The organism is Brevundimonas sp. (assembly GCF_035626975.1).
Classification (GTDB): Bacteria; Pseudomonadota; Alphaproteobacteria; order Caulobacterales; family Caulobacteraceae; genus Brevundimonas.
Window position 1 is genome coordinate 109,838 of sequence record NZ_DASPMQ010000005.1, and the last position, 46,548, is coordinate 156,385.

The window sequence follows — 46,548 nt, forward strand, 5'->3', positions numbered from 1 at the left end:
CATGGTGCCCTTGGTCCATCTTGACTGTCTTCGCCCCCAGCGCCAGCGCCAGCATCTGGTGACCCAGGCAGATGCCGAAGACAGGTTTGCCGCTGTCGACCAGCTTGCGGATTTCCGGCACCGCGTAGACGCCCGTGGCGGCCGGATCGCCCGGCCCGTTGGACAGCACCACCCCGTCCGGGTTGCGCGCCAGAATGGCCTCGGCCGTCGTATCCGCCGGCACCACGGTGATCTTCGCGCCGGTCGAGGCCAGCGCCCGCAGGATGTTGCGCTTTACACCGTAGTCCACGACGACCACGGTCTTGTCCGAGGCGTCGACGCGCGGATGGCCTTCCGGCCAATCCCACAGGCCCTCATCCCAGTCGAACGACTGCAGCGTCGAGGCGTCCTTGGCCAGGTCGAGCCCGACCAGACCGGTCCAGGCCTTCGCCTGCCCCACCAGCGCCTCGAGGTCGAACCGGCCCTCCGGGTCATGGGCGATGACGGCGTGCGGCGCGCCGGCGTCGCGGATGCGCGCGGTCAGGGCGCGGGTGTCGACCCCGGCCAGCCCGACCACGCCCCGCCGCTTCATCCAGCCGTCGAAATCGCTCTCGCTGCGCCAGTTGGCCGGATCGGTCGGCAGGTCGCGGAAGATGGCCCCGCGGGCCGAGGTGTCCGAACCGCCGCCGATCTGCTCGACGTCCTCGACGTTCACCCCGGTGTTGCCGACGTGCGGAAAGGTGAAGGCCAGGATCTGGCTCATGTAGGATGGGTCGGTCAGGATCTCCTGATAGCCGGTCATGGCGGTGTTGAAGACCACCTCGCCCAGGGCCGAGCCGGTCGCGCCGCAGCCGAGGCCCTGCAGGATGGTTCCGTCGGCGAGCGCGAGCACGCCGGTGACGCCGGGAAGAAGCTTGGTGGTCATGGCTGGCTCCGTAGCACCGAATCCCGGCGAGCAAACGGCGCGGTGGTTAGGCGTCGCCCGCCGCGGGGTCAACGCGCGACGACGACTTTCTGAGAAACACCAGCCAGGCCAGGCTCGTCAGGACGAAGAACCCCGCCGTCGGCAGGATATAGCCCGGCGCGGCGGCGGCGACCGCGGCCGTGGCGAACAGGAAGCCTGCGGCGGCCACGGTCCGGGCGTGGGACCATCGGGCCATGCGGAACAGGGCGGCGGAACAGATGGCGTAGACGACGAGGCTGAGCACCGCAGTGACGCCCACCAGCACGCCGAACTGTCCGCCCAGCGTCGGCTGGCCCGACAGCACCGCGACCACGCTCATGATCGCGCCGCCCAGCAGCGGATTGGCGATCGGTGTCCGCTCCCCCTCGCCGAAGCCGGAGGGCAGGTAGCCATGCCGCGCCGCCGCCCGCGCCGTTTCGCCCCCCAGCATGACCCAGCCGCCGACGGTGCCGACCGTCTTGATGATGGCGCAGACCGCCACGGCCCCGGCGATCGAGGCGCCGAACACCCGCGCCGCCAGGTCGGCGTAGGGGCTGGTCGAGGCGGCCAGCACGTCGGCCGGAATGACTCCGAACACCGCTACTGTGGCGGCGACGTAGACGACCGTGGCCAGCAACACGCCGGCCACCGAGGCCCGGCCGACGTCATGGGCCGGATGCTTGACCCTGACCGACAGGGCCGCGGCGCTCTCGACGCCGAGGAAGGCCCAGAAGATCACCGCCAGCGACGCCGGCACGCTCTGGACCAGCGCCGTGCCCGAAGGGCTCCACGAGGCGGCGAAGGTCTGCGGGTCGAAGGCCATGACCCCGGCGGCCACCGCGACCACGATCGGCGCGATGCCGATGGCCAGGGCTACCGCCGCCAACCCCGACGCCGTCCGGGCCCCGACGATATAGGCGATGGTCGCCAGCCAGATGATCCCCAGGTTGCAGAAGGTCGCCGCGATCGGGTCCCTCAGCACCGGCCAGAAGAAGCCGAGATAACCCGTGGCGGCCACGGCGATGGCGACGTTCCCGACGAGGCAGGCGGTCCAGAAGGCCAGCGCCGTCTGATAGCCGAAGAACCGGCCCAGCCCCCGCTCCGCGAACCCCGGCAGGCCGTCGGCGTCCGGCTGCAACCGCCCCAGCGCGCCGAACACCAGCGCCAGCGTCACCGCCCCCGCCCCGGCCACCAGCCAGCCGATCAGGCTGGAGCTGCCGACCGGCGCGAGACTGACCGGCAACAGGTAGACCCCGGACCCGATCATGTTGCCGGCCACGACCAGGGCCGCCAGCCCCCAGCCCAGTTTGTGCCGGTCCGACAGCGGCTCTTCGGCCAGCGGAATATGAGGGTGCGCGTCGCTCATGCATGAACCTCGGCGAGACGGGACTGGAACCAGGCTACGGCGGCCTCGTGGCGCGCGCTGAGCACGCCCTGCCGATAGGCCCCGGCCGACAGGTTGGCCTGCACCGCCTCGCAGATCCGCGCGTCCTCGGCGGTCAGCCGGTCGGAGGCCTCCAGCGCGTCCCCAAGCGCGGCGGCTCCGCCATTGTTCAGGAACAGATAATCCAGCCGCGTCCGCCCCGCCCCCACCGGCGTCATCCGCTCGATCATGGCGCCGTCGCGATAGACGTTGATCCCCAGGTTGGGCCACAGCCAGCCCCACACTCCCGCCTGCGGCCCGTCGTCGACCCCGACCGCCTCCTGCACGACCAGATCGCCGTCGACCCGGATCCGATACTCGGCCGAGCCCAATTCGCCGGCGAGGACAGGATGGACCGACCCGATGTGGTACCCCTCCAGATAATTCTCGGCATAGACCTTCCAGTCGCAGTCCAGGTCGTGGCTGCGGCGCAGGGCGGGCGCGGCGATCTCCAGACCCCGCTCCGCGAGCAGGTCCTCCAGCGGCGCCACATGGCGGGCAAGCGGCGCCGCTTCCGGATCCAGGTTCGCAAACACCAGTCCACGCCAGATCTCGAGCCGCACCCCGAACAATCCGAACTCTCGCGGATCGAACCCCTCGACCGTGCCGAAACCCGTCGCCGCCCGCAGCCGCCCGTCCAGCGCGTAGCGCCAGCCGTGGTAGGCGCAGACCATCTCGCCCTCGCAATGGCCGCTTGAGCCCTGCACGAGCGGCCCGGCGCGGTGCCGGCAGACATTGTGGAAGGCCCGCAAGGCCCCGTCCTTGCCCCGCACGGCCAGCAGCCGATGCCCGGCCACGTCGGTCGCGATCCAGTCCCCCGGCGTCACCGCCTCTGCTTCGTGCCCCAGGAACAACCAGGTGCGGCCGAACACCGTCGCCCGCTCGCGCGCCCAGGCGTCGGGGCAACCATAGAGCCGGGCGGTAAGCGTGGCCTGCATGGCTGATCAAGGCCCGCCGTCGGCCTCGACGTCAACCGTCCTCAGACGATGACTGCGTCCATGCCCGCGAACACGGCGTGGGTGGCGCCGGCGGCCTTGGCCGCGAGACCCCGGTCCGGGCGCAGGTTCAGCAGCATGACCTGGGGGCAGGCCTGCCGGGCCGCCCCGATCAGTTGCGCCGCCCCCTGCCAGTCGCGCGCGCTCTCATGCTCGACGCCGGCGAAGTCGATCGCCAGGCACCGCGCGCGCACCTGCGACAGCCGAAGCGCCACGCCAGGGTCGGGGGCGATATGCAGGATCAATCCGAACGATCCGGTTTCAAAATGCTGGATGACTTCCTGGATCGCGTCGGGCGGAGCCTGCTCCAGCCCGCCCATCACCTCGATCAGCAAGGTTCCCGGCGTGGATTCATGCTGCATCTCCGCGCACAACAGGTCGAACCGGCCGCCGCTCGAGGCCACCGTGCGCCAGAAGGCGGGAAGGACGCCGCTGTCGTTGGTTCCGAGCCGCAGCAGATCGAGGCCGTTTCTCAGGGTCTGGGTGTCGATGCGGACCAGGTCGGCGGGCTCGAGGGTGCGCCGGCCGAGACCGACCAGCGCGCTCTCGCCGCCACGATGGCGCACGCTCCGACGGACGCGCCGCGCAACGGGAGTTGAGCGCGCCAGGTCGAACACAGGCTGCGCCGCCAGGGTCACGATCAGTTCCCGCCGGGCCCGGGTCAGCAGAGTGAAGGTCAGGCTCTCATAAGGCGCGGCGTAGGACCTGCGCTCGCCGATCCGGGCGATCGCATCGTGCGATCCATCGTCTCGTGGATCGGGGTCCGGCGCGACCGTAAAGGTCGTCGGGTACCCGGGCTCGTTCCTCATGACCGTTTCTCCAGCCGGTCTGAAAAAGGCCTCCCCGCATGCAGCAAGCGCTCCAAGGTGAAAACACATCGCTGACAAACGTGGTCAAAAGGCTGTTGACCATGTCGATTCCCGAAGCGGGACCGGAGCGGTACGAGCGTTGACCTGACTGTTGGGGCGGGTCAGGAGGAGCCCACACCAGCGGATCCGCCCATGACCATCACCACGGTCGGCCTCGATGCCGACGACACCCTCTGGCACAACGAGACGATCTTCCGGCTGACGCAGGCGCGGTTCCTCGATCTTTTGGCCGAGCATGACACCGTGGCCGTCCAGGCGCGGCTGGCTGAGGTCGAGCGGCGTAACCTGCGGCTCTACGGCTACGGGGTGAAGGGCTTCACCCTGTCGATGATCGAGACGGCCATGGAGATGTGCGACGGCGAGCCGCCCGCCGGGGCGATCCGGGAAATCCTCGCCGCGGGGCGCGAGATGCTGGCCCATCCGGTCGAGACCCTGCCCGGCGTCGATGAGGCGCTGGCCCGGCTGTCCGAACGTTACCGTCTGGTGCTGATCACCAAGGGCGACCTGCTGGATCAGGAGCGCAAGCTGGCGGCGTCCGGGCTGGGCGATCTGTTCGCCGCCGTCGAGATCGTCTCGGAGAAGGACCGGACCACCTATGAACGCGTGTTCGCGCGCCACGGGACCGGCGCGGACGAGGCCGTGATGGCCGGAAACTCGATGAAGTCGGACGTGCTGCCGGCGCTGGAGGCGGGGGCCTTCGCCGTGCACATCCCCTACGCCATCACCTGGGCGCACGAGCTGGCCGACCCGCCCGAGGGGCATCCGCGTTACGGCGCGCTCGACCGCATCCTGAACCTGCCCGACTGGATCGATGCGCGGTCGGACGGATAAGCGCTTGCTCCGCCGCCCCCCCGTCTTTAGACGGGCCGCTTAACCGACAACCCGAACCGCCCCGCGCCGGCCACGCCCGCGTCGGGTCCCCGCGTGCGAGGAGACCAGCCGCCTTGACCGATGACGCCGTCCCTCACGAAGAGCGCGACGCCATGGTCCGGGCGTCGCTGGCGGCGCATGGCGACAGCGGCGTCACGCCCCGCCACACCCTGTTCTACTTCTATGGGGACGGGGCCCACGACGATCTGAACGAGGTGGCGCGGCGCGCGGGGTTCCTGACCCGGGGGCAGGACGACTGCACCATCCTCGAAACCACCATGGCCGTCGACGAAACCTCGTTCTCGCCCGTTTCCTCCATGATGCAATCCTGGGCCGCGGCCTTCCAGCTGGACTACGACGGCTGGGAATGCGCGCTCGTGACGAACTGAAAGTCTTGTAGAAACAATGCCTAAGCGCACGGATATCCAGTCTATCCTGATCATTGGGGCGGGGCCCATTGTGATCGGACAGGCGTGCGAGTTCGACTATTCCGGCGTCCAGGCGTGCAAGGCGCTGAAGGCCGAGGGCTACAGGGTCATCCTGGTCAATTCCAATCCGGCCACGATCATGACCGACCCGGAAGTGGCCGACGCCACCTATATCGAGCCGATCACGCCCGAGTTCGTCGAGCGCATCATCGCGAAAGAGCGGCCCGACGCCCTGCTGCCGACCATGGGCGGGCAGACGGCGCTGAACACGGCGCTGGCGCTGGACGCCTCGGGCGCGCTGGAACGCTGGGGCGTCGAGATGATCGGGGCCCGCGCCGACGTCATCGACAAGGCCGAGGACCGCCAGAAATTCCGCGACGCCATGGACAAGCTGGGCCTCGAAAGCCCGCGCTCCAAGGCCGTGCACCACATCGACGAGGCCGACGACGCGCTGGAGTTCGTGGGCCTGCCGGCGATCATACGCCCGAGCTTCACCCTCGCCGGCACCGGCGGCGGCATCGCCTACAATGTCGAGGAGTTCCGCGAGATCGTGGAGCGCGGCCTGGACCTGTCACCGACCACCGAGGTGCTGATCGAGGAGTCGGTGCTGGGCTGGAAGGAGTATGAGATGGAGGTGGTCCGCGACAAGGCGGACAACTGCATCATCATCTGCTCCATCGAGAACATCGACCCGATGGGGGTGCACACCGGCGACTCCATCACCGTCGCCCCCGCCCTGACGCTGACCGACAAGGAATATCAGCGGATGCGGACGGGTTCGATCAACGTGCTGCGCGAGATCGGCGTCGAGACCGGCGGATCGAACGTGCAGTGGGCGATCAATCCCGCCGACGGCCGCATGGTGGTGATCGAGATGAACCCGCGGGTGTCGCGCTCGTCCGCCCTGGCCTCCAAGGCCACCGGCTTCCCGATCGCCAAGGTCGCCGCCCGACTGGCCGTCGGCTACACCCTGGACGAACTGACCAACGACATCACCCAGGTCACCCCGGCCTCGTTCGAGCCGTCGATCGACTATGTGGTCACCAAGATTCCGCGCTTCGCCTTCGAGAAATACCCCGGCGCCGAGGCGACCCTGTCGACCTCGATGAAGTCGGTCGGCGAGGTCATGGCCATCGGCCGGACCTTCCAGGAGTCGATGCAGAAGGCCCTGCGCGGGCTCGAAACCGGCCTGACCGGTTTCAACGAGATCGAGATCGACGGCGTGCTCGAGGTCGACGACGAGGCCTCGGTGCGGGCCGCCGTGGTCCGGGCGCTGGGTCAGCCGACTCCGGACCGCATCCGGGTGATCGCGCAGGCGTTCCGGCATGGCCTGTCGGTCGACGAGGTCAACGCCGCCTGCTCCTACGAGCCGTGGTTCCTGCGCCAGATCGCCGACATCGTGCGCACCGAGGGCCATGTGGTCGTGCAGGGCCTGCCGACCACCGCGACGGACTTCCGCAAGCTGAAGGCCAAGGGTTTCTCGGACGCTCGTCTCGGTCAGTTGACTGGTCAGACCGAAGCCGCCGTGCGCAAAGCCCGCCGCGACCTCGACGTGCGCCCCGTGTTCAAGCGGATCGACACCTGCGCGGCCGAGTTCGCCAGCGCCACGGCCTATATGTATTCGACCTACGAGACCGGCGCCCTGGGCCAGATCCCCGAGTGCGAATCCAGCCCGACCGACCGGAAGAAGGCGATCATCCTGGGCGGCGGGCCGAACCGGATCGGGCAGGGGATCGAGTTCGATTACTGCTGCTGCCACGCGGCCTTCGCCTTCGACGACATCGGCGTCGAAAGCATCATGGTCAACTGCAACCCCGAGACCGTCTCGACGGACTACGACACCTCGGACCGCCTGTATTTCGAGCCGCTGACGTCCGAGGACGTGCTGGAGCTGATCGACGTCGAACGCTCGAAGGGTGAGCTGATCGGCGTCGTCGTCCAGTTCGGCGGCCAGACCCCGCTGAAACTGGCCCATGCGCTGCAGGCGGACGGCGTGCCGATCCTGGGCACCAGCGTCGACTCCATCGACCTGGCCGAGGACCGCGAGCGCTTCCAGGTCATGTTGCACGACATCGGCCTGATGCAGCCGCCCAACGGCCTGGCCCGCAGCGCCGAGGAGGCCGCGCAGAAGGCCGAGGAGGTCGGCTATCCCGTCGTCCTGCGTCCCTCCTACGTGCTGGGCGGCCGCGGCATGATGATCGTCCATGACCGCGAGCAGCTGGACCGCTACGTCGGCGAGGCCATGCGGGTGTCGGGCGACGACCCGGTGCTGATCGACCACTATCTGAACCGCGCCACCGAGGTGGATGTCGACGCCCTGTGCGACGACGAGACGGTGTTCGTGGCCGGGGTGCTGGAGCATATCGAGGAGGCCGGGGTGCACTCCGGCGACAGCGCCTGCTCCATGCCGCCCTACTCCCTGTCGGCGGAAACCGTGGCCGAGCTGAAGCGCCAGACCGAGGCCATGGCCCGGGCCCTCAAGGTGCGCGGCCTGATGAACGTCCAGTTCGCCATCGAGGAGCCGCACTCGGCCGAGCCACGCATCTTCGTGCTTGAGGTCAATCCGCGCGCCAGCCGCACCGCGCCGTTCGTGGCCAAGACCATCGGCCAGCCCATCGCCGCCATCGCCGCCAAGGTCATGGCCGGCGTCCCGCTGAAGTCGTTCGGCCTCGCCGACAAGCCGTACGACCACATCGCGGTCAAGGAAGCCGTCTTCCCGTTCGCCCGTTTCGCCGGGGTCGACACCATCCTGGGGCCCGAGATGCGCTCCACCGGCGAGGTCATGGGGCTTGACTGGAAACGCGACGGCGAGACCGACATGGCCCCGGCCTTCGCCCGCGCCTTCGCCAAGAGCCAGATCGGCGGCGGCACCATCCTGCCGGTCGCCGGCTGCGCCTTCGTCAGCGTCAAGGACGGGGACAAGCCCTTCATTATCGATGCGGTGAAGACCCTGCTGGCCGAGGGGTTCAGCGTCATGGCCACGGGCGGCACGCACAGCTTCCTCGCCGAACAGGGCCTGCCGGTGACCTTCGTCAAGAAGGTGCTGGAGGGCCGTCCCCACATCGTCGACGCGATGAAGAACGGCGAGGTCCAGCTGGTCATCAACACGACCGAGGGCAAGCAGTCGCTGCAGGACAGCTTCAGCCTGCGCCGGACGGCCCTGATGATGAAGATCCCCTACTACACCACGACCGCGGGGGCGCTGGCGGCGTCGCAGGCGATCGGGGCGATCAAGGCCGGGGATCTGGATGTGCGGCCGATCCAGGACTACGCGCACGGCTGACCAGTTCGTGACGATTTCGACCATGCGGTTGCTGCAACCGCGGGCGTAATTTGGTCAGGTCGGCCATGAAGAATTGTGCGGATTCCGTGTTGTTTTGGCTCCGTCATCCTCGGGCTTGACCCGAGGATCAGAGGCGAGAGGCGGGCTGTGCGTATGGGCCGGCCCGGCGAGCGCGCCCGTGCGCCCCGCCACCCGGCGCCCGACGGTCTGATCCTCGGATCAAGCCCGAGGATGACGGCGGTGGGTGGGGTGGCCGGGGAGCCATCCGTCCGTTTCTGACGTAACGGCGTGCGATCATCCCCGCATGGAGCACTATCGTCTGCGCAAATATCGGGGGCCGGAGACGTGGGCGCAGGTCCGCAAGGCCTATGTAGCCGGCGAGTCCGCGCCGTCCGTGGCCCGCCGGTTCGACGTCGGCCTGTCCAATCTGCGCCGCCGCGCCATGGCCGAGGGCTGGACCCGGGCGCGGATCGCCGAGCGGCTGGACCTGAGACCGCTTCGGGGCGGGGCCGACGATCCGCCGCCGGCGTTGACGGCCCTGGCCGAGCTGGAAACCTTGCCGGAGACGCCGAGGATCGGGGCCGATGCGGCGATCATGAAGGCCGTCCGGCGCGCGGCGTGGCTGGTCAGTCAGGGGCAGGCGGCGGAGGCCGGGGCGCTCTTGCGGGCCGCCGAGGCGCTGGACCGGATGAAGTGGGCGGCGAAATAGGCGGGTTCAGCGGGCGGCTTCGCGCCAGGGATCGTCCATGCCACGGAGGACCGCCTCAAGCAGATCGGCCAGCCTCTCCTGATCGGCGGCGGACGGATGCCAGTCGCAACCCCCGAGATCGAGCCCATCGAACCGGAGCGTCGTCACCCGACCCGGCGCTCCGGCGTTCACCGCCGCCGCGACCCGTTCGGCCTCGCCGACGAAAGCGTCGGAGCCCATCAGTATGAACCGCGCGTCGGGATTGTTCCGCATCAGCCGCCCGATGAAGGCGACATAGGCGCCGCGCCAGGCGCTTCGCAGGGCGGCGGCGTCGCGCCAGGGCTCTCCCGCCTTCAGGGGCGTCGAGAAGTCGTTGGTCCCCAGGTTGATCACGATAATCGCGGGGCGCCAGCCGGAGGCGGTCGTCTCGATAGGGTCGGGAGAGTCCGGCTTGAGACGGTCGTAGATGAGAGGAAGGCTGAGGCCTGCAGAGGTCCCGTCGTAGTTCCGGACCACGCCAAACCCTGAATAGGCGTTGACGCGATAGTCGGCGTCGAGGCGGCGCGCCAGCCGGGGACCGAACGCCTGCTGGGTGTCGGTCAGGTCGTGGACCTGGTCGGCGGTGCAGGACCGGTCGGCCGACGCGACGCCATAACCCACGCTGTGGGAGTCGCCGATGAACTCGATCTGGCGGGATCGGACCGGTGGCGGGAGGGGCGTCGAACCGGTGGACGGGAAGAAGCCGATGAAGCGGCCTCCCCCGGTCTGGCTTTCGGTCAGTTTCTCCAGACGGATCACATGATCCGCGTCGGGCAGGGCCTGAAGGGTGACGTCGACCAGCCCCGCCTCACGGAACAGCAGCCGCTCCTCGCCGTCGATCAGGAGGCGCATATGCTCGGCCGGTGCGTCAAGCCGGATGCGCACGCCGGGTCCGCGGAAACGGGACTCGAAATAGACCCCGGGCCAGCCAAAGCTCAGGCTTCCGTCAGTCTCGACGATGGCGCGGCCGCCGACATGGACCGGGAGGGGCTCGGCCGGCGTTTCGCCCGCCCCGGCGGGTAACGCCAGCGCAAGGGCGCACGCCAGCAGCAGGAAGGTGGCGGTCCGGTGGATCGTCATGGCGATCGGCCCCTAGATTCCCGACGCCGCTTCCGGGTCGGCCGTCGCGTCCCGGCCCTCGACGATGCGCGCCGCCGCCAGGTCGGCGGTGACGTTGCCGATGGTGCGGAAGATGTCGGGCACGACCTCGACGGCCAGCAGCAGGGGCAGGACCTCGAGCGGCAGGCCCATGACGATGGCGATGGGGGCGATGGAGGCGAAGAAGCTGACCTGGCCCGGCAGGCCGACGGTGCCGACGCTGACGGCCAGGGCGGTCACCCCGCCGGCGACCAGAACCCCCGGGGTCAGGGGGATGCCGTACAGGTGGGCGACGTAGATGCAGACGGCCAGGTTGGCCACGGTCGAGGTGATGCGGAACACAGCCACGGCCAGAGGCAGGACCAGACCCGCGGTCGCCGCGGAGACGCCGAGACGGTCGATCGCCCGCTCGACCATCACCGGCAGGCAGGCCAGCGACGACTGCGTCGAGAACGCCACCACCTGGGCCGGGGCGGCGGCGCGGGCGAAGCGGCCGAGCGTGATCCGGCCAAAGACGACGGCCACGACATAGGTCAGCAGGATCAGGCCGATCAGGGCCAGCGAGACGATGGCGATGTAGTGGCCCAGCACGCCGGCCGCGCCGAGGCCCGCGCTCAGGCCGACGCCGAGCGACAGGGCGAAAACGCCGAGGGGCGCGGCCAGCAGCACCCAGTGGACGATGACGATCATCGTCTCCGAGATGGCCTCGAAGAAGATGGTCAGAGGCTGGCGCAGGCGGGCCGGCAGGCGGGTGGTCGCGAAGCCGAAGACGATGGCGAAGACCACGATGCCGAGGATGGCGTCATCCGCCGCGGCGCGGATCGGATTGGAGGGGGCGAGACTGGTCAGGAAGGCCGTGAAGCCGCCGCCGCCGAGATTCTCGCGCACCGCCGCGTCGCCCGCCGCGCCCGACAGCAGCAGCCGCCCGCCCTCGGGATCGATGGGCCAGAGCGCGTGCAGGCCCTCGGACGCCAGGACGCCGTAGACCGTCGCGCCGAGCAGCAGCAGGGCGAAGACCACGACCGCCCGGAGCGCCAGACGGCCCGTCGCGGCGGCGTCGGCGATGGAGGCGATGCCGGTGACCAGCAGGCTGAAGACCAGCGGGATGATGGTCATGCGCAGGGCGTTGAGCCACAGCTGGCCCAGCCCCTCGACCACCGCCACGGTCCCCGTGCCGCCGGGGATCCCGTAGGCCTGGGCCGCGGCGCCGGCGAGCAGGCCGGCGACGAGGGCGACCAGCACCCTCAGGCTGAGCGAGGACATCAGGGCGGCGGTGCGGGAACGGATCATGCGGCGAAGCTAGGCCGGGTCGGGGCGAGCGTCGAGCGCGGAAACGATCATCCCGGCGGCGGCGTCGAGGCCGACGGGCGTCAGGTCCGGCAGGGTCAGGCGCCGCAGCACGGCGCGGTCGCGAGCGGCGCCTGTGCGACGGTAGGCGGGATCGTAGTGGGCTTCGATCAATTGGCGAACCAGGGTTTCGAGTTCGCCGTCCGCGGCGAGGGCGCGCCACTCCCCGATCGTGGTCTTCGCATGATGGCGCGGGAGACGGGTCAGGGCGGCGTCCAGCGCTTCCGGATCGGCGGCGATGCCCGCGTAGGTCCGCAGGGTGAAGGCGACCCGCGCCTCCACCGGCGCGTCGATCTCGACGACCGGCGCGGCGGACATGGCGGCCCACAGGGAGGGCGGGATCACGCGGGCGCCGATCTTGCTGCTCTCGGCCTCGACCAGCACCGGGCGGTCGGGGTCGAGCCGCGACAGGGCGTCGTGCAGGCGGGTCTCAAAGGCCTTCTGCGACGGCTGGCCGCCGGGCATGGCCCCGAACAGGGAGCCGCGGTGCGCGGCCAGCGCCTCGAGGTCGAGGATCTGCACCCCCCGCGTGGACAGGGCGCCGAGCAGGGCCGTCTTGCCCGAGCCGGTCGGGCCGTCGAGCAGGACCAGCCGGTGGGCGAGCGGGGCGTCATAGAGGGTCGCCTTCACCTGCCGGCGCCAGGTCTGGTAGCCGCCCTCGAGCACGGTCACCGGCCAGCCGACCTGGTCCATCACGGTGACGATGGCCCCCGACCGCTGCCCGCCGCGCCAGCAGTAGACCAGCGGACGGAACGAGCCGTCGCGGTCGGCCAGGGCGCCCTCGAGGTGGGCGGCGATGTTGCGGGCGACGAGGGCGGCGCCGGCGCGGCGGGCGAGGAATTTGGAACCCCGGACGTATTCGGTCCCGACGGCGGCGCGCTCGGCGTCGTCGAGGACGGGCAGGTTGATCGCGCCGGGGATGTGGTCGAGGGCGAACTCGGCGGGACTGCGTACGTCCAGGATGGCGTCGAAGCCGTCGCGGGCCTGAGGCGACAGATCGACGGTGCGCCGGATCATGCGAGGACGCGGACGCGGGCGGGGCCGTCGACCACGCGACCGACGACGGCGGCGCGATCGAAGCCTTCGGCGCGGGCGAGGTCGAGCAGGGCGGGCGCTTCGCTTTCGGCCACGGCGATGAGCAGGCCGCCGGAGGTCTGGGGATCGGTGAGCAGGTCGACGCGCCAGTCGGCGAGGCCGGACGGCAGGTCGATCGACGCGCCATAGCTGTCCCGGTTGCGGCCGGAGGCGCCGGTGCGGACGCCGCCGGCGGCGAGGGCCTCGACGCCGTGCAGCAAGGGCGGCTGGGCGGCGAGTTCGACGGCGAGACCGGAACCGCGGGCCATCTCAAGGGCGTGGCCCAGCAGGCCGAAGCCGGTGACGTCGGTGACCGCGTGAACCCCGGCGCGGCCGGCCAGCTTCGCGCCGAGGGTGTTCAGCGTCGTCGTCGAGGCGATCAGGGCGGCGTAGCCCGCCTCGTCGAGCCTGCCCTGTTTGAAGGCCGCGCTGAGGACCCCGACCCCGAGCGGCTTGGTCAGGATCAGCACGTCGCCGGGCCGCGCGCCGCGATTGGTCAGGACCTGGTCGGGATGGACGAGGCCGAGGGCGACGAGGCCGTAGATCGGTTCGACGCTGTCGATCGAATGGCCGCCGGCCACGGGGATGCCCGCCGCCGCGCAGACCGAGGCTCCGCCCTGCAGGATGCGGCCGATGGTGGCGGTCGACAGCGTGGCGACCGGCATGCCGACAAGGGCCAGGGCGAAGATCGGCGTCGCGCCCATGGCGTAGACGTCGGACAGGGCGTTGGTCGCGGCGATGCGGCCGAAGTCGAACGGATCGTCGACCACCGGCATGAAGAAGTCGGTCGTGGCCACAAGGGCCTGCTGGTCGTTGAGGCGCCAGACGGCGGCGTCGTCGGAGGTCTCGGTTCCGACCATCAGGTCCGCGAACGGCGCGGCGAGCGGCAGGCCCTTGAGGATGTCCCGCAGCACCGCCGGGGCCAGCTTGCAGCCGCAGCCGCCGCCGTGGGCGAGCGAGGTCAGGCGGGGCTCTGGCGTGGTCATCGGCCGGGTTTGGGCGAAACCGCTCGTGAACTCAACAGGCGGGGGCGCGTGCTAGCCTGGGGCCATGCGCCAGACCCTGCTGATCGCCCTCGCCGCCGCCCTCGCCGCGCCGGCCGCCGCGCAGGAGGCCCGCCCACGCACCTGGGCCAATCCGGTCGACGTGGATTACAAATACAATTTCGAGCAGACCCACCGGGGGATCAGCTACCGCACCGGGGCCGACCCGGTCATCGTGCTGCACCGGGACCGTTACTTCCTGTTCCAGACCCTGGCCGACGGCTACTGGACGAGCGAGAACCTGCTCGACTGGATCTATGTGCAGCCGGACAAATGGCCGTTCGAGAGCAATGTCGCGCCGGCGGCCGTGTCGGACGGGGAGCGGCTGTATCTGATGCAATCGGCGTTCGAGCCGCGGCCGCTGCTGGTCAGCGAGCATCCGGAGACCGGGCATTGGGACTGGCACACGCGGGTGCTGCCTCCCGTGCCGGGGGCGGTCAGCCGCAATGAGGAGGGGTCGTACGGCGACGCCGGACTGCCCGCCGGGAAGCTGCCGCCGGGGCCGTGGGACCCGGGCCTGTTCATCGATGACGACGGACGCTGGTACCTCTACTGGGGCTCGTCGAACGTCTATCCGCTGTACGGGTCGGAGATCGATCCGGCGCCGCCGGTGCGGTTCGTCGGCGAGCCGCTGGCGCTGCATGTGCTGCACCCGGACCAGCACGGCTGGGAGCGGTTCGGACAGGATCACTCCGGAGGCCTGCCCAACGGCACGCCCATCAAGCCCTTCATGGAGGGCGCGTGGATGACGAAGCACGGCGGGCGGTATTATCTGCAGTACGGCGCGCCTGGCACCGAATACAACGCCTACGCCAACGGGACCTATGTGGCGTCGAGCCCGCTGGGGCCGTTCGAATACGCGCCCTACAACCCGGTCAGCTACAAGCCCGGCGGCTTCGTCGAGGGGGCGGGGCACGGCTCTACCTTCCAGGACCGGCACGGCAACTGGTGGAACACCGGCACGCCGTGGATCGGGCACAACTGGACCTTCGAGCGCCGCATCGCGATGTTCCCGGGCGGCTTCACCCCTGACGGCCAGATGCATTTCTCGAGCCGGTTCGGCGACTATCCGCAGCGCATGCCAACGGGGAAGGTCGATGATCCCGACAGCCTGTTCACCGGCTGGTTCCCGCTGTCCTACAAGGCGCCCGCCGAGGCCTCGTCGACCGAGGGCGAGTATACCGCCGACCGCGCCGCCGACGAGAACCCGCGCACCTTCTGGGTCGCCGGGGCCAACCGGGCGGGCGAGACGCTGACGCTGGACCTGGGCCGGATCCAGCGGGTCCATGCCGTGCAGGTCAACTACGCCGACCATCAGTCGGGGATCTATGCGGAGCGGCCCGACATCCGGACGCGGTTCCGCCTCCTGTGGTCCCCCGACGGCGCCGACTGGCGGGTGTTCGCCGACCTGTCGAACTCCGAACGCGACCGTCCCAACGCCTATGTCGAGGGCGAGCGGCCGGTCGACGCCCGCTACATCCGCTACGAGCACGGCGAGGTCGCCGCCGCCCACCTGGCCATCTCGGACCTGCGGGTGTTCGGAACCTCGGACGGGACGCCGCCGGAGCGGCCGACGGACATCCGGGTCGAGCGCGGCGCGGACCAGAGAAACGCCACGGTCCACATCGCACCGGTGTCAGGGGCGCTGGGCTACAATGTGCGCTGGGGCGTGGCCCCGGACCGGCTGTTCCTGACGTATCAGGTGTACGGCGACGACCTGCGCGAACTGGGCGACCGGCTTGAGGTGCGGGCTCTGAACACCGGCGTCGACTACTGGTTCGCCGTGGAGGCGTTCTCGCCCAACGGAGTCTCTCCGCTGAGCCGGGTGGTGGCGGTTCCGGCGGACTGAGCGGGGACCGGCGTCGTTCCCGATTTCGCAGTTGCGAAATGTGGCGTTTCCCGTTGAATAGCCGCGCTTGAGCAGGAATTCGCCATGATCACTGTCCACCACCTCAACGACTCCCGCTCGCAGCGCGTACTGTGGCTGCTGGAGGAACTGGGGCTGCCGTATGAGGTGAAGCGGTATCAGCGCGATGCAAAGACCCTGCTGGCCCCGCCGGAACTCAGGGCCGTCCATCCGCTGGGCAAGGCGCCGGTGGTCGATGACGGCGACGTCCGGGTGGCCGAAACCGGGGCGATCGTCGAATACCTGCTGGAGAGCCATCCGGGATCAGGCCTGCGGCCGGCGCCGAACACTCCGGCGGGACGGCGCTTCACCTACTGGCTGCACTACGCCGAGGGTTCGGCGATGACGCCGCTGCTGCTGAAACTGATCTTCAGCCAGATTCCAAAACGGGTCCCGCTGCTGGCCCGCCCGGTCGCCAACGGAATCGCGCGCGGGATGAACGCGCGCATGATCGATCCGCAACTGGCCGCGCATACAGCGTACTGGGAGGCCGAGTTGGGGCGGTCGGAATGGTTCGCCGGCGACGTCTTCTCGGCCGCCGACATCATGATGAGTTTCCCGGTGGAGGCGGCGGCGAGCCGGGTCGGCTTCGGCGCCGACAAGCGCCGACTGAAAGCCTTCCTGCAGCGTATCCACGCCCGCCCGGCCTACCAGCGGGCGCTGGAGCGGGGTGGGCCCTACAGCTACGCCTGAGCCGGTCGGCGCCCGGGACACAGTCTGGCGAAACCGGCCCAGTGTCCGGAACCGGACGGCAACCCCGGCCAGGGCGAAACGTTAATGGGCCATGCGCCTGAGAACCGTTCAAGTTATCGCCGCCCTGATCGCGGCTGTCGCCTTCGTCCTCGCCTTCATGGCGGCGGGAGTGTTTCTGATCTCCAGCCTGTTCATGGCGGTGGGCCTCGCGGCTGTCGCCTGGCTGGCCTGGAGCCTGGTCCGTCGGGTGAAACTGTGGGGCGAAATCCAACAAATCCGCGCCCGGGGGCGAAAGCCGGTCGCATAAGCCCAATGCGACCGGACGCCTTCCCCCCTTGAACCTTGGGATAGGGCGCCCTACCCTCTTGGGCCGGTCGCGTGCGCCCAGCGACCTCTGTGCCGAGTCAGTCTGTCAGTCGGGCGATAGCTAAGAAACTCACGACATATGGAAAAAGTGCCGATGACGGCCGAGGGCTACCGTGCCCTGGACGATCAGTTGAAGCAATTGAAGTCGGTCGAGAGGCCGAGCGTCATCGCGGCCATTTCGGAGGCGCGCGAACACGGCGATCTGTCCGAAAACGCCGAGTATCACGCCGCCAAGGAACGGCAAGGCTGGATCGAGGGTCAGATCGCCGAGATCGAGGACCGGATCAGCCGCGCCCAGGTCATCGATGTATCGAAGCTGAGCGGCAATCAGGTGAAGTTCGGGGCCACGGTCACCGTGGTCGATGAGGACACCGAGGAAGAGGGCCGTTACCAGATCGTCGGCGAACACGAGGCCGACGTGAAGGCGGGCAAGATCTCCGTCTCCTCGCCAATCGCACGCTCGATGATCTCCAAGGAGGTCGGCGACGTGGTCGAGGTCAACACCCCCGGCGGCGTCAAGGCCTACGAAATCCTCAAGGTCGAGTGGAAATAGCCCGATGACAGACGCCCCCGGAACGCGCCCGCCTCTGGTGTCGCACGTTTCCGTCGGCGTTACGGACCTGTCCCGGGCCGGGCTGTTCTACGATGCGGTGCTGGCGACGATCGGCGCGCGTCGGATCATGGAGCACGGCGTGGGCATCGGCTACGGCCGCAACTTCCCCGAATTCTGGGCCGCGCAACCGCACGACGGAAAGCGGGCTCTCGCCGGAAACGGAACCCACATCTGTTTCAACGCGTCGGACGCCGCGGCCGTGGCGGCTTTTCACGCGGCCGGACTGGCGGCGGGCGGGTTCGACGACGGCGCGCCTGGCCCACGGCCTGAGTATGCGCCCGGCTACTACGCCGCCTTCCTGCGCGATCCCGACGGCAACAAGGTCGAGGCCATGTGCTGGATCGCGCGTCCCGCCGCGGGGTGACCGGCCCCCTCTCCATCCGGGTCGTCTCGGACGGCCGCGCCGGCATCGAGAACCAGGCGCTGGGGCTGGCCGAGGCCGTGCAGCGGCTGACCCCCGCCACCATCGAGATCAAACGCATCCACTGGCGCAAGGCCTTCGACAAGCTGCCGTCCGCCCTGAAGGCGCCGTGGATGCTGGACCCGTCGTCCGATCCGGCGTTCCCCGGCCCCGGCGAACGCTGGCCGGACCTGTGGATCGCCACCGGCCGGGCCACCCTGCCGCTGTCAGCGCGGGTTCAAGAACGGTCAGCGGGCAGAACCTTCGTGGTCCAGACCCAGGATCCCCGCTGGAAGATGGACGCCTACGGCCTGGTCGTGGCCCCGGCCCACGACGGCATCGCCGGACCCAATGTGCTGTCGATCACCGGTTCGCCCCATCGGGTGACGGCGGCCCGGCTGGCCGAGGGCGCGGCGGCCTTCGAGGATGTTCTGGCTCCCCTGCCCCGCCCGCGCGTGGCCGTGCTGATCGGCGGACGTTCGGCGGCGTTCGATCTGCCTGAAGCCCATGCCGCCGGACTGGCCGACCGGATCGCGGCCGCTGTCCGCGGCGCCGGTGGATCGCTGATGCTGACCTTCTCGCGCCGGACGCCCGAGGCGGCCAAACAGGTGATGACGGCGCGGCTGGCGTCCCTGCCGGGCCTGATCTGGGACGGGACGGGGCCGAACCCCTATTTCGCCTTCCTGCATTTCGCCGACCACGTGCTGGTCACCGAGGACAGCGCCAATATGGCGGCGGAGGCGGCGTCGACTGGCGCGCCTGTGCACATCCTGCCGATGGTTCCGCTGAAGTCCGGCGGCAAGTTCGCCCGCCTGCACGCCGATCTGCGCGAACACGGCGCGGCGCGGCCGTTCGACGGGTCGCTGGACGACTGGAGCTATGAGCCGCTGAACGAGACGGAGCGGGCGGCGCGGGCCATTCTGGAGCGGATGGCGCGCGCGTAGGCGGCCGCCCCCAACCCGGTCGATGCTGCGCATCGACCACCCTCCCCGGGACGGGGAGGGAGAAACCTAGTCGCCGCCCCCGCCGCCGCTTCCGCCGCTGCCGCCGTCAGAGCCGCCGTCGTCCGTGTGTCGGCCTTCGCCGTCGGACGACGTGTAGCTGTCTCCAGAGCTTCCCTTGCGGCGCTTGCCCGCATCCATGGCGGCACCAAAGGCGACGCCGATGGCGATTCCGACGCCGATGCCCAAGGCCAGATTGCCCATCGCGACGCCGACGCCGGCGCCGACGGCTATGCCCAGCGCGATGCCGATGCCCAGATGACTGCGGCCTTCCATGGCGCCCTCCTGTGAATGGATGCGAGCCTAGCATCGCGCGAACCGGAATCAGCGCCTAAATAGACGCCATGAGCACTCCCCGCACCGTTCGCGTCGCCATCATCGGGTCCGGTCCCGCCGGCTGGACCGCCGCCATCTACGCCGCGCGCGCCATGCTGAGCCCCGTCGTCATCGCCGGCCTGCAGCCCGGCGGCCAGCTGACGATCACCACCGACGTCGAGAACTATCCGGGCTTCAAGGACGTGATCCAGGGCCCGTGGCTGATGGAACAGATGCGGGCCCAGGCCGAGCACGTCGGCACCGAGGTCATCGAAGACATCGTGGTCAGGGCCGACCTGTCGCAGCGGCCGTTCCGGCTGACGCTCGACTCGGGAACCGAACTTCTGGCCGAGACGGTGATCATCTCGACCGGCGCCCAGGCCAAATGGCTGGGGATCGAGAGCGAGGCGAAATACCAGGGTTTCGGCGTTTCCGCCTGCGCCACCTGCGACGGCTTCTTCTACCGCGGCAAGGACGTGATCGTGGTCGGCGGCGGCAATACGGCCGTGGAAGAAGCGCTGTTCCTGACCAATTTCGCGTCGAAGGTCACCGTCGTGCATCGCCGCGACGAGTTCCGCGCCGAACGCATCCTGCAGGATCGCCTGTTCGCCCACCCCAAGATTGAGGTGATCTGGGACTCGGCCATCGACGAGATCCTGGGCACCAGCGAGAACGGCGGCGTCAACGTCACGGGCGCGCGGCTGAAGAACGTCAGGACCGGCGAGACACGCGACGTCGCCGCCGACGGGGTGTTCATCGCCATCGGCCACGCGCCGTCGTCGGAACTGTTCGCCGGCCAGCTCGAGACCAAACAGGGCGGCTATCTGGTGGTGCAGCCGGGCACGGCGGCGACGGCCATCGAGGGCGTCTGGGCCGCCGGAGATGTCACCGACGACATCTATCGCCAGGCCGTCACCGCGGCGGGCATGGGCTGTATGGCGGCGCTGGAAGCGGTGCGTTTCCTGGCCGAGCAGGACCACAAGGCCCAGGGCCATCCGATCTCGCACAAGGAAGCCGAGAAGATCGGCGTCTGGTAGGAACCCGCGCCCTCGAGCCCGGGTTGTGCCCTCCAGCAGAGGAGAGGCTCCATGCCCGACACCCAACAGATCGTCGACCTCGAAACCCGGTTCTGGGACACCATGGTGTCACAGGACGTCGAGGCCGCCACCGCCATGATGGCCGAAGAGGCGATCGTCACCGGTCCCCGGGGAGGCGCGAAGATCAGCCGCGGGGACTTCACGAAGATGATGGAAGGCGCCGACTGGACGCTGGACGAGTACCGGCTCGATGACGTCGAGGTGCTGTTCCCGACCGACGATCTGGCTGTGATCGGCTATACGGTCAGCCAGAAGGGCACGATGAACACCAAGCCCTACGACATGAAGTGCGCGGACACGACCACCTGGACCCGGTCTGGGGACAGCTGGCGCTGCGTGGTGCACACCGAGACGCCGTTGGGCGACCCCTACGGTGCAGCGGTCTGAGACGGCGTCAGCCGAACACCCGCAGTTCCGGCGGGGCCGAACCAGCGGGTGATCTTGCGAGCCGCCGGAAGCGTCGCAACGACGTCAGGAGCCCGGGCGACCCACTTCCTCGACGTCCATTGCCGTCACCCCGGGCGGCGGCGCGGCGGGAGCGGGCGCGGCCGGCGTCTCGAAGGCGGCCAGACGCTGGTTGATCTCGATGATCTGATCGCGGGTCGGCTGCTGGCGGCCGCCAAGGGACAGCACGCCGACGACGCGGGTCTGGCCATCGATCACGACGGTGCGCGTGGCGGTCTCGCCGTTGGCGGCCGCTTCGGCCAGGGCGGCCTCGGCCTCGGTCGCGGAGGCGATCTGGAGGCGGGGCCGTGCGAACCGCGCCTCGTCGATACGGGGCTCGCGACCGGAATAGGCCTGCCGGAACGCCGCCGGCTCGCCGTAGACGCCCTTCCAGCGATAGAAGATGTGCGCCCCGATCTGGGTCAGCTTGCTCAGCGTCGGGGCCCACCATGGGTGGACGTAGTTGGCGTGGTAGTGGGTGGCGGTGCCGACCTTGACGGCGACGGCGCCGGCGAGGGCGCGTTCGGCGACCCGGGCGGCGCGGTTCCAGGCCCAGGCGACGGGAGCCTGGCCGAGCGAGCCGTCACAGGTGAAGCTGAACTGGCAGCCGGTGACCCGCTCGGCGCCCTCGAAGACCACGCCGCAGACGGAGTTGGCGTAGTTGGGATCGCGGACTCGGTTCAGGACGACCTGCGCCACCGCCTCCTGGCCCTCGGTCGGCTCCAGCGCCGCCTCATAGTAGATAGCCTGGGTCAGGCAGCGGATCGCCCGCCGGCGGTCCTCGGCCGTGGCGGGCTTGAAGGCGAACGGCTGCGCCGCCCGCAGCAGGCCGGAGACCGGCATGGCGGCGTTCAGCTTGTGTGCTTCCAGACCGGAGGCGCCGAAGTCCAGGGACGGCTTGCCGCCGAGGGACAGGCTCTCCCAGCCAGGCGTGAGGCCGTAAAGGGCTGCGCCGCGCTCGGCGGGATCATGGCGGATGGCGAGGGCGAGCTGCGACGGGGTCATGCGCGCGGTGATGGCGGCCAGCCCCTTGTCGGTCAGGTCGCCCCTGGTCAGCTGGCGGACGGCCTCGGCGCGGCGGTCGATCTCGGGGCGGACAGTCGAACTGGCGGCCATGGCCACCCCGAAGGCGGCCAGGGCGGCGGGCGCGGCGGCGGCGAGCCGACGCGTCCTCTTCAGCATCGATGTCCAGTCGATCCTGGCCAAATCCAGCTCCATGCTCCGGCCGTCAAGCCGGACAGCCCGAGATAAACTTCAAGCGAGGCGGTTTTCAGGCCGAAAACCGTCGCTCGGTCAAGCCTCAGCGCCCTCCGAGGGTAGACCGCAGCATCCAGGCGAATTTCTCGTGCGCCGCCAGACGCTGCGTCATCAGATCGGCCGAGGCCTCGTCGCCGGCCGCATCGGCGGCGGCGAACGCCTTGCGGGCCGTGGCGATCAGCGTCTCGTGGTCTTTCAACAGCTCCTTGAGCATGGCGGTCGCCTCCTTCTCGGGATCGCCGTCCTTGATCGAGGTCAGGTTGCCGAAGCCCGAGAAGCTCTGCGGGGCGAGGACGCCGAGGGCGCGGATGCGTTCGGCGATGTCGTCCAGCGCCGCCCAGATATCGCGGTACTGCTGCTCCAGCAGGTTGTGGAAGCTGAAGAACTCCGGCCCGCGCACATTCCAGTGATAGCCGTGGGTCTTCAGATAGACAGCGAAGCTGTCCGCGAGGACCTTGGTCAGCTCCTGCGCCACGTCCGTGCGCTCCGTCTTCGAAAGGCCGGTGTCGATCGTCGCGGTCATGCAGGCTCCTGGCGCTGGTGGGGGTCGGCTCTGGAGTTAGGCGCGCCGGCCAGCCGTGCAAGGCGGTCGGGCGTGTAATCTCAAACGCCACGCTTGCCGGAACGCAAATCAGGCCAATACGTTGCCGGAAGTCGCGTGCGCGCGAGCGGGGGCTGAATGGGCGCGGTCGGGGTGCTTCGGCGGATACTGGACATCGACGCGGGTGTGACCCGCCTCGCGCGGGTCCGTCCGCGCGCCTGGTGGGTGTCGGCGCTGATCGGGATCGCCTGCGCGACGGTCATGCTGGTGATCCGTCTCGCGCTGTCGCCCTTCTATTCCGGCTTCGCCGGCTTCATGATTCTTCTGCCCGCCGTCATCGTGGCCGCGCTCGCGGGTGGGCGCATCGCCGGCGTCGTCGCGGTTTTCGCCTGCCTGTTCGGCGGCTGGGCGGTCGTTGGCCCGGACGTCGTCGGCGTGGGCACAGGCACCCGGGTGGGCGTGATAGCCACGACGAACTTCATCGTCGTGGGATTGTTCGCCACCGTGGTCGCGGCGGCCCTGCGCAAGATCCTCGGGCGGCTGGACGCGTCGATCGACGCCCTGCGCCTGTCGGCCGACCGGATCAACGAAAGCGAGCACCGCCTGCACCTGATCAGTGAACGGGCCCCCGTCATGCTCTGGATGAGCGACGAGGAAGGGCGCTGCGTGCATCTGAACGAAGCGCTCCGGCGGTTCTGGGGCGTGACTGACCCGGCGGGGGTCACCGACTTCGCCGCCTTTCTGCACCCGGACGACCGGAAGCAGGTCGCGGCGGTGACCCGCAAGGCCGCCGAACGGAACGCACCTTTCGAAGTCGAGGCCCGCTTCCGGCGCGCCGACGGCGCGTGGCGGATCCTCCGCACCGAGGCGCGCCCGCGCATCGACTCCGATGATCGATATCGAGGAATGATCGGCGTCAATATCGACGTCACCGACGCGCGGGCCGCCGAATCCGCCCTGCGGGAACGGGAAGCCCAGCTCCAGGCCATGGTCGACCAGGCCTCGGCCGGCATCGCCCGGGTGGGCCTGGATGGGACGATCCTGAGCGCCAATGCTCGCTACGCTGAAATCCTCGGCGTTCCCCACGACAAGGTTGTGGGGTTGAGCACCGAGGCGGTGAGCCATCCGGACGACGTCGGGCCGACTCATCGGGCGCTCGACCAGGCCCTCAACGAGGGCGGCGCGCAGTTGGAGAAGCGCTATATCCGTCCGGACGGGTCCATGGTCTGGGTCGTCGTCAGCGTGCGCGCCCTGACCGGCCCCGGCGGCGCGGTCGAAGGGTTCATCGCCGTGGTCGTGGACATCTCGGGCGCCAAGGCGGCCGAAGCCGCGCTACGCGAAAGCGAGGCGCGCTTCCGGCTGATGGCTGACACGGCGCCTTCGCCGGTGTGGCTGACCAACGCTGACGGAGAGGTGGAGTTCGTCAACGCCGCCCTCGTGGCGTTCTACGGGCGGCGGGCGGACGATATCCTCGGCCACGTCTGGCGCGAGGCGATCCATCCCGACGATGTGGCAGGAGTGAACGCCGTTCAGGCCCGGTATCGTCCGAAACATAAGCCCTACGGCTTCGAGGCGCGGTTCCGCCGGGCGGACGGGGCCTGGCGATGGATGCGGATCGCCGTCAACCCCCGCTTCGACGCCGAGCGGACCTTCATGGGCTATGTCGGCATGTCGTTCGATGTCACCGACACGCGCGAGGCCATTGAGCTGATCGCACGACAGGAACGGCGCCAGTCCTTCCTGCTGGCCCTGACCGACTCGCTGCGGGACCTGACGTCGCCCGATGAGATCATGACCGAGGTGGAACGCGCCCTCGGCTCGGAACTGCGGGCCCAGAGGGTCGGGTACGGCGAGGTCGACCAGGAGCGCCAGCAGGTGTCCATGAGCCACGACTGGACGGCGGATGTGGCCAGCGCCCAGGGCCAGTTTTCGCTCGAGGATCTGGGCGCCGAGCTGATCTCGGATCTGTCCGCCGGGCAGTCCATCCGCATTTCCGACGTGCGCCAGGACCCCCGCACCAAGGGGGCGATCGAAATCTTCGAACGGCTGCAAACCCGGTCGCTGATGCGGGCTCCCCTGATCCGGGCCGGCCGTCTGCGGGCGTTCCTGTATGTCCATGATTCCCGGGTTCGGGAATGGACGGACGGCGAGCTGGAACTGCTCCAGGAGGTCGCCGCACGAACCTGGACCGAGATCGAACGTACCCGGGCCGAGGCGGAGGTCCGTGAAAGCGAGGAGCGTTTCCGCGCCATCGCCGACACCGCGCCGGTGCTGATCTGGGTGACCCAGCAGGACCGCAGCCGGGCCTTCGTCAACCAGGCTTACGTCGCCTACAGCGGCGGTTCCTATGAAGAGGCGCGGCTGCTGGACTGGCGCGCCATCATCCATCCGGACGACCAGAGCCGCGTCCTTGAGGAGTCGCTCGCCGGCGAAGCCACCGCACAGCCATTCTCGATGGAAGCGCGGTACCTGCGCCATGACGGCGAGTATCGCTGGCTGAAGTCGTTTTCCCGGCCCCGGTTCGGAGCGAATGGCGACATCGTCGGCTTTGTCGGCGTGGCCTTCGACGTCACCGATATCCGCGAGGCCCAAGCCCGCCTGCAAGAGTCCGAGACCCGCTTCCGGACCGTCGCGGACAGCGCCCCGGCGTTGATCTGGATGAGCGACGAGAACGCCCGCATCATCTTTGCGAACCGCCGCTACAAGACGTTTTTCAGCCTGGAAAGCGAAGAGGCCCTGAACGACGGCTGGCGAGCGCGGGCCCATCCCGACGACCTGGCGGGGTTTGAAGCCGCCTATATGCGCGCCTTCGAGCACCGCGATCGCTTCGATGCCCTCCTGCGCGTGAATCATCCGATGCTCGGGTTGCGCTGGCTGCGCTGCGAGGGCGTGCCGCGCTTCGACGGCGCCGGCCAGTTCCAAGGTTACGTCGGGGCCAATATCGACGTCACCGAGGCCAAGCGGGCCGAGGATGACCTGAAGCGCATCAACGAACTTCTTGAGGAGCGCGTCGGCGAGGCGCTCGCGGAGAAGGCCAAGGCCGAAGCCGATCTGATGCATGCCCAGAGAATGGAGGCGGTCGGGCGTCTCACCGGCGGCGTGGCCCATGATTTCAACAATCTCCTGACCGTGGTGATCGGCGCGCTCGACATGATGCTGAGGGCTCCGGACGACGCCGCGCGCCAGAAGAAGCTGGGCGAGGCGGCCCTGTCGGCCGCGCGGCGGGGCGAACGCCTGACCCACCAGCTGTTGGCCTTCTCGCGGCGTCAGGCGCTGCGACCGGAGCCAACGGACCTGAACGGCCTGATCCGCGAGAGCGAACCCCTGCTCCGCCGGGCGCTGGGCGAGGCCATCGACTTCAGGCTCAAGCTGCGGCGTGGCGGGGCCCGCGTCAGCGTCGATCCGGCCCAGTTCGAGGCTGCCTTGCTGAATTTGGTCGTCAACGCCCGTGACGCCCTGGGGGATCGGGGCAAGGTCATCATCCAGACGCTGAACTGCCCGGTGGCGCCCGGCGAGATCGCCGAACTTCCGGCGGGCGACTATGTTTGCGTCACCGTGTCGGACAATGGATCAGGCATGACGCCCGAGGTCATGGAGCGGATCTTCGAACCCTTCTTCACGACCAAGCCTATCGGCAGGGGCACGGGTCTGGGCCTGAGCCAGGTCTATGGCTTCGCGCGGCAGAGCGGTGGTGGCGTCAGGGTGACCTCGACCGTGGGCCGTGGCAGCGAGATTCGCCTGTATCTGCCGCCGCTCCTGATGACGCAGGAAACCGAAATCCCCGCGCCGGCGGTGGAGTTCCGCGCCATGGCCGCCGGACACCGGCTGCTCCTGGTCGAAGACGATCCGGGGGTGGCGGCGGTCGCCCGGGAGCTTCTGGAAGGACTGGGCCTCGAGGTCCGGTCGGCCGAGAGCGGCCCCCATGCCCTGGAGTTGCTGAAGAGGGAGCGCTTCGATGTCATGCTGACCGATGTGGTCATGCCCGGCGGCATGACCGGGATCGAACTGGCGCGCGAATGCGCCCGGACCTGGCCGGATATGCGGATCGTCCTGACATCCGGTTACGCCGGCGACGACGTCGACGCGGCCCTGTCGGACGCGCCCTGGCCGTTTGTCCGCAAACCCTACTCCGGACAGCAACTGGCGGCGGTGCTGGGCGACCTTCCCGACGGGACGAAGGCGGGCTGAAGCCACAAGGACGACGGGCCCGACCGCTGTTCAGCCGGGCCGCCGGTCGGAAACAGCCTAGCGCTGACGGGCCTTGCGGGCGGCGTAGCGCGCGTCGCGGGCGGCCTTCTGCTCTTCCTTGGACAGCTGCTTGCGTTCCTTGCGGGCGGCGCGTTTTTCGGCCTCCACCGCTTCGAGCGCCTCATGGTTGGCGGCGAGACGCGCGGCCTCGACCTCGGCCTTCTGGCGACGGATTTCGGCCTTCTCCAGTTCGCGCTGCTGGCGCAGGGCCTCCTTCTCGGCGGCGCGCTTTTCCTGCAGCCGTTCGAATTCCGGGTCGGGCGCGGCGGGCTTGGGCTTGAAGCGGGCGAGCAGGGCCTTCTTGGCTTCCTGCTGGGCGGTGAGGCGGTCGGTGAAGCCGGTTTGTTTCAGATCTCTCATGCGAGCGGTCGTCGATGTCCTTGATTGTTTGTCGGGTGCGCAAACGGCGCGGGCGAGCGGCGCTCAGCCAACGCCGGGTGGGCTAACCCCATATGGGGGCGGAAATCAAGGTTGCGAGGCGGAGAACCGCCTCCACGCCGCAATCAGGTTCCGACCTGTGTCAGTTCGGCTTCTCGGCCTGGCCGACCGCCGCGCCCGCCGCGCCGCCCACCGCTGCGCCCACGGGTCCGGCGACGACGGCCCCGGCGATGGCGCCGGTGGCGGCCTTCTGTTCGATGGTATGGCCGCAAGCGGCAACCCCGGCGACGGCGAGGGTCGAGGCAAGGACCAGGGCGATTCTTTTCATGGCGGGCTCCTGTGATGTCCAGCCAGAACGCGACCACGGCCAAGGTGTTCCGGCGGAAGGGCCTCAAGCAAGTTCAGCCTGGATAGGCGATCCAAAGACAATAATTTTGTGAGATCATAATCATCAATGGTCGCCGGAAGCCTGACGGCGGTCGACTCTTGGTCATCCAATACAGTATTGGCCGCCGTCACTTACTCCCTTGTCCAAACACGCCGTCGAGCGACCTGACAGATACCGGTGAGACTCCCATCTATGTTGCAGCGCCCACCAATCTTGCGAATCAACCACAATGCCGCCATAAACGGCTGGCTTAAGGCGCGTCCCGATGATCGGCCCGTTCGCCGACCGTCGATCTACCGCAGCCGGGCCGCGACCGACGCGTCGCCCCAGCCGCGAGACTACCCGGGGGCGGCGCTGCGCCCTGCTGAACAGGATCGAGCCCTTGCCGAAGCCCTCGCATTCGCGTGCGACCTCCCCTGCCGACCGCAAGGCCATAATCCGGCCCGGGGCGGCGGCGGCGACGTTTGGCGCGATGGTGGGTCTGGCGATCGGTTGCGCCTATCTGGGCGGCGCCGTGGCGAAGGCGACGACCGTGCGGGCCCAGGCGGAGCGGATCGAGAGCGCCACGGCCGCCGGCTTCACCGAAGAGGCCCTGGCCGCCGCGGCGGGCGGTCTGGACGAAAGCGCCCTGGCCATCGCCCGGCGCCACGATCCCTATACGGTCGCGGGCTCGGCCCAACGCGACCGGCAGGCGGAATTGCTGACCGCCCGGCTGGAGCAGCTGCGCAGCCAGTCATCTGAAAACAGCCTTCGCCGGGTCAGCCTGACAGGCCCCCTCGCCGCCCAGCCCTTCCGCCTCGGCGGTGCGCTGGACGCGTCGCGCGATCTCGAATGCCTGACCCAGGCCGTCTATTACGAAGCCCGCGGCGAGGGCCGCGAGGGCATGAAAGCCGTCGCCCAGGTGGTCCTGAACCGTGCGCGCCATCCCGCCTTCCCCAAGAGCGTCTGCGGCGTCGTGTTCCAGGGCGCCGGGCGACGCACCGGCTGCCAGTTCAGCTTCACCTGCGACGGCTCGATGCGCGGCCGCGTCAATCGCGCCGCTTGGAACCGCGCCCGCGACATCGCCTCAAGCGCCCTGTCCGGCGCAGTCTACGCCCAGGTCGGCAACGCCACCCATTTCCACACCACCGGCGTTTCGCCGCAGTGGCGCAACTCTCTCGTCCGGGTCAGCCAGGTCGGCGATCACCTGTTCTATCGCTTCGGCGGCCGCTCAGGCTCCGGCGCGGCCTTCTCCTACGCCGCCCGGCCCTCGACCGACGCCGACGCGCCGCGTCTGATCCAGGCCAGCCTCGACCCGACCGGCGCGGTGCGGGACGCCGGCGCCATCGCCTACAACCTGCTGCTGGCCCAGGAGGGACGCGAAGCGCCCGCCCAGGCCGAGCGCGCTCCGGCCCAGGCTCCGACACCGGCGCCCGCGCCGACCGTGCAGGTCACGGCTCCGGCGGCGGAAGCCGGCTCGGCCCCGACACCGGCCGCGGGCGCGACGCCGTCGGCCTGACCTCAGGCGTCCCTGTGGCCCTTCGACGACCGGTGGGCGTCGTCGTGGCTGTGCTTGATATCCCGTTCGCCGCCGCCGCCCGAGACCTTGCTGTTGCGCGGGTTCGTCGGCCCGCCCTCGCGCGGGTCCTCGAACGTCGGCGGTTCGGCCCTGGCGTTCTCGTGGCTGGCGCCGGGGCCGCCCCAGCGTTTCGTATCCTCAGGGGTGGGCGTATGCTGGTTGTTGGCCATGATCAGCGATCCTGCACCTTCCGTTGGGCCGTCAGATTCTGTTTCAGGTTGCCGAACCGGCCCTGGGTCTCGAGGTTGACGTCGGAGTCGCCGGGCTGCGCCGACTGGGCCCCGGTGGCGAGGTCGCGGCGGTCCGCGTTCATGACCTCATCGGCCGGGCGCGCGCCCTTGTCGGCGAAGCTGAGCTGCTCCTTGGGGACCTTGGGTCGATGGGTCATGGAAATCTCCTTCCGTGCCCGTCAAAACCCCTCGCGGGGGTCGCCTGTTCCGTAGCGGCGTTCGGCCTGGCCGTCAGATGACGTCCAGGCCCACGTCCAGCGAGGGTGCGGAGTGGGTCAGCGCGCCGACGGAAATCACGTCCACGCCGGTCTCCGCCATCGCCCGCACAGTGTCGAGGCGGACGCCGCCCGAGGCTTCGAGGAGCGGGCGGCCGAAGGGCGAGGCGTCGGCCCGCGCCACCGCCTCGCGCAGCATCGCCGGGCTGAAGTTGTCGAGCATGACGACGTCAGGGCGTTCGGCCAGCGCCTCGTCCAGCTGGTCGATCCCGTCGACCTCGATCTCGATCCTGACCAGATGGCCCGCAGCCGCCCGCGCGCGCCGGATCGCCTCGCCCACGCCGCCGCAGACGGCCACATGGTTGTCCTTGATCAGGATGGCGTCGTCCAGGCCGAAGCGGTGGTTGACGCCGCCGCCGCACGCCACCGCGTGCTTCTCGAGCGCGCGCAGACCCGGCGTGGTCTTGCGGGTGTCGGCGATGCGCGCGCCTGTGCCGGCGACGACCTCGACATAGGCCCGGGTCAGGGTGGCGACGCCGCACATCCGGCCGAGCAGGTTCAGCGCGGTCCGCTCGGCGGCGAGGAAGGCGCGGGCGTCCGCCTCGGCCTCCACGAGAACGGCGCCGGCTTCGAATGCGTCGCCGTCGCGCAGCTTCGGGCTGACCGTCGCCGCCGGATCCATGGCCAGCAGGCTCAGCCGCACGCAGTCGATCCCCGCCAGCACGCCCGGCTGGCGCGCCGCGAACACGGCCCGCATGCGCGAGCCCTCGGGAATGCAGGCCTGCGCCGTGATGTCGCCGGCGCGGCCGAGGTCCTCGGCCAGCGCCATGCGCACGACAGGCTCGATGAGCAGATCGGGCGGGCGTCGGGTCATTCGCTCTCCCTTCATTCGGCCATCGCGAGGGCGCGAGCCCGCAGGCGCGTGTGCCGGGCCTCGACGGCGGCAGTGGGGAAGTCGCTGCGCCAGTGTCCGCCCCGGCTCTCGCGACGGGCCAGAGCGGCCTCGACGATCAGCCGCGCGGCGACCAGCGGCAGGGCGCCCGGCGTCCGCGCCTCCAGATCATCCAGCACCGCCAGCGCACGGGTGAGGCCGGCGGCGTCGCGCACCACGCCCGCCTCGTCGCTCATGGTGCGGCGCAGGACCGCGAGGGCCTCAGGCGCGAGATCGGGCGGCGCCGCCAAGGCGACCGTCGGCCCGGAGACCGGTCCCGCCCGGGCGGCGGCGCGGCCGGTGCGGCGTCCGAAGGCGGCCGCCTCAAGCAGGGAGTTGGACGCCAGGCGGTTAGCCCCGTGCACCCCGGTGGCGGCGCATTCCCCGACGGCGAACAGGCCCGGCAGGGTGGTGCGGCCGTCCGGCCCCGCGACGATTCCGCCCATGTGGTAGTGGGCCGCGGCGGCGACGGGGATCGGCGTCTCGCGGGGGTCCAGCCCGGCCCGCATGCAGGCGGCGAACACTCCCGGGAATTCGTGCGGGAAGGCCGCGCCGATGGCGGTTCGCGCGTCGAGACAGGCGCCCCGGCCATCGGCCCGCGCGGCGTGCACCGCCCGGGCCACCACGTCGCGGGGCTGCAGATCGGCGTCGGCGGCCTCGCCGAGCAGGAAACGCCCTTCCCCGTCGATCAACCGGGCGCCCTCGCCGCGCAGGGCCTCGGTGGCCAGCGGCATGGGGTCGAGACCGACATCCATGGCGGTTGGATGGAACTGCACGAACTCCGGGTCGAGAATCTCGGCGCCCGCCCGATACGCCAGAGCCATGCCCTCGCCCAGCAGGGACGCTGGCGTGGTGGTCCGGGCGTACAGGCCGCCGGCGCCGCCGGTGGCCAGCACCACCGCGGGCGCCAGAACTTCGACCAGTCGTCCGTCTCGCTCGATAAGGGCGCCGCGCACCCGACCCGTCCCGTCCTGGATCAGGCCGCGCAGGCGGCCGTCCTCCCACACCTCGATGTGCGGCGCCGCCCGGGCCGCAGCCACCAGCGCCGACAGGATGGCCCGCCCCGCGCCGTCGCCGCCGACCCGCGCCACCCGCGCCCGCGAATGGGCCGCCTCGAGGCTGACCGCGAAACCGCCCGCGGCGTCCCGGTCGAACGGCGCGCCCAGCGAGGCCAGCCACTCGACGGTCGCCCGCCCGTCGGCGGTCAGCAACCGCGTGGCCCCGGCGTCCACAAGGCCCGCGCCCGCCGCTTCCGTGTCCGCCGCGTGGAGGGCAGGCGCGTCGGTCTCCGACAGCGCCGCCGCCACCCCGCCCTGGGCCCAGGCGGAGGAGCAGGCCTGCAGGAGCGGCGCGGGTGTCACGACCAGGACCTTGCGCGGCGCGGCCTCCAGCGCGGCCGACAGGCCGGCCAGACCACCGCCGACGACCAGCGGCCCGTCATGGTCGATCCGGTTCACCGACCGAACTCGAAATAGCGCGCGCCCAGCGACAGCGCCTCCGTCAGCGAGCCGGTCATCGGCATCAGGGCGGCCAGGGCCACCCCGGCGCAGGCCGCCGCCGTCAGCAGGAACAGGCCGACGCTGCGCCCGGACTCGCCGAGAGTCAGCGGCCGACCATCGGGCCGCCACGCGCCGCGACGCAGATGCCCGATCAGGGCCAGGCCGAGGAACGCGGCGAAGATGTAGCTGCCGTTGGTGACGCCCCACAGCACAACGACCACGCCGACCAGCACCATGGCCGCCTTCTCGAGCATCGGATGGATGCGGGCCAGAACGGGCCCCAGCGCCTTGGAGCCGTCCAGGGGCGGCGCCGGCGCGAGGTTGACCAGATTGATGATGGCGATGACGAAGACGCCTTGCAGCCACAGCCCGCTACCGGTCACCACGAAGCCGGCGAAGAACGGAATGGCGGCCAGCAGGCCGAACGCGGGCCCGGCCAGGGATACGAGCACGCCGTGCCATTCGCTCTGCGGCAGCCGCTGGCTCTTCGCCACGCCGCCCAGGAAGGGAATGATGTAGATCCGCGCCGGTCCCATGCCGAGGGCGTTCATCGCCAGCACGTGACCGTACTCATGAACCAGCAGGCCCCAGATCGCGGCCACGGCGATGACCCAGCTGCCGGACACGTACCAGATGAAGCCGCCCAGCAGCAGGGTCGACGCCACCGCCCAGACCGGATGCTGGCCCTTGTCGAGGGGCGGCTCGGCGGCGCGGGCGGGCGGCTCGGTGGCGGCCGGGGCCGGGCTGCTGTCCTGGGGGCGCGGGTCCCAGGGTCCCGGGCGCGGTGCATTGGCTTCGGTCATGCCCGTGACGTGGCCTTTTCGGACCGGAGCCACAAGGCCAGGACGGCGAGAAGCCGCAGGGTCTTTCGATCGACGGAGGCGACGACGCGGACCGGCGGAACGTAGTGCATGGACCTCAATCCAGATTGTGCGCGCGGGCTTCCGCCGGCGCGGCCCTGACCAGGGCGGCGGCGATCTCGTTCCGCGGCGCCCCGCGCCGCAGCATCGCCTCGTATACGCGGCGGATGTCGCCGCCCCATCGAAACCCCACCCACCGGCGCCCCGATTTCCAGATCAGGATCACGAAGCCGACCGGCGTACGCCCCACCCAGGTCACTCAGATCAACTCCACCGCCACATGATGCCGCGCCTTGACCAGGTCGTATCGGGCCGGAACCGCCGGCGGCGGCAGGTCGATCATCCGCTGCACCGCCAGACGGGCGCGCCCGGCCATCTCTTCCGGCACCGTCACCTCGAACTGCATGTTGACCAGGCAGTCGCGGATGTTCTGCAGCGTGATCCGCTTCATGTGGGGACACAGGTTGCAGGGGCCGATGAACTGCACGTCCGGCAGGTCGCCGGCGACGTTCGAGGCCATCGAACACTCTGTGATCATCACCACCTGCTTCGGTCTGCGGGCCGTGACATGATCGATCATCGCGGCGGTCGAGCCGGCGAAGTCCGCGGCGGCGAGCACCTCTTCCGGGCACTCCGGATGGGCGAGGATTTCCGCGCCCGGATACGCCGCGCGCATCTCGGCGATATCGGCGGCGGTGAACCGCTCGTGCACCTCGCAGCGGCCCTTCCAGGCGATGATCCCGACCGTCGTCTGGGCCGCGACGTTGCGCGCCAGATATTCGTCGGGGATCAGGATGACGCGGTCGACGCCCCATTCCCGCGCCGCCCACTCCACCACCTGGACCGCGTTGGCGGAGGTGCAGCAGATGTCGGTTTCGGCCTTCACGTCGGCCGTGGTGTTGACGTAGGTGACCACCGGCAGGCCCGGGTAGCGCTGCTTGATCAGCCGCACATCTGCGCCTGTGATCGACGCCGCCAGACTGCAGCCCGCGCGCAGGTCGGGGATCAGCACGGTCTTGTCCGGGCTGAGAATCTTGGAGGTCTCGGCCATGAAGTGCACGCCAGCCTGGACGATCACCTTCGCCTTCGACTTGGCGGCTTCCCTGGCCAGCCCGAGGCTGTCGCCGACGTAGTCGCCGACACCGTGGAAGATTTCGGGGGTCATATAGTTGTGAGCCAGGATGACGGCGTCGCGCTCACGCTTCAGCTGGTTGATTTCGTGGATCAGCGCCGCCTGGGCTGGCCACTCCAGCGGGGTGACATGATCGCGGACCTTGGCCCAGACCGGCGCAGTGGCCAACTCCAGTTCCTTCGTCAGTCCGAACGCTCCGTCGGCCATTCCATTCCCCTTTTGCTCGAAATGAGCAAATCTTGGGCCCGAAGAACGGCGGTGGGCCCAAAGGCCGCCCGCCGACTTATGCTCAGTTTCAGCATAAGCAGGGATAATCTAGGCCGCCCTGCGCGAAATGCAAGGCTGCGGCCGTTGAAAATCGGGCATCCCCCGGAGTCCCGGGTCAGGAACCGATCGTGACGCCCTCATGGTTCAGCAGCCACCGCTTGCGCTCCAGGCCGCCGGCGTATCCGGTCAGGGCCCCGTTGGCTCCGATGACCCGGTGACATGGCACAATGACCGCGATCGGGTTCTGGCCATTCGCGAGACCTGCAGCGCGCACGGCGCGGGGAGAGCCGACGGCGGCGGCCAGCTGGCCGTAGCTGCGGGTCTGGCCCGCCGGAATGGCTCTCAGCGCCGCCCACACCGTGCGCTGGAACGCTGTGCCCCCGGTTTTCACCGTGACGCCGTCCAGCGCCCGGACATCGCCGGTGAAATAAGCCTCGACGGCGCGGCGTACGCGTTCCGGGGCGCGGCCTTCGTCGAGCGTGAAGGCCGGGCTATGGCGGCCGAGCAGCCGCAGCATCCGCGCCTCGTAGTCGGAGAAATCGAGCGCCCGCACGGCGCCCTCGCCATCGGTGACCAGCAGAACCTCGCCGACAGGCGTGGCGACCCGGTCGAGAGTCAGGGTTTCAGGCGGCGCGTTTCGCATCGGTCTTCTCCAACAGGTCCGCGCCCGTGATCCCGGCCATGGCCAGGTGCAGGGCGCCATAGGCTCGCCACGGTCGCCAGGACTCGGCGCGCGCGGCGAGGACTTCATCGTTGAGACGGTCGTTCGGCGGCTCCACGCCGTCGTCGATCCAGTCGCCCGGCAGCCGGAGGCCCGGCCGTCCGGCGACCAGCGGCTCCAGCGCCGCGTCGGCCGAGAGGTCGCGGCCGATGGCGTCGGGATCGGCGGACAGGTCGAACACCCGCCGCACCCGCGCCAGCACGCCGGGCAAGGCCTTCAGGTCGACGGCTTCAACGCAGACGGAGACCCGCCCGGACTCCGCCGGTTCGACCGAGACAGAGCCGTCGGCGCCGTCGACATCTTTCGTCAGCACCCGTGACCACCGGCGGTTTCCGACGGTATCGCCGCGGGCGGCCAGGGCCGCGAGCATGGCGTCCCAGTCGTAGGGCGGACGGTAGGGCAGGCTCAGACGCACACCGCCCTCGTGCACTCTCTCGCCGCGTCGCCGCAGCGCCGACGGCGGACGATCGTAGAGGGCCTGAAATGTCTCGTTGAAGCGGCGGACGCTGGCGAAGCCGGAGGCCAGGGCCACTTGCGCCATCGAAAGATCGGTCTGGTGGATCAGGGCCTTGGCCAGCAGCACCCGGCGCGTCTGGGCCACGCTGACCGGGGCGGCGCCAAGGTGCTGGCGGAACAGGCGGCGCAGGTGGCGCTCGCCGACGCCGAGACGGCCGGCCAATCCGTCAACATCGCCCTCGTCCAGCGCGCCGGCTTCGATCAGGGCCAGGGCCCGGCTGACGGTGTTGGACGTTCCCCGCCACGCGCCCATGTCGGGGGCGGTTTCCGGGCGGCAGCGCAGACAGGCGCGAAAGCCCGCCTCCTCGGCCGCCGCCGCCGACACGACGAAGACCATGTTCTCCCGCTTCGGCGTTCGGGCCGGGCAGACCGGGCGGCAGTAGATCCCCGTGGTCTTGACGCAGCCGAAGAAGCGGCCGTCGAAGCGCGCATCCCGCGTCAGAACCGCGCGGTAGCAGGCCTCCTGATCAAGTTCGCGGGCGTTTTCCATGACCGCAAGATGGGACTTCGCGCCGCCGGAGTCTCGCGGTTTTCGGACATGGCGGCGTGAAGTCCCTCAAGCCTTCGAAATCGCCGGGGCGCGTCTCTGAAATCACCGGAACTTTGTCGTCGAATTCTCAGCCGGCCCGCGGATCCACCGGGAGGCCGGCGGCCTGCCGCGCCTTCATGGTTCGCAGCCAGCCGTGCAGGGCCTCGCAATCGAGGCCATGCATCATCAGCCGGTACCCCGCCTGCAGCGTCGACAGCGCCACCATCGGGTGGCCGTTCTTGATGAAGTTGAGGTGGTAGTCCGTGCCGAGGATGCGGGCGATGTAGATGGCCACCGTCTCGTCCAGCTGGAGCGAATGGGCGGCGCGGACGAAGTCGTTGCGGGGCAGCATCAGGGCGTAGAGCGGTGTGTAGAACTCGACCGCCGTCTGTACGTCGATGCGGTTCAGCGGTCCGGTCGGGAAGGTCTCGAAGGCCGGGAATTCGTCGGAGATCATCGAGAAGTCCAGCACCTCGGCCGGCAGGATCTCGCGGCCCTCCGCGCGCAGGCGCCGGTTCAGCTCGATGATGAAGTTGAAGACGTTGAGGTCGTGCTGGAGGAACAGATTGTCCTCGATGTGCTTCAGCCGGGTCGGCCGCAGCGGATGGCTCGAGATGTCGGCCGCTCCCGCGTTGACGCGCATGAAGGCCAGCAGCTCGGTGCCCACATGGAAATGGCGCAGGATCAAGGTGTTGGTCTCAGGACTGCCGAAGGTCCGCAGGCCCCAGTGGATGGTCTTGTGCAGCAGGCCGTTGAGGTTCGGGAAACGGGGCGAGATGGCCCGCAGCACCTTCACCACGCAGAAGAACAGGATGACCAGCGGCCGGCTGACCGGAAACAGCCAGCGCCGGGACCAGGAGCGGGCGCCGACCAGCAGGCAGCGCTTGGCCTCCGGGTCGATCGGCAGGCTCTGGTCCAGATAGAGCGCCAGCCACGGGTCGGGGTCGCGAGGATCGTGCGCCATGGTCGCGAAAGGGTCGCGGGCCGCCGTCACGCCGCGATCTCCTCGATCTGCAACACATAGAGCCGCGCCGTCACCTTCGCCGTGGTCACGATCCGTTCGGCGACAGCCTCGTCCGGCAGGACCATCGCCAACATCTCGCGAAACTCCTCCATGTGCTCGACGTCGTTATCACCGTGGTAGAGCAGGAAGCGCAGGGCGTCGTCGGGCAGGTTGAGCCGCTCCCTGACCTTCAGGCCCCATGGTCTGGCCTTGATCGAGCCCAGCCCCTCGATGATCCACATGGCGCCGAGCAGGCCGAATGGATCGGGCTTTGACGCCTCGTGGAACATCCAGGCTGACAGGGCCTCCGAGCCAACGTTCTTCTTCGCCGACAGGATGTCCGCGATATCGCCGCCCGAGGCGACGAAATCCTGTTCCAGCAAGCGGAAATCCCGGTGCTCGGTCACCGCGTGCCTCATCAGGGTCGAGCGCAGTTCGAGATGGTCCTCGCCGATGTTGGAGGCGGCCCGGCTCATCCACAGGGCGCCGTCCTTCACCTGCTGGCGCAGGTTGATCAGGAAGGCATGGTAGTCGGCCAGCTCGAACCGGCCACGGGTCAGCTTGCGGATCAACGGCGTAGCCTCGAGCCGCTGCTCGAAGTCGGTGAAAACCACCGCCAGCTTGCGCAGCGTTTCGGCGACGGCGTGATCCGCCATGGCTCCGTCGGCCATCACACCACCTCCAGCATCATGAAGCCGATCATGGCCCGCCCGCTCTCCGGCACGATCAGCAGCACACGATCGCCGGGCTTTGGCCGGCCGCTGCGCATGAAGGCCTCCAGCATGACCCAGATCGAGGCCGAACCGATGTTGCCCGTCTCCGGCAGTGTGGTGAACCACTTTTCTTCGGGGATCATGGCAGCGGTGTTCTCAAGCAGGCCGACGATCTCCTCGCGCAACGAGCGGGCGGAGTAGTGACAGAGCAGGTGGTCGACCTGATCGGGGACGATGCGGCCGTGGTCGACCTTCTCCAGCCAGACGCCGATCCAGGCGCGGATGACGATCTTGAGCAGTTCGAAGTCCTGCAGCAGGGCAACGGCGCCGGCGGCGTGGGCGGCGACTGGGCCGGCATGGCTCCAGGCGCTGTCCATTGAGGCGCGGTCCGTCCGGGTCGAGCCGGCCCACATGCACGGGTCGAACCGTCCGGCCAGCGAGGTCAGGTCGATCCAGTCAACCTTCAGCGACAGGCCCCCGGCGCGAGGCAGGGGCTCCATGACCACCGCGCCGGCTCCATCCGACAGGGTAAAGCGCAGGAAATCGGCCTCGGTCGCCAGCCGGCCCTTGGCGTCGACCAGGGCCGTGCCCTCGTAGAAGGCCGGCCGGAACCAGCGGGACGAGAACTCGCCGGCGGCGGCGACGGAGACGTCGGCTTCTCCGGCCCGCACCTGCAACCAGGCGCCCTTGGCCGCCATCAGGGCCGAGGCGCAGACCGACTGGTAGCTGGCGATCTCCAGCGGGCCGGCCCCCAGCTCGGCCTGGACCGCCGCAGCGTGGCCCGGAACGAGGAAATCACCCTGCGTTGTAGCGGTCGCCAGATGCTGCAGGTCGCCGAGGGTCAGCCGGGCGTCCTCGAGAGCCGCCGAGACCGCTCTCGCCGTCATGCCGGCGTTGGTGTCGAGGACCTGGCCGTCGGCGGACAGGGCGTAGTGGCGGGTCGCTATGCCGTTCCAGCGCAGGGCGCGGCGGCCGATCACCGAGCCCTTGCCGTGGACGCGGCCGATATGGTCCTCCATCCGCTCATTGCTGACTGGCGGGCCGGGCAGATGCGCGCCGACGCCGGTGATGTAGACGTCCCTCAGGCGCGGTCCGGATTCGTTCATCCGGTGACGTTGCCTGACAACGTCGGGCGGAAGAAGGGCGTTTGGATGACGGTTCAGTCAGGCAACAGCCCGCGGATCCCGCTGGACCAGCCGCCACAGGTTGGCGACGATCTTGAACACCAGGCCGATCGCCGAGAGGGCGAGCACCCAGGTCATGATCAGCGACAGGCTGCTCGCCACCCCGACCAGATCACGCGTTCCTTCCCCGAGGGAGCGCAGCAGATCGAAGTCCAGCAAGACCCAGTCGCCCGCGATCCGGGCCGTTTCGCCGTCCCGCGTCAGGGTGAACCAGTGGCCCGCCTCAAAGATCGTCCAGGTCAGCCACAGGCCGGCGCCGGCGATCACCACCTCGGCCGCCGCCCGCATTCGTACCGCGTACGGCCGGGCGAGGCTGGCCAGGTCGACCGCCATCTGGGCCACGGCGTAGAACAGGATCGCACCATAGAGGGTGGTCCAGATCGGAGCGCCCGTCACCGTCGCCTCCGCGCCCCGGAAGTCGATGTGCATCAGGCCCGGGAAGTGGATGATCCCGACCCACCACAGCACGAACAGCCCCGTGGCGAGGAAGGAGAACAGATAGTCTCCACCGGGCCACCCTTTCACCTTCACCTTCGGCGCGGTCCAGAGCTTCACCCTGGGCGAGGCCCCGACCGTGGCGCCCCAGGCGGCGGGATCAGCCAGTTCGAAGGCGCCGAGGTCCTTGACCCGCCAGCTTGTCAACCACTTCGGCCGGACGCCGTAGTGCTCGAACGCCGCCGCCGCCACCGTCGCGGCGCCGACCAGCCAGAGTCCCGTGCCGATGAAGCCGTGAAAGGCCTGGGCGATCGCCTGACCGGCGTCCGCCGGACCGCTGATCAGGTGGATCAACAGCACGATCGCCTGCACGGCCAGCATCAGCAGCAGCCCGGCCTTCACCGCGAACAGCCAGTAAGGGAACAATTCCGGGCCCACCAGCGAGTCCGGGCCCTTGCGGTAGCGCGCGGCCACGACCAGCGGATGGCCGATCTCGTGCAGGATCGCCTCCTGCTCATCCTCGGTCAGGGCGCGGCCCAACTCCTCCTCCTTCGCCTCGAAGCGGCTCAGGATCAGGTCGCGCAGTTCAGCGATGATGTCGGCGCGCTCGTCCTGCGGCAGCTGGGCGGCGACGGCGTTCAGGTAACGATCGATCAGGTCCATTGGTCTTCCCCACGCCCCGGTTTCAGAGAATCTTGTCGAGCGAGGCGTTGATGCCCCGCCACTCGCCGGCCAGGGCCGACAGCATGGCCTCGCCCATCGGCGACAGCCGGTAGAAGCGCTTCTTCCGCCTCTCCTCCTCGCGCCACTCGCTGGTCAGCAGGCCCTGGTTCTCAAGGCGACGGAGCAGCGGATAGAGGGTGCTCTCCTCCATCTCCAGGCCGTCCGATGCGAGCGCCTGACGCAGGGTGTAGCCGTACCGCTCCTCCCGCAGGCGGGCGAGCACGGCCAGCACCAGCGAGCCGCGCCGGAGCTCCAGCCGCATGGATTCGAACAGTTCGGAATCGACGCTCATCACTACACCCGTCGTCACATAGTGTGTGACATACAGTGTATGGCATATACTGTGTGTCAACGTCAACTGGCCGGACGCGCAACCATGGCCCGCCCCTTGCAGTTTGCCCCATCGTGCGGACCCGGCTCGGTTGTGGCGGGAAATCCTTCGGCTATCTGTTGCCGCGGCAAGCCGTTAGACTGATTGGCCACAGCGTCAGGAACCCCCACTTCGTGTTGAAGAACCTGCTTCCCAGCAAACCGGGCACGGAGCCCCTGGCCGAGGCGCTCCGGGCCTGCCGGAGCCACTTCCTGTGGGCCGCCGTGTTTTCGGCGCTCGTGAACCTGCTCTACCTGACTCCGACCCTCTACATGATGCAGGTCTACGACCGCGTCGTGCCGACGGGCGGGCTGACGACGCTGGTGCTGATCACCGTCGTCGCCGTCTTCGCCCTGGCCGCGCTGGCCGGGCTGGACTGGCTGCGCGGCCGGCTGATGCTGCGGGCCGGGTTGAGGCTGGACCGGATGCTGTCCGGCAAGGTGCTGGCCCGGGTCATGGACCTGCAGGCCAAGTCGCCCAACACCCAGGCCCTGCGCGAGTTCGACAATGTCCGCGGCGCCATCGGCGGCCAGGGCATGCTGGCGCTGTTCGACGCGCCGTGGACGCCGATCTATCTGGCGTGCTGCTTCCTGCTGCACCCCGCCATCGGCGTGCTGACCCTCGTCGGCGGCCTGATCCTGTTCAGCCTGGCCTGGCTGAACGAGCGCGACACCCGCCCCCGCCTGAGCAAGGCCATCCAGTCGCAAAACAGCGCCTATTCGGCCCAGGAAGCGGTCGCCGGGCAGTCGGAGGTCGTGCGGGCGCTGGGCATGCGCCAGTCCTCCATCGCCCGGCAGATCGAGCAGCGTCGCCTCGCCACCGCGGCGCAGGCGGATGCGCAGCTGACCGGCGGCAAATATTCCGGCGCGATCAAATTCCTGCGCCTGGTGATGCAGTCCGCGGCCCTGGGGCTCGCCGCCCTGCTGGCGGTCAAGGGCGACATCTCGCCCGGCGCGATCATCGCCTCCTCCGTGCTGCTGAGCCGCGCCGTGGCGCCGATCGAGCTTCTGGTCGGGGTCTGGCCGACGCTGGTCCAGGCCGGTGCGAGCTGGAAGACCCTGACCGACCTGTTCGCGAGCACGGCCGCCGTGGAGCGGGAGCGCACAACCCTGCCCGATCCGAAGGGCAGGCTGCAGGTCGAGGCAGTCTCGGTGAAGTTCCCGGACACGGAGGCGCCGCAGCTGCGCTCGGTGAGCTTCACCCTGCAGCCGGGGCAGACGCTGGGCGTCGTCGGGGCCAGCGGATCGGGCAAGACCACCCTGGCCCGGGTCATCGCCGCCGCCCTGAAGCCGCAGGCGGGCACGGTGCGGATGGACGGCGCCGAATACGAGGCGCGGGAGGGCGACGAACTGGCCCGCTGGATCGGCTATCTGCCGCAGGTCCCCAGCCTGTTCGCGGGCTCGATCAAGGACAATATCTCGCGCTTCGCCACCGCCACCGGCGTGGACCAGGAGACCGCCGACCGGGGCGCCGTCAAGGCGGCGATGGCGGCGGGCGCTCATGAGCTGATCCTGCGTCTGCCGAACGGGTACGACACCCAGCTGGGACCGTTCGGGCAGGGTCTGTCGGCGGGGCAGGCGCAGCGGGTGGCGCTGGCGCGGGCGCTGTACGGCGATCCGGTCCTGCTGGTGCTGGACGAGCCGAACTCGAACCTCGACCAGGAGGGGGAGGCCGCGCTGATGCAGGCCATCCTCGGCGCCGCCGCCCGGGGCGCGGCCGTGGTCATCATCGCCCACCGCGCCGGCGTGCTGGCCCGCGTCGACCGCCTGCTGATGATGCGCGATGGGGTGGTGCAGATGGAGGGACCGCGCGAGGAAGTGCTCGAGCGGATGCGGGCCGCCGCGCCCAAGACCGCGGCGGCGGGCGCCGCACCCGGCCAGCCGGCGAACGTGACCCGGCTGGCGGATCCGTCCCAGCCGCAACGGCGCGCCCAATGACCGACGCCGCCGCACCGGACGCCGCCGGAACCCCGCCCGCCCCGCCGGCCCCGCCGGCCGGACCCGTCCTCGTGCCCGACACGCCGCGCCGGGAGCTGGTGATCGGCGGGGTGATCATCCTGCTGTTCTTCGGCATCTTCCTGGGCTGGGCCGCCTTCGCGCCGCTCGACGCCGGGGCCTACGCCCAGGGCCAGATCGCCGTGTCGGGGAACCGGCAGGCAGTGCAGCACCGCGAGGGCGGGGTGGTCAGCGCCCTGCTCGTGAAGGAAGGCGACACGGTCCGGCGCGGCCAGATCCTGCTGACCCTGTCCAGCGGCGAGCTGCGGGCGACGGAGCGGGGCGTGGCCAGCCAGGTGTTCGCCCTGCTGGCCCAGCGGGCCCGGCTGATCGCCGAGCGCGACCGCCTACGCGGCATTCCGACCCCGCCGGAGTTCGCCAATCTGCCGCCGGAGGATTCGGTGCTGGCGATGGAGTCGCTGCGCATCCAGCAGCTCCAGTTCGGGGCGCGGCGGGTCGGGCGGTCGACGGAGACCGGCGTGCTCAGCCAGCGGATCGCCCAGCTGAACGAGCAGATCCTCGGCTACGAGCGGCAGATCACGGCCAATATCGAGCAGCAGCGGCTGATCCAGGAAGAGCTGACCGGCATGCGCAGCCTGGCCGAGAAGGGCTATGCGCCGCTGACCCGGGTGCGGGCGCTGGAGCGGACGGCGGCGCAGCTGGACGGGGAGCTCGGCTCGCTCAGGGCCCAGATCGCCCGGTCGCGGGAGGCCGTCGGCGAGACCCGGCTGCAGATGTCGGGCGTGTCGTCGGAGATGAACGAGGACGTGGCCGACCAGCTGCGCCAGATCGACGTTCAGCTGAACGAGCTGCGGCCGCGGATGAACGAGCTGCGCTCGCAGATCGCGCGGAGCGAGGTGCGGGCGCCGGCGTCGGGCCAGGTCGTCGGCCTGACCATCTTCACCCAGGGCGGGGTCATCCAGCCGGGGCAGACGCTGATGGAAATCGTGCCCAACGACGCGTCGCAGATCATCGTCGCCCAGATCAGCCCCAACGACGTCGACAACCTGCGGGTCGGGCTGACCACGGAGGTGCGGTTCCCGGGCCTGCGCGAGCGCAACCCGCCGGCCATCCACGGCCGGGTCACCCGCATCTCGGCCGACAGCTTCACGATCGAGGAGACCGGGGCGAGCTATTTCCGGGCCGAGATCGTGGTGCCCGCGGCGGAGCTGGCCAAGCTGGGGCGGTCAGCCAACACCCTGCGGCCCGGCGCGCCGGTCGAGGTCATCATCCTGCTGCGCAAGCGGACGGCGCTGAGCTATCTGCTGGAGCCGCTGACCAACAATCTGTGGCGGTCGGGCAGCGAGCAGTAGTCAGGCCTCGTCCTTGGCCCTCCGTCTGAAGGCGTGGAGCAGCGGCTCGGTGTAGCCGTTGGGCTGGTTCACGCCGTCGAACACGAGGGCGCGGGCGGCCTGGAAGGCGAGGCTGTTCGCCGGGTCGGGGGCCATGGGGCGGTAGAGGGGATCGGCGGCGTTCTGGGCGTCGACCTTCGCCGCCATCCTCAGCAAGGCGGCGTCGACCTGGTCCGCCGTGCAGACGCCGTGCAGCAGCCAGTTGGCCATGTGCTGGGAGGAGATGCGCAGGGTGGCGCGGTCCTCCATCAGGCCGACGTCGTGGATGTCGGGCACCTTGGAACAGCCGACGCCCTGGTCGATCCAGCGCACGACGTAGCCGAGCAGACCCTGGGCGTTGTTGTCGAGTTCCTCCGCGACCTCGGCCTCCGACCAGTTTCGGCCCGACGCCAGCGGCGGGGTCAGCAGGGCGTCGAGGCCGGGAGCCGGACGGGCGGCGACGGCGTCCCGCAGGGCGAAGACGTCGGTCTGGTGGTAGTGCAGGGCGTGCAGGGTCGCCGCGGTGGGGCTGGGGACCCAGGCGGTGTTGGCGCCCGTCTTTGGATGGGCCGCCTTCTGGTCGAGCATGTCGGCCATGCGGTCGGGCGCGGCCCACATGCCCTTGCCGATCTGGGCCCGGCCCGAGAGGCCGCAGGCGAGGCCGATGGCGACGTTGCGGGCTTCGTAGGCGGCGATCCAGTCCAACGACTTGATGTCGCCCTTGCGGACCACCGGGCCGGCCCGCATCGCCGTATGGATCTCGTCGCCGGTGCGGTCGAGGAAGCCGGTGTTGATGAAGACGATCCGGTTTTTCACGGCGTGGATGCAGGCCGCGAGATTGGCCGAGGTGCGGCGCTCCTCGTCCATGACGCCGACCTTGATCGTGTGGCGCGGCAGGCCGAGCAGGTCCTCGACGGCGTCGAACAGGGCGTCGGTGACGGCGCATTCCTCCGGCCCGTGCATCTTGGGTTTGACGATGTAGATCGAACCGGCGCGGCTGTTGCGGACCGGCCCCTGCCCTTTCAGGTCGTGCAGGGCGATGAGGCTGGTGACGATGGCGTCGAGGACGCCCTCGGGCGCCTCCGAGCCGTCCGGCAGCCGGATCGCCGGGGTGGTCATCAGGTGGCCGACGTTGCGGACGAACAGCAGGGACCGGCCCGGCAAGGTCACGGTCGAGCCGTCGGGGGCGGTGAAGACCCGGTCGGGGGCCAGGGTCCGGGTCAGGCGTTCGCCGCCCTTGGCGAAGGTCTCGGACAGGTCGCCCTTCATCAGGCCGAGCCAGTTGCGATACGCGGCGACCTTGTCGGCGGCGTCGACGGCGGCGACCGAGTCCTCGAGGTCGACGATGGTCGACAGGGCGGCCTCGAGGATCACGTCCGAGATGCCCGCCGGATCGTTTCGCCCGATCGGGTGGTCGGGGTCGAACACCACCTCGATATGCAGGCCGTGGTGGCGGAACAGGCGCGAGCGATCGGAGCGGCCGACGTACTGGCCGGGATCGCGGAGTGCGACGCCGTTGTGCGGATCAGACAGGTTGGCCCAGGAGCCCCCGGCCAGCGGGACCGCCTCGTCGAGGAAGGTTTTCGCGCGGGCGACGACGCGGGCGCCGCGCCCGGGATCGTAGCCCCCGCCCCGGGGCAGGTCGCCGAGCGCGTCCGTGCCGTAGAGGGCGTCGTAGAGGCTGCCCCAGCGGGCGTTGGCGGCGTTGAGCACGAAGCGGGCGTTGAGGATGGGCACGACCAGCTGGGGGCCGGCCAGGGTCGCGACCTCCGGGTCGACACCGCGCGTGCCGATCGTGAAGGGCGCAGGCTCGGGGGTCAGGTAGCCGATCTCACGCAGGAAGGCGGCCCCGGCGGCCACGTCGTACGGCCGGCCGCGGCGGGCGACATGCCAGGCGTCGATACGGGCCTGGAGATCGTCGCGAACGGCGAGCAGGCGGCGGGTCTCCGGCGCGAAGCGGGCGAAGAGCCCGGCGACGCCGGTCCAGAGGGCGTCCGCGTCGAGGTCGAGGCCGGGCAGGACCTCGGTCTCGATGAAGGCGGCGAGGTCATCGGCGACCTGCAGTCCGGCGCGCGGCGTCATCGACATGGGCGTCTCCCGTGGGCGAGGCTGTAACATTCCGTGATGACCCCGGGGAAGTCGAGGGGGATTTTGCAGTGCGGCGCCGGCTCACGGCGCGGACGTCTTTTCCCCGCCGGTGAGGCCCTCGGCGACGCGTTCGAGAAGCAGCATGGCCTCGGAAAGGATGAAATCCTCGATGTCGGGCGCACGGCCGCGCCGGCGCAACTCCAGATACATTCGCTCACGGTCAGTCAGGGGCTCGTAGGCGCCGGTCTCAAGACCTTCGAGGCGGACGCGCTGAAGAGCGCGGATGAAGCGACGGCGGCGGTCGCGGAATGCGGGTCGGCGGGTGTGCATCGGGGGTTCTTTCATGCGCCCTTCTCCCCTCGAGGGAGAAGGCATGGCTCTTCGCCGCTTCCTGCGAAGCGGTGTGGGGAGGGTGCGGGGCGGCCGGGCCTCGCCCGGTGCTGAATGTGTTTTACCGTTTCGACGAGGTGACCGCCCCGCGTGGCCGTTTTCCACCCGCCCGTCGATTGCCGGCCCTTCTCGG

The 46,548-nt window shown here is 69.8% G+C and carries 45 protein-coding genes (1 of these 45 running past the window's edge); 16 read left to right on the plus strand and 29 right to left on the minus strand.

The window, feature by feature from the left end:
• The 4 genes in view from carA to VEB62_RS01380 are tightly spaced (at most 46 nt apart) and all read right to left on the minus strand, a layout consistent with a single transcriptional unit that may run on beyond the window.
• On the minus strand, positions 1–904 hold the 5' portion of the coding sequence (gene carA, locus VEB62_RS01365; protein ID WP_324794699.1) for a glutamine-hydrolyzing carbamoyl-phosphate synthase small subunit. It extends 257 nt beyond the left edge of the window; only the first 904 of its 1,161 coding nucleotides appear in the window; the start codon lies at positions 902–904; the stop codon falls past the left edge of the window.
• A gap of 46 nt (positions 905–950) precedes the next feature.
• A complete protein-coding gene (locus VEB62_RS01370) occupies positions 951–2,288 on the minus strand; it encodes an amino acid permease (RefSeq protein ID WP_324794701.1) in 1,338 nt (445 codons plus the stop codon).
• Complete coding sequence (locus VEB62_RS01375; protein WP_324794702.1) at positions 2,285–3,283, minus strand: aromatic ring-hydroxylating oxygenase subunit alpha; 999 nt, start codon at positions 3,281–3,283, stop codon at positions 2,285–2,287. Before VEB62_RS01375 ends, VEB62_RS01370 begins: the two co-directional genes overlap by 4 nt.
• Before the next feature lie 41 nt (positions 3,284–3,324).
• A complete protein-coding gene (locus tag VEB62_RS01380; protein WP_324794703.1) occupies positions 3,325–4,149 on the minus strand; it encodes a hypothetical protein in 825 nt (274 codons plus the stop codon).
• Positions 4,150–4,341: 192 nt separating this feature from the next.
• Between VEB62_RS01380 and VEB62_RS01385 the strand changes: the two genes are divergently transcribed.
• The 4 genes from VEB62_RS01385 (at position 4,342) to VEB62_RS01400 (ending at position 9,499) form a co-directional block, all read left to right on the plus strand.
• Entirely contained in the window at positions 4,342–5,040 is a 699-nt protein-coding gene (locus VEB62_RS01385; RefSeq protein ID WP_324794704.1) for an HAD family hydrolase, read from the plus strand.
• A gap of 113 nt (positions 5,041–5,153) precedes the next feature.
• Positions 5,154–5,468, plus strand: coding sequence for a hypothetical protein (locus tag VEB62_RS01390; protein WP_324794705.1), 315 nt, complete (start codon positions 5,154–5,156; stop codon positions 5,466–5,468).
• 16 nt (positions 5,469–5,484) lie between these two features.
• Complete coding sequence (gene carB, locus VEB62_RS01395) at positions 5,485–8,790, plus strand: carbamoyl-phosphate synthase large subunit (RefSeq protein ID WP_324794706.1); 3,306 nt, start codon at positions 5,485–5,487, stop codon at positions 8,788–8,790.
• Positions 8,791–9,094: 304 nt separating this feature from the next.
• Entirely contained in the window at positions 9,095–9,499 is a 405-nt protein-coding gene (locus tag VEB62_RS01400) for a hypothetical protein (RefSeq protein WP_324794708.1), read from the plus strand.
• Positions 9,500–9,505: 6 nt separating this feature from the next.
• On the opposite strand, the gene VEB62_RS01405 is transcribed toward VEB62_RS01400, so the two are convergent.
• The 4 genes from VEB62_RS01405 to selD are packed head-to-tail and all read right to left on the minus strand — an operon-like array spanning position 9,506 to position 14,022.
• Positions 9,506–10,597 carry an SGNH/GDSL hydrolase family protein gene (locus VEB62_RS01405; RefSeq protein WP_324794709.1) on the minus strand — a complete coding sequence of 364 codons (1,092 nt, stop codon included), beginning with the start codon at positions 10,595–10,597 and terminating at the stop codon, positions 9,506–9,508.
• Between the two features lie 12 nt (positions 10,598–10,609).
• Positions 10,610–11,905 carry a dicarboxylate/amino acid:cation symporter gene (locus tag VEB62_RS01410; protein ID WP_324794711.1) on the minus strand — a complete coding sequence of 432 codons (1,296 nt, stop codon included), beginning with the start codon at positions 11,903–11,905 and terminating at the stop codon, positions 10,610–10,612.
• Between the two features lie 9 nt (positions 11,906–11,914).
• Positions 11,915–12,979 (minus strand): tRNA 2-selenouridine(34) synthase MnmH, encoded by a 1,065-nt coding sequence (gene mnmH, locus VEB62_RS01415; protein WP_324794713.1) that lies wholly within the window; start codon positions 12,977–12,979, stop codon positions 11,915–11,917.
• On the minus strand, positions 12,976–14,022 hold the full coding sequence (gene selD / locus VEB62_RS01420; RefSeq protein ID WP_324794714.1) for a selenide, water dikinase SelD: 1,047 nt from the start codon (positions 14,020–14,022) through the stop codon (positions 12,976–12,978). Before selD ends, mnmH begins: the two co-directional genes overlap by 4 nt.
• Before the next feature lie 64 nt (positions 14,023–14,086).
• Between selD and VEB62_RS01425 the strand changes: the two genes are divergently transcribed.
• The 6 genes from VEB62_RS01425 (at position 14,087) to VEB62_RS01450 (ending at position 19,001) form a co-directional block, all read left to right on the plus strand.
• Positions 14,087–15,928 carry a family 43 glycosylhydrolase gene (locus VEB62_RS01425; RefSeq protein WP_324794716.1) on the plus strand — a complete coding sequence of 614 codons (1,842 nt, stop codon included), beginning with the start codon at positions 14,087–14,089 and terminating at the stop codon, positions 15,926–15,928.
• Positions 15,929–16,012: 84 nt separating this feature from the next.
• Positions 16,013–16,678: a glutathione S-transferase family protein gene (locus VEB62_RS01430; protein WP_324794718.1), complete on the plus strand. Its 666-nt coding sequence runs from the start codon at positions 16,013–16,015 to the stop codon at positions 16,676–16,678.
• A gap of 91 nt (positions 16,679–16,769) precedes the next feature.
• A complete protein-coding gene (locus tag VEB62_RS01435; protein WP_324794719.1) occupies positions 16,770–16,985 on the plus strand; it encodes a hypothetical protein in 216 nt (71 codons plus the stop codon).
• A 138-nt stretch (positions 16,986–17,123) separates the two neighbouring features.
• Positions 17,124–17,597 carry a transcription elongation factor GreA gene (greA, locus tag VEB62_RS01440; protein WP_324794720.1) on the plus strand — a complete coding sequence of 158 codons (474 nt, stop codon included), beginning with the start codon at positions 17,124–17,126 and terminating at the stop codon, positions 17,595–17,597.
• A gap of 4 nt (positions 17,598–17,601) precedes the next feature.
• Positions 17,602–18,021, plus strand: coding sequence for a VOC family protein (locus tag VEB62_RS01445; RefSeq protein ID WP_324794722.1), 420 nt, complete (start codon positions 17,602–17,604; stop codon positions 18,019–18,021).
• Positions 18,018–19,001: a mitochondrial fission ELM1 family protein gene (locus tag VEB62_RS01450; protein WP_324794723.1), complete on the plus strand. Its 984-nt coding sequence runs from the start codon at positions 18,018–18,020 to the stop codon at positions 18,999–19,001. Before VEB62_RS01445 ends, VEB62_RS01450 begins: the two co-directional genes overlap by 4 nt.
• A 66-nt stretch (positions 19,002–19,067) precedes the next feature.
• Here VEB62_RS01450 and VEB62_RS01455 read toward each other — a convergent pair whose 3' ends face one another.
• Complete coding sequence (locus tag VEB62_RS01455) at positions 19,068–19,334, minus strand: glycine zipper domain-containing protein (RefSeq protein ID WP_324794725.1); 267 nt, start codon at positions 19,332–19,334, stop codon at positions 19,068–19,070.
• 68 nt (positions 19,335–19,402) lie between these two features.
• Here VEB62_RS01455 and trxB point away from each other — a divergent pair, with 68 nt between their 5' ends.
• Positions 19,403–20,410, plus strand: a complete 1,008-nt coding sequence (trxB, locus tag VEB62_RS01460; protein ID WP_324794727.1) for a thioredoxin-disulfide reductase — start codon at positions 19,403–19,405, stop codon at positions 20,408–20,410.
• Between the two features lie 51 nt (positions 20,411–20,461).
• Complete coding sequence (locus VEB62_RS01465; RefSeq protein WP_324794728.1) at positions 20,462–20,857, plus strand: nuclear transport factor 2 family protein; 396 nt, start codon at positions 20,462–20,464, stop codon at positions 20,855–20,857.
• A gap of 84 nt (positions 20,858–20,941) precedes the next feature.
• Here the strand turns inward: VEB62_RS01465 and VEB62_RS01470 are convergent, their stop codons facing one another.
• On the minus strand, positions 20,942–22,096 hold the full coding sequence (locus tag VEB62_RS01470) for a cell wall hydrolase (RefSeq protein WP_324794729.1): 1,155 nt from the start codon (positions 22,094–22,096) through the stop codon (positions 20,942–20,944).
• Between the two features lie 118 nt (positions 22,097–22,214).
• Positions 22,215–22,694 carry a Dps family protein gene (locus VEB62_RS01475; RefSeq protein ID WP_324794730.1) on the minus strand — a complete coding sequence of 160 codons (480 nt, stop codon included), beginning with the start codon at positions 22,692–22,694 and terminating at the stop codon, positions 22,215–22,217.
• A gap of 156 nt (positions 22,695–22,850) precedes the next feature.
• On the opposite strand from VEB62_RS01475, the gene VEB62_RS01480 reads away from it, so the two are divergent.
• The gene (locus tag VEB62_RS01480) at positions 22,851–26,900 is read left to right on the plus strand and encodes a PAS domain S-box protein (protein WP_324794731.1); all 4,050 of its coding nucleotides are present in this window, start codon (positions 22,851–22,853) and stop codon (positions 26,898–26,900) included.
• Between the two features lie 57 nt (positions 26,901–26,957).
• On the opposite strand, the gene VEB62_RS01485 is transcribed toward VEB62_RS01480, so the two are convergent.
• Positions 26,958–27,320 carry a DUF6481 family protein gene (locus tag VEB62_RS01485; protein ID WP_324794732.1) on the minus strand — a complete coding sequence of 121 codons (363 nt, stop codon included), beginning with the start codon at positions 27,318–27,320 and terminating at the stop codon, positions 26,958–26,960.
• A 160-nt stretch (positions 27,321–27,480) separates the two neighbouring features.
• Positions 27,481–27,666 (minus strand): hypothetical protein, encoded by a 186-nt coding sequence (locus VEB62_RS01490; protein ID WP_324794733.1) that lies wholly within the window; start codon positions 27,664–27,666, stop codon positions 27,481–27,483.
• A gap of 442 nt (positions 27,667–28,108) precedes the next feature.
• Between VEB62_RS01490 and VEB62_RS01495 the strand changes: the two genes are divergently transcribed.
• Positions 28,109–29,224, plus strand: a complete 1,116-nt coding sequence (locus tag VEB62_RS01495) for a cell wall hydrolase (RefSeq protein ID WP_324794734.1) — start codon at positions 28,109–28,111, stop codon at positions 29,222–29,224.
• Positions 29,225–29,226: 2 nt separating this feature from the next.
• Here the strand turns inward: VEB62_RS01495 and VEB62_RS01500 are convergent, their stop codons facing one another.
• From VEB62_RS01500 to VEB62_RS01565, 14 genes are all read right to left on the minus strand, one after another.
• On the minus strand, positions 29,227–29,454 hold the full coding sequence (locus tag VEB62_RS01500) for a hypothetical protein (protein ID WP_324794735.1): 228 nt from the start codon (positions 29,452–29,454) through the stop codon (positions 29,227–29,229).
• A gap of 2 nt (positions 29,455–29,456) precedes the next feature.
• The gene (locus tag VEB62_RS01505; RefSeq protein WP_324794736.1) at positions 29,457–29,672 is read right to left on the minus strand and encodes a hypothetical protein; all 216 of its coding nucleotides are present in this window, start codon (positions 29,670–29,672) and stop codon (positions 29,457–29,459) included.
• A gap of 73 nt (positions 29,673–29,745) precedes the next feature.
• On the minus strand, positions 29,746–30,603 hold the full coding sequence (gene nadC, locus VEB62_RS01510; protein ID WP_324794737.1) for a carboxylating nicotinate-nucleotide diphosphorylase: 858 nt from the start codon (positions 30,601–30,603) through the stop codon (positions 29,746–29,748).
• 11 nt (positions 30,604–30,614) lie between these two features.
• Positions 30,615–32,117: an L-aspartate oxidase gene (locus VEB62_RS01515; protein WP_324794738.1), complete on the minus strand. Its 1,503-nt coding sequence runs from the start codon at positions 32,115–32,117 to the stop codon at positions 30,615–30,617.
• Positions 32,114–32,962: a metalloprotease gene (locus VEB62_RS01520; RefSeq protein WP_324794739.1), complete on the minus strand. Its 849-nt coding sequence runs from the start codon at positions 32,960–32,962 to the stop codon at positions 32,114–32,116. The genes VEB62_RS01515 and VEB62_RS01520 overlap by 4 nt, the downstream gene beginning before the upstream one ends.
• Positions 32,963–33,077: 115 nt before the next feature.
• Positions 33,078–33,278: a hypothetical protein gene (locus VEB62_RS01525; protein WP_324794740.1), complete on the minus strand. Its 201-nt coding sequence runs from the start codon at positions 33,276–33,278 to the stop codon at positions 33,078–33,080.
• Complete coding sequence (gene nadA, locus VEB62_RS01530) at positions 33,279–34,358, minus strand: quinolinate synthase NadA (RefSeq protein WP_324794741.1); 1,080 nt, start codon at positions 34,356–34,358, stop codon at positions 33,279–33,281.
• Positions 34,359–34,533: 175 nt separating this feature from the next.
• A complete protein-coding gene (locus tag VEB62_RS01535) occupies positions 34,534–35,061 on the minus strand; it encodes a methylated-DNA--[protein]-cysteine S-methyltransferase (RefSeq protein WP_324794743.1) in 528 nt (175 codons plus the stop codon).
• Positions 35,042–36,145, minus strand: coding sequence for a bifunctional transcriptional activator/DNA repair enzyme AdaA (locus tag VEB62_RS01540; RefSeq protein ID WP_324794744.1), 1,104 nt, complete (start codon positions 36,143–36,145; stop codon positions 35,042–35,044). The genes VEB62_RS01535 and VEB62_RS01540 overlap by 20 nt, the downstream gene beginning before the upstream one ends.
• A 127-nt stretch (positions 36,146–36,272) precedes the next feature.
• Positions 36,273–37,178, minus strand: coding sequence for a DUF6999 family protein (locus tag VEB62_RS01545; RefSeq protein ID WP_324794745.1), 906 nt, complete (start codon positions 37,176–37,178; stop codon positions 36,273–36,275).
• The gene (locus VEB62_RS01550; protein WP_324794747.1) at positions 37,175–37,858 is read right to left on the minus strand and encodes an iron-containing redox enzyme family protein; all 684 of its coding nucleotides are present in this window, start codon (positions 37,856–37,858) and stop codon (positions 37,175–37,177) included. The genes VEB62_RS01545 and VEB62_RS01550 overlap by 4 nt, the downstream gene beginning before the upstream one ends.
• Positions 37,858–39,006 (minus strand): beta-ketoacyl-ACP synthase III, encoded by a 1,149-nt coding sequence (locus VEB62_RS01555; protein ID WP_324794749.1) that lies wholly within the window; start codon positions 39,004–39,006, stop codon positions 37,858–37,860. The genes VEB62_RS01550 and VEB62_RS01555 overlap by 1 nt, the downstream gene beginning before the upstream one ends.
• A gap of 57 nt (positions 39,007–39,063) precedes the next feature.
• On the minus strand, positions 39,064–40,182 hold the full coding sequence (locus tag VEB62_RS01560; protein ID WP_324794750.1) for a hypothetical protein: 1,119 nt from the start codon (positions 40,180–40,182) through the stop codon (positions 39,064–39,066).
• Positions 40,183–40,204: 22 nt separating this feature from the next.
• Complete coding sequence (locus tag VEB62_RS01565; RefSeq protein ID WP_324794751.1) at positions 40,205–40,534, minus strand: PadR family transcriptional regulator; 330 nt, start codon at positions 40,532–40,534, stop codon at positions 40,205–40,207.
• A gap of 212 nt (positions 40,535–40,746) precedes the next feature.
• On the opposite strand from VEB62_RS01565, the gene VEB62_RS01570 reads away from it, so the two are divergent.
• Both VEB62_RS01570 and VEB62_RS01575 read left to right on the plus strand, forming a co-directional pair.
• Positions 40,747–42,549 (plus strand): type I secretion system permease/ATPase, encoded by a 1,803-nt coding sequence (locus VEB62_RS01570; RefSeq protein WP_324794753.1) that lies wholly within the window; start codon positions 40,747–40,749, stop codon positions 42,547–42,549.
• Complete coding sequence (locus VEB62_RS01575) at positions 42,546–43,919, plus strand: HlyD family type I secretion periplasmic adaptor subunit (RefSeq protein ID WP_324794754.1); 1,374 nt, start codon at positions 42,546–42,548, stop codon at positions 43,917–43,919. The genes VEB62_RS01570 and VEB62_RS01575 overlap by 4 nt, the downstream gene beginning before the upstream one ends.
• Here VEB62_RS01575 and VEB62_RS01580 read toward each other — a convergent pair whose 3' ends face one another.
• Positions 43,920–46,025, minus strand: a complete 2,106-nt coding sequence (locus tag VEB62_RS01580) for a malate synthase G (protein WP_324794756.1) — start codon at positions 46,023–46,025, stop codon at positions 43,920–43,922.
• An 81-nt stretch (positions 46,026–46,106) separates the two neighbouring features.
• On the minus strand, positions 46,107–46,370 hold the full coding sequence (locus VEB62_RS01585) for a hypothetical protein (protein ID WP_324794757.1): 264 nt from the start codon (positions 46,368–46,370) through the stop codon (positions 46,107–46,109).
• Positions 46,371–46,548: the final 178 nt, after the last annotated feature.

Excerpts from the sequence above, each read along its gene's own strand:
- VEB62_RS01405 (WP_324794709.1), bottom strand. The coding sequence starts at position 10,597 with ATGACGATCCACCGGACCGCCACCTTCCTGCTGCTGGCGTGCGCCCTT.
- VEB62_RS01535 (WP_324794743.1), bottom strand. The coding sequence starts at position 35,061 with ATGCGAAACGCGCCGCCTGAAACCCTGACTCTCGACCGGGTCGCCACG.
- VEB62_RS01410 (WP_324794711.1), bottom strand. The coding sequence starts at position 11,905 with ATGATCCGTTCCCGCACCGCCGCCCTGATGTCCTCGCTCAGCCTGAGG.
- VEB62_RS01565 (WP_324794751.1), bottom strand. The coding sequence starts at position 40,534 with ATGAGCGTCGATTCCGAACTGTTCGAATCCATGCGGCTGGAGCTCCGG.
- VEB62_RS01380 (WP_324794703.1), bottom strand. The coding sequence starts at position 4,149 with ATGAGGAACGAGCCCGGGTACCCGACGACCTTTACGGTCGCGCCGGAC.
- VEB62_RS01375 (WP_324794702.1), bottom strand. The coding sequence starts at position 3,283 with ATGCAGGCCACGCTTACCGCCCGGCTCTATGGTTGCCCCGACGCCTGG.
- VEB62_RS01585 (WP_324794757.1), bottom strand. The coding sequence starts at position 46,370 with ATGAAAGAACCCCCGATGCACACCCGCCGACCCGCATTCCGCGACCGC.
- VEB62_RS01475 (WP_324794730.1), bottom strand. The coding sequence starts at position 22,694 with ATGACCGCGACGATCGACACCGGCCTTTCGAAGACGGAGCGCACGGAC.
- VEB62_RS01425 (WP_324794716.1), top strand. The coding sequence starts at position 14,087 with ATGCGCCAGACCCTGCTGATCGCCCTCGCCGCCGCCCTCGCCGCGCCG.
- VEB62_RS01555 (WP_324794749.1), bottom strand. The coding sequence starts at position 39,006 with ATGAACGAATCCGGACCGCGCCTGAGGGACGTCTACATCACCGGCGTC.
- VEB62_RS01485 (WP_324794732.1), bottom strand. The coding sequence starts at position 27,320 with ATGAGAGATCTGAAACAAACCGGCTTCACCGACCGCCTCACCGCCCAG.
- selD (WP_324794714.1), bottom strand. The coding sequence starts at position 14,022 with ATGACCACGCCAGAGCCCCGCCTGACCTCGCTCGCCCACGGCGGCGGC.
- VEB62_RS01455 (WP_324794725.1), bottom strand. The coding sequence starts at position 19,334 with ATGGAAGGCCGCAGTCATCTGGGCATCGGCATCGCGCTGGGCATAGCC.
- VEB62_RS01385 (WP_324794704.1), top strand. The coding sequence starts at position 4,342 with ATGACCATCACCACGGTCGGCCTCGATGCCGACGACACCCTCTGGCAC.
- VEB62_RS01465 (WP_324794728.1), top strand. The coding sequence starts at position 20,462 with ATGCCCGACACCCAACAGATCGTCGACCTCGAAACCCGGTTCTGGGAC.
- VEB62_RS01520 (WP_324794739.1), bottom strand. The coding sequence starts at position 32,962 with ATGACCGAAGCCAATGCACCGCGCCCGGGACCCTGGGACCCGCGCCCC.
- VEB62_RS01505 (WP_324794736.1), bottom strand. The coding sequence starts at position 29,672 with ATGACCCATCGACCCAAGGTCCCCAAGGAGCAGCTCAGCTTCGCCGAC.
- VEB62_RS01480 (WP_324794731.1), top strand. The coding sequence starts at position 22,851 with ATGGGCGCGGTCGGGGTGCTTCGGCGGATACTGGACATCGACGCGGGT.
- VEB62_RS01435 (WP_324794719.1), top strand. The coding sequence starts at position 16,770 with ATGCGCCTGAGAACCGTTCAAGTTATCGCCGCCCTGATCGCGGCTGTC.
- VEB62_RS01580 (WP_324794756.1), bottom strand. The coding sequence starts at position 46,025 with ATGTCGATGACGCCGCGCGCCGGACTGCAGGTCGCCGATGACCTCGCC.
- VEB62_RS01540 (WP_324794744.1), bottom strand. The coding sequence starts at position 36,145 with ATGGAAAACGCCCGCGAACTTGATCAGGAGGCCTGCTACCGCGCGGTT.
- VEB62_RS01370 (WP_324794701.1), bottom strand. The coding sequence starts at position 2,288 with ATGAGCGACGCGCACCCTCATATTCCGCTGGCCGAAGAGCCGCTGTCG.
- VEB62_RS01575 (WP_324794754.1), top strand. The coding sequence starts at position 42,546 with ATGACCGACGCCGCCGCACCGGACGCCGCCGGAACCCCGCCCGCCCCG.
- mnmH (WP_324794713.1), bottom strand. The coding sequence starts at position 12,979 with ATGATCCGGCGCACCGTCGATCTGTCGCCTCAGGCCCGCGACGGCTTC.
- VEB62_RS01445 (WP_324794722.1), top strand. The coding sequence starts at position 17,602 with ATGACAGACGCCCCCGGAACGCGCCCGCCTCTGGTGTCGCACGTTTCC.
- trxB (WP_324794727.1), top strand. The coding sequence starts at position 19,403 with ATGAGCACTCCCCGCACCGTTCGCGTCGCCATCATCGGGTCCGGTCCC.
- VEB62_RS01560 (WP_324794750.1), bottom strand. The coding sequence starts at position 40,182 with ATGGACCTGATCGATCGTTACCTGAACGCCGTCGCCGCCCAGCTGCCG.
- nadC (WP_324794737.1), bottom strand. The coding sequence starts at position 30,603 with ATGACCCGACGCCCGCCCGATCTGCTCATCGAGCCTGTCGTGCGCATG.
- VEB62_RS01490 (WP_324794733.1), bottom strand. The coding sequence starts at position 27,666 with ATGAAAAGAATCGCCCTGGTCCTTGCCTCGACCCTCGCCGTCGCCGGG.
- greA (WP_324794720.1), top strand. The coding sequence starts at position 17,124 with ATGGAAAAAGTGCCGATGACGGCCGAGGGCTACCGTGCCCTGGACGAT.
- VEB62_RS01550 (WP_324794747.1), bottom strand. The coding sequence starts at position 37,858 with ATGGCCGACGGAGCCATGGCGGATCACGCCGTCGCCGAAACGCTGCGC.
- VEB62_RS01500 (WP_324794735.1), bottom strand. The coding sequence starts at position 29,454 with ATGGCCAACAACCAGCATACGCCCACCCCTGAGGATACGAAACGCTGG.
- VEB62_RS01470 (WP_324794729.1), bottom strand. The coding sequence starts at position 22,096 with ATGCTGAAGAGGACGCGTCGGCTCGCCGCCGCCGCGCCCGCCGCCCTG.
- carB (WP_324794706.1), top strand. The coding sequence starts at position 5,485 with ATGCCTAAGCGCACGGATATCCAGTCTATCCTGATCATTGGGGCGGGG.
- VEB62_RS01430 (WP_324794718.1), top strand. The coding sequence starts at position 16,013 with ATGATCACTGTCCACCACCTCAACGACTCCCGCTCGCAGCGCGTACTG.
- VEB62_RS01400 (WP_324794708.1), top strand. The coding sequence starts at position 9,095 with ATGGAGCACTATCGTCTGCGCAAATATCGGGGGCCGGAGACGTGGGCG.
- nadA (WP_324794741.1), bottom strand. The coding sequence starts at position 34,358 with ATGGCCGACGGAGCGTTCGGACTGACGAAGGAACTGGAGTTGGCCACT.